General features: G+C 36.0%; 42 protein-coding genes, 1 tRNA gene and 1 rRNA gene (1 of these 44 running past the window's edge). 22 read left to right on the plus strand and 22 right to left on the minus strand.

Translation table 11 applies throughout. From position 1 onward, the window contains the following. The 6 genes from ABIZ51_00005 to ABIZ51_00030 form a co-directional block, all read right to left on the minus strand. Positions 1 to 610 (minus strand): 16S ribosomal RNA (locus ABIZ51_00005); the annotation flags it as partial. Positions 611 to 1,108: 498 nt separating this feature from the next. Then, a complete protein-coding gene (locus ABIZ51_00010) occupies positions 1,109 to 1,819 on the minus strand; it encodes an SDR family oxidoreductase (GenBank protein MEO7087157.1) in 711 nt (236 codons plus the stop codon). Between the two features lie 6 nt (positions 1,820 to 1,825). After that, the gene (locus tag ABIZ51_00015; GenBank protein ID MEO7087158.1) at positions 1,826 to 3,907 is read right to left on the minus strand and encodes a thiamine pyrophosphate-dependent enzyme; all 2,082 of its coding nucleotides are present in this window, start codon (positions 3,905 to 3,907) and stop codon (positions 1,826 to 1,828) included. A 26-nt stretch (positions 3,908 to 3,933) separates the two neighbouring features. Next, on the minus strand, positions 3,934 to 4,698 hold the full coding sequence (locus tag ABIZ51_00020; GenBank protein ID MEO7087159.1) for an enoyl-CoA hydratase/isomerase family protein: 765 nt from the start codon (positions 4,696 to 4,698) through the stop codon (positions 3,934 to 3,936). 143 nt (positions 4,699 to 4,841) lie between these two features. Next, the gene (locus tag ABIZ51_00025) at positions 4,842 to 7,016 is read right to left on the minus strand and encodes a hypothetical protein (protein ID MEO7087160.1); all 2,175 of its coding nucleotides are present in this window, start codon (positions 7,014 to 7,016) and stop codon (positions 4,842 to 4,844) included. A gap of 226 nt (positions 7,017 to 7,242) precedes the next feature. Beyond that, positions 7,243 to 8,043: a carboxypeptidase-like regulatory domain-containing protein gene (locus ABIZ51_00030; GenBank protein MEO7087161.1), complete on the minus strand. Its 801-nt coding sequence runs from the start codon at positions 8,041 to 8,043 to the stop codon at positions 7,243 to 7,245. Positions 8,044 to 8,256: 213 nt separating this feature from the next. Here ABIZ51_00030 and ABIZ51_00035 point away from each other — a divergent pair, with 213 nt between their 5' ends. Continuing rightward, positions 8,257 to 8,706, plus strand: coding sequence for a hypothetical protein (locus ABIZ51_00035; protein MEO7087162.1), 450 nt, complete (start codon positions 8,257 to 8,259; stop codon positions 8,704 to 8,706). Positions 8,707 to 8,770: 64 nt separating this feature from the next. Here the strand turns inward: ABIZ51_00035 and clpX are convergent, their stop codons facing one another. The 6 genes from clpX to dtd all read right to left on the minus strand — a co-directional run bounded on the left by clpX (position 8,771) and on the right by dtd (position 13,689). Continuing rightward, on the minus strand, positions 8,771 to 10,018 hold the full coding sequence (clpX, locus tag ABIZ51_00040; GenBank protein MEO7087163.1) for an ATP-dependent Clp protease ATP-binding subunit ClpX: 1,248 nt from the start codon (positions 10,016 to 10,018) through the stop codon (positions 8,771 to 8,773). Then, the gene (gene clpP / locus ABIZ51_00045) at positions 10,018 to 10,692 is read right to left on the minus strand and encodes an ATP-dependent Clp endopeptidase proteolytic subunit ClpP (protein MEO7087164.1); all 675 of its coding nucleotides are present in this window, start codon (positions 10,690 to 10,692) and stop codon (positions 10,018 to 10,020) included. Before clpP ends, clpX begins: the two co-directional genes overlap by 1 nt. A gap of 23 nt (positions 10,693 to 10,715) precedes the next feature. Next, on the minus strand, positions 10,716 to 12,059 hold the full coding sequence (gene tig / locus ABIZ51_00050; protein ID MEO7087165.1) for a trigger factor: 1,344 nt from the start codon (positions 12,057 to 12,059) through the stop codon (positions 10,716 to 10,718). Positions 12,060 to 12,213: 154 nt separating this feature from the next. Further along, positions 12,214 to 12,879, minus strand: coding sequence for an NAD(P)H-binding protein (locus ABIZ51_00055; GenBank protein ID MEO7087166.1), 666 nt, complete (start codon positions 12,877 to 12,879; stop codon positions 12,214 to 12,216). 8 nt (positions 12,880 to 12,887) lie between these two features. Then, positions 12,888 to 13,235: a nucleotide pyrophosphohydrolase gene (locus tag ABIZ51_00060; GenBank protein ID MEO7087167.1), complete on the minus strand. Its 348-nt coding sequence runs from the start codon at positions 13,233 to 13,235 to the stop codon at positions 12,888 to 12,890. Between the two features lies 1 nt (position 13,236). Further along, positions 13,237 to 13,689 carry a D-aminoacyl-tRNA deacylase gene (dtd, locus tag ABIZ51_00065; protein MEO7087168.1) on the minus strand — a complete coding sequence of 151 codons (453 nt, stop codon included), beginning with the start codon at positions 13,687 to 13,689 and terminating at the stop codon, positions 13,237 to 13,239. 279 nt (positions 13,690 to 13,968) lie between these two features. Between dtd and ABIZ51_00070 the strand changes: the two genes are divergently transcribed. Next, positions 13,969 to 15,168 carry an OmpA family protein gene (locus ABIZ51_00070; protein MEO7087169.1) on the plus strand — a complete coding sequence of 400 codons (1,200 nt, stop codon included), beginning with the start codon at positions 13,969 to 13,971 and terminating at the stop codon, positions 15,166 to 15,168. Positions 15,169 to 15,216: 48 nt separating this feature from the next. Here the strand turns inward: ABIZ51_00070 and ABIZ51_00075 are convergent, their stop codons facing one another. The 6 genes from ABIZ51_00075 to ABIZ51_00100 all read right to left on the minus strand — a co-directional run bounded on the left by ABIZ51_00075 (position 15,217) and on the right by ABIZ51_00100 (position 25,751). After that, positions 15,217 to 15,630, minus strand: a complete 414-nt coding sequence (locus ABIZ51_00075) for an EamA family transporter (GenBank protein ID MEO7087170.1) — start codon at positions 15,628 to 15,630, stop codon at positions 15,217 to 15,219. 2 nt (positions 15,631 to 15,632) lie between these two features. After that, a complete protein-coding gene (locus ABIZ51_00080; protein MEO7087171.1) occupies positions 15,633 to 17,705 on the minus strand; it encodes a pitrilysin family protein in 2,073 nt (690 codons plus the stop codon). 37 nt (positions 17,706 to 17,742) lie between these two features. After that, entirely contained in the window at positions 17,743 to 19,071 is a 1,329-nt protein-coding gene (locus ABIZ51_00085) for a pitrilysin family protein (GenBank protein MEO7087172.1), read from the minus strand. Positions 19,072 to 19,248: 177 nt separating this feature from the next. Continuing rightward, a complete protein-coding gene (gene mfd, locus ABIZ51_00090; protein MEO7087173.1) occupies positions 19,249 to 22,632 on the minus strand; it encodes a transcription-repair coupling factor in 3,384 nt (1,127 codons plus the stop codon). Between the two features lie 184 nt (positions 22,633 to 22,816). Then, complete coding sequence (locus ABIZ51_00095) at positions 22,817 to 24,295, minus strand: hypothetical protein (GenBank protein ID MEO7087174.1); 1,479 nt, start codon at positions 24,293 to 24,295, stop codon at positions 22,817 to 22,819. A 22-nt stretch (positions 24,296 to 24,317) separates the two neighbouring features. Beyond that, positions 24,318 to 25,751, minus strand: coding sequence for a hypothetical protein (locus ABIZ51_00100; protein ID MEO7087175.1), 1,434 nt, complete (start codon positions 25,749 to 25,751; stop codon positions 24,318 to 24,320). Positions 25,752 to 25,908: 157 nt separating this feature from the next. Here ABIZ51_00100 and proS point away from each other — a divergent pair, with 157 nt between their 5' ends. The 3 genes from proS to ABIZ51_00115 all read left to right on the plus strand — a co-directional run bounded on the left by proS (position 25,909) and on the right by ABIZ51_00115 (position 28,279). Beyond that, positions 25,909 to 27,369: a proline--tRNA ligase gene (gene proS / locus ABIZ51_00105; protein ID MEO7087176.1), complete on the plus strand. Its 1,461-nt coding sequence runs from the start codon at positions 25,909 to 25,911 to the stop codon at positions 27,367 to 27,369. Between the two features lie 31 nt (positions 27,370 to 27,400). After that, the gene (locus ABIZ51_00110; GenBank protein MEO7087177.1) at positions 27,401 to 28,096 is read left to right on the plus strand and encodes a hypothetical protein; all 696 of its coding nucleotides are present in this window, start codon (positions 27,401 to 27,403) and stop codon (positions 28,094 to 28,096) included. A gap of 111 nt (positions 28,097 to 28,207) precedes the next feature. Further along, positions 28,208 to 28,279: transfer RNA gene (locus ABIZ51_00115), tRNA-Glu, on the plus strand. A gap of 575 nt (positions 28,280 to 28,854) precedes the next feature. On the opposite strand, the gene ABIZ51_00120 is transcribed toward ABIZ51_00115, so the two are convergent. After that, on the minus strand, positions 28,855 to 32,376 hold the full coding sequence (locus ABIZ51_00120) for a hypothetical protein (GenBank protein ID MEO7087178.1): 3,522 nt from the start codon (positions 32,374 to 32,376) through the stop codon (positions 28,855 to 28,857). Between the two features lie 63 nt (positions 32,377 to 32,439). On the opposite strand from ABIZ51_00120, the gene ABIZ51_00125 reads away from it, so the two are divergent. The 7 genes from ABIZ51_00125 to ABIZ51_00155 all read left to right on the plus strand — a co-directional run bounded on the left by ABIZ51_00125 (position 32,440) and on the right by ABIZ51_00155 (position 41,415). Next, the gene (locus ABIZ51_00125) at positions 32,440 to 33,207 is read left to right on the plus strand and encodes an exodeoxyribonuclease III (protein MEO7087179.1); all 768 of its coding nucleotides are present in this window, start codon (positions 32,440 to 32,442) and stop codon (positions 33,205 to 33,207) included. 118 nt (positions 33,208 to 33,325) lie between these two features. After that, complete coding sequence (locus ABIZ51_00130; protein ID MEO7087180.1) at positions 33,326 to 35,083, plus strand: ABC transporter substrate-binding protein; 1,758 nt, start codon at positions 33,326 to 33,328, stop codon at positions 35,081 to 35,083. A gap of 136 nt (positions 35,084 to 35,219) precedes the next feature. Next, positions 35,220 to 36,437, plus strand: coding sequence for a hypothetical protein (locus ABIZ51_00135; GenBank protein MEO7087181.1), 1,218 nt, complete (start codon positions 35,220 to 35,222; stop codon positions 36,435 to 36,437). A gap of 162 nt (positions 36,438 to 36,599) precedes the next feature. Further along, positions 36,600 to 37,991: an asparagine--tRNA ligase gene (gene asnS, locus ABIZ51_00140; GenBank protein MEO7087182.1), complete on the plus strand. Its 1,392-nt coding sequence runs from the start codon at positions 36,600 to 36,602 to the stop codon at positions 37,989 to 37,991. An 11-nt stretch (positions 37,992 to 38,002) separates the two neighbouring features. Further along, positions 38,003 to 39,463: an RNA polymerase factor sigma-54 gene (gene rpoN / locus ABIZ51_00145; protein ID MEO7087183.1), complete on the plus strand. Its 1,461-nt coding sequence runs from the start codon at positions 38,003 to 38,005 to the stop codon at positions 39,461 to 39,463. A 49-nt stretch (positions 39,464 to 39,512) separates the two neighbouring features. Next, positions 39,513 to 40,796 (plus strand): tyrosine--tRNA ligase, encoded by a 1,284-nt coding sequence (gene tyrS, locus ABIZ51_00150; protein MEO7087184.1) that lies wholly within the window; start codon positions 39,513 to 39,515, stop codon positions 40,794 to 40,796. Between the two features lie 415 nt (positions 40,797 to 41,211). After that, entirely contained in the window at positions 41,212 to 41,415 is a 204-nt protein-coding gene (locus ABIZ51_00155) for a winged helix-turn-helix domain-containing protein (protein MEO7087185.1), read from the plus strand. Between the two features lie 235 nt (positions 41,416 to 41,650). On the opposite strand, the gene ABIZ51_00160 is transcribed toward ABIZ51_00155, so the two are convergent. Genes ABIZ51_00160 through ABIZ51_00170 form a run of 3 tightly spaced genes read right to left on the minus strand, consistent with a single transcriptional unit; the run spans position 41,651 to position 50,663 of the window. Continuing rightward, complete coding sequence (locus ABIZ51_00160) at positions 41,651 to 43,750, minus strand: HDIG domain-containing metalloprotein (GenBank protein MEO7087186.1); 2,100 nt, start codon at positions 43,748 to 43,750, stop codon at positions 41,651 to 41,653. A gap of 1 nt (position 43,751) precedes the next feature. Continuing rightward, positions 43,752 to 44,675, minus strand: a complete 924-nt coding sequence (locus tag ABIZ51_00165) for a DUF2279 domain-containing protein (GenBank protein ID MEO7087187.1) — start codon at positions 44,673 to 44,675, stop codon at positions 43,752 to 43,754. A 9-nt stretch (positions 44,676 to 44,684) separates the two neighbouring features. Beyond that, the gene (locus ABIZ51_00170) at positions 44,685 to 50,663 is read right to left on the minus strand and encodes a hypothetical protein (GenBank protein MEO7087188.1); all 5,979 of its coding nucleotides are present in this window, start codon (positions 50,661 to 50,663) and stop codon (positions 44,685 to 44,687) included. A gap of 281 nt (positions 50,664 to 50,944) precedes the next feature. Here ABIZ51_00170 and rplU point away from each other — a divergent pair, with 281 nt between their 5' ends. The 10 genes from rplU to ABIZ51_00220 all read left to right on the plus strand — a co-directional run. Further along, complete coding sequence (gene rplU / locus ABIZ51_00175) at positions 50,945 to 51,421, plus strand: 50S ribosomal protein L21 (protein ID MEO7087189.1); 477 nt, start codon at positions 50,945 to 50,947, stop codon at positions 51,419 to 51,421. Positions 51,422 to 51,444: 23 nt separating this feature from the next. After that, positions 51,445 to 51,711, plus strand: coding sequence for a 50S ribosomal protein L27 (rpmA, locus tag ABIZ51_00180; protein ID MEO7087190.1), 267 nt, complete (start codon positions 51,445 to 51,447; stop codon positions 51,709 to 51,711). A 109-nt stretch (positions 51,712 to 51,820) separates the two neighbouring features. After that, complete coding sequence (locus tag ABIZ51_00185; GenBank protein ID MEO7087191.1) at positions 51,821 to 52,045, plus strand: hypothetical protein; 225 nt, start codon at positions 51,821 to 51,823, stop codon at positions 52,043 to 52,045. Between the two features lie 149 nt (positions 52,046 to 52,194). Beyond that, positions 52,195 to 52,341 carry a hypothetical protein gene (locus tag ABIZ51_00190; protein MEO7087192.1) on the plus strand — a complete coding sequence of 49 codons (147 nt, stop codon included), beginning with the start codon at positions 52,195 to 52,197 and terminating at the stop codon, positions 52,339 to 52,341. A gap of 3 nt (positions 52,342 to 52,344) precedes the next feature. After that, positions 52,345 to 53,616 carry a serine--tRNA ligase gene (gene serS / locus ABIZ51_00195; protein ID MEO7087193.1) on the plus strand — a complete coding sequence of 424 codons (1,272 nt, stop codon included), beginning with the start codon at positions 52,345 to 52,347 and terminating at the stop codon, positions 53,614 to 53,616. A gap of 15 nt (positions 53,617 to 53,631) precedes the next feature. Continuing rightward, positions 53,632 to 54,213: a hypothetical protein gene (locus tag ABIZ51_00200; protein ID MEO7087194.1), complete on the plus strand. Its 582-nt coding sequence runs from the start codon at positions 53,632 to 53,634 to the stop codon at positions 54,211 to 54,213. Between the two features lie 21 nt (positions 54,214 to 54,234). After that, complete coding sequence (locus ABIZ51_00205) at positions 54,235 to 56,073, plus strand: tetratricopeptide repeat protein (GenBank protein MEO7087195.1); 1,839 nt, start codon at positions 54,235 to 54,237, stop codon at positions 56,071 to 56,073. A 6-nt stretch (positions 56,074 to 56,079) separates the two neighbouring features. Beyond that, entirely contained in the window at positions 56,080 to 56,379 is a 300-nt protein-coding gene (locus ABIZ51_00210; GenBank protein ID MEO7087196.1) for a DUF4286 family protein, read from the plus strand. A 42-nt stretch (positions 56,380 to 56,421) separates the two neighbouring features. Further along, a complete protein-coding gene (gene rsmA, locus ABIZ51_00215; GenBank protein ID MEO7087197.1) occupies positions 56,422 to 57,201 on the plus strand; it encodes a 16S rRNA (adenine(1518)-N(6)/adenine(1519)-N(6))-dimethyltransferase RsmA in 780 nt (259 codons plus the stop codon). A 50-nt stretch (positions 57,202 to 57,251) separates the two neighbouring features. Continuing rightward, a protein-coding gene (locus ABIZ51_00220; GenBank protein MEO7087198.1) for a proline dehydrogenase family protein crosses the window boundary here: on the plus strand, positions 57,252 to 57,671 show its 5' portion. It continues 756 nt past the right edge of the window; the window shows 420 of its 1,176 coding nt (coding positions 1-420); the start codon lies at positions 57,252 to 57,254; the stop codon falls past the right edge of the window.

A 57,671-nucleotide genomic window follows, 5' to 3' on the forward strand; every position in this document is an offset into this window, starting at 1 on the left:
CGAGAGATTTCACCACTGACTTATCATTCCGCCTACGCACCCTTTAAACCCAATGAATCCGGATAACGCTTGGATCCTCCGTATTACCGCGGCTGCTGGCACGGAGTTAGCCGATCCTTATTCTTACGGTACAATCAGCTCTCTACACGTAGAGGGGTTTTCTCCCGTTCAAAAGAAGTTTACAACCCATAGGGCCTTCATCCTTCACGCGGCATGGCTGGATCAGTGTTGCCACCATTGTCCAATATTCCTTACTGCTGCCTCCCGTAGGAGTCTGGTCCGTGTCTCAGTACCAGTGTGGGGGTTAATCCTCTCAGATCCCCTAGACATCGTAGCCTTGGTGAGCCATTACCTCACCAACTAGCTAATGTCACGCATGCCCATCTTTAACCGCCGGAGCTTTAATTATCAAACGATGCCGTTTAATAATACTATGGAGTATTAATTCCGATTTCTCGGAGCTATCTTCCAGTTAAAGGTAGGTTGCATACGCGTTACGCACCCGTGCGCCACTCGTCATCAAGTATTGCTACTCATGTTACCGTTCGACTTGCATGTATTAGGCCTGCCGCTAGCGTTCATCCTGAGCCAGGATCAAACTCTCCATTGTAAGTTTGATTTTTTCCATTAAAGGAAATGTCTCGGATTTGTTTCTCATCGGAATCTCGAATATGAATTCGAGAAACGAGGGATATTTACTATTTCTTTGGCTTCTTCAATACTTCAAAGAACTTTACTTCTTTATATTTTAATTCCCACTTTCAGGAACCAATTTCATTCGTATTCAATTTGCCTTTTTTAAAAGGGAGTGCAAAGATACTAATTTTTTCTTCTCTGCAACTATTTTCAAAATTATTTTAAAAATAATTTTTATTCCTTTTAAATATAATGGTTAATTATAAATAAACCTTCGCATTCATCACACTTTCATTCCCACTTTTATAAAGAACTGTTTTTTTAAGGGGATGCAAATGTAGAATCATTAATTTTATCTTGCAACACTTTCTATAACTATTTTTCATATTTATTCTTTTTATCAGATATATTATTGATTTACAAGGTAATAATTTTACGAAGAATATTTCCTTTTGGGCTTTATCAACACCTTTTAAGGGGTGGAAATAGAAACAGGAATGATTTTTCCGTTAAAATAACGATTACCATTTAGCGCAAAGCCCTTTATATAATCTGCCATTTGCACTGCATTTACGGGTGCAGTATATTCAGGAAACGCTTTCGAAAGCATCTCTGTTTGTACTGCTCCGAGCGCTAAACAATTCAAAAAAATATTTTTCGGACGCAGTTCTTCTGCTAAACATTCCGTTAAATTTACCAATGCTGCTTTGGAAGAGCTGTAGGCTGAAAGCCCTTTAAATTTGGCACTTCCCTGAAACCCTCCCATACTACTTATATTAACGACGTGCGTACTTCTTTCCTTTCCCATCATCGGCAACAGCGCTTGTATTAGGAACATTGGAGCAAACACATTTGTATTGTATGTATTTTGAACGTCTTGAAAAATTAATTTTTCAAACGTCCTATTGATAAGCGTTCCAGCGTTGTTTAATAAAATATCTACGGATTTTATCTCTTCGAAAAAATAATTTTTCAAAGTAGAGATCTTCGTTACATCAGATAAATCAAAGGTTACAGGAATTATTTTTGCAGCAGCATTTATCTTCGCGCATTCTTTTTGAAGTATTTTTAATTTCTCCGTATTACGCGCAATCGCAACAATAGTATGATTTCCATCTTTACAAAATGCCTTTACTGTTTCGAATCCAATTCCGCTACTGGCACCTGTTACAACAATATTCATATTGATTTAATAAGAAAGAATTTCTTGAATTTGTTTGCACACTTTGTCTGCATTCGGCAACATTGTGAACTCCAAAGTGGAATTAAGTGGAATAGCTGGCAAATTTTCCGAACCAATTATATCCACGGGTGCATCTAAATAGTGAAAGCATCTTTTTTGAATGCGTCCGGCTATACTTTGCGCGAAACTATTGTTAACAGGCTCTTCCGTAAGCACAATACATTTTCCATGCGTTTTCACGGAAGCAAAAATTGTATCTTCATCTAAAGGAGCGAGCGTTCGCAAATCAATAATTTCAATTTGATTTGGAAATTTTTTTGCAGCATTTTTTGCCCAATACACGCCCATTCCGTAAGTAATCACCGTAAGCGATTTTCCTTTTTCAATCATTGATTTTTCTGCTTCTTGCACTATTCGCGCTTTTCCGAAAGGAATAATATAATCTTCATCTGGCTCAATAGTTTTCGCATCTTCCGTTCCCTTTATTTTAGACCAATACAAGCCTTTATGTTCCAACATCACCACCGGATTGGGATCGTAATAGGCGGATTTCATTAAGCCTTTTAAATCGGCTCCAGTAGATGGATATGCAATTTTTATTCCTCGAATATTTGTCAAAACACTTTCTACACTGGACGAATGATAAGGACCTCCGCTGCCATATGCACCAATAGGAACGCGGATAATACAACTCACAGGCCATTTCCCGTTTGATAAATAACACGAACGACTTACCTCTGTGAAAAGTTGATTTAATCCAGGCCAAATGTAATCGGCAAACTGAACTTCAACAATCGGTTTACAGCCAGTAGCTGACATTCCGACTGTACTTCCAATAATAAATGCTTCTTGAATAGGTGTATTGAAAACGCGATCGTCTCCAAATTTTTGCGCCAATGTTGCTGCTTCTCTGAAAACTCCTCCAAGTCTGCCGCCCACGTCCTGTCCGTAAAGCAAACACTCTTTGTGTTTCGCCATTAATTCTTGCACTGCAAAAAGCGCGCAATCTACCATCACTGTTTTTTCTTTTCCTTTCGGCTCACGTTCTCCTTTTTCGATTGTAATCGGAGTTGGCGCAAAATCATGCGTAAATAAATCTGCTGGATGTGGATCTTCTGCTTTTAACGCTTTCTCATAATCTTCACGAACAAGCTTTTCAGCCAATTTTTCTATTTTATTTAATTCCTCCACATCAAAACCTTCCACAATAAGTTGATTGCGAAAACGCGGAAAAGGATCGCGTTTAGAGGCTTCTTCCAAATCATCACGATACCATTCTTTACGAACGCCAGAAGTATGATGATTGAGCAAAGGAACTTTTGCATGAATCATAAACGGACGTCTTTCTTTGCGAATAATTTCCAACACTTCTTTTATTGTTTCATACGATTTAAAAAAATCACTGCCGTCAATCGTACGTGTTTCCAAGCCTTTGAAGCCTTTCGCATATTCCGTTGCATCTTGCGCCCGCGTTTCCTTTGCATTCGCAGAAATATCCCATTCATTATCTTGAATCAAATAAAGTATCGGAAATTTTTTAAGCACCGCCATCTGAAAAGCTTCTGCCACTTCACCTTCCGTAATGGAAGCATCTCCGAGCGAGCAAACCATTAGTGGTTTTTCTCCTTCTTTATAAGAAGAAATTTTTTGTTTTTCTAAATATTGAATTCCCATCGCCACGCCAGTTGCAGGGATTGCTTGCATTCCAGTTGCCGAGGATTGATGTGGAATTTTAGGCATATTATCGCGCTTCAAACTGGGATGCGAATAATACGTTCTTCCGCCCGAAAACGGATCATCGCGTTTAGCCAACAGTTGAAGCATTAATTCATAAGGTTTCATCCCGATGCCCAATAAAATACTGTCATCGCGATAATAAGGAGCAACATAATCTTGCGGCTTTAATTGCAAACCCAAAGCAAGCTGTATCGCTTCGTGTCCGCGCGAAGTAGCATGCACGTATTTTGCGGTAATTTCTTTTTTGGCTTCGTATAATTCCGTCATTGCTTTTGCGGTACACATTAATTCAAATGCTTTTCGCAGAACGGTTTCAGGAATTACAGTTTGTATTTTTTTTGTTTCGATCATCGTCATAAACCTCCTTCTATTTTCATTTAAGCTTTCGCTTTAAATTTTTCAATTGCTTTTATAGTAAAATCAGATAACACTAATTTTCCGCTCATTTCGGCTCTTTCAATTAATAATTGATCCCAATTTTCCGTTCCTTGCCAAAATATTTTTTTTAATAACCGCATCGCTTCCGGGTTACTTTTAGAAAGTTTTTCTGCCAACGCATCAACGCCTTTATCTAATTCTTGAATCGAAGAAAATACTTCTGCATACAATCCTTTTTCTTTTGCCCATTTTGCAGTTTGCCATTCCGTTGCATTGATGGCGAGTGATGAAAATGCTGCGTTTCCAATTTTACGTTCCACCGCAGGACCAACTACGAAAGGTCCAATTCCAACCGCTAATTCACTTAATTTTACAGCAGCAGCTTCGGTGGCAAGCGTATAATCAGCTGCAGAAGCCAAGCCAACTCCACCGCCAACAGCTTTTCCTTGCACACGTGCAATTATAAATTTAGGTGATTTTCGCATCTCATTAATAACATTAGCAAATCCAGAGAAAAATCTTTTCCCAGTTTCGATATCTTTTATGGAAATTAATTCGTCAAAAGAAGCTCCTGCGCAAAAAGTTTTTTCTCCTTCACTTTTTAAAATAATCACTTTTGTCTCCGAATTATTACTGACACCATTTATTGTTGTTGCTAATTTATTGAGCAACGCTCCAGGTAAGGAATTACTTTGCGGGTGAAAAAAAGAAATAGTTGCTATTCCGTTTTCGATACTTGTTGTTACATTTCCGTTATCTGCCATTTTCTTTATTATTTTGAATTACAAAGTAATCGTTTTTTCATTGATATCGAAAAAACAGTTTGAAAAAATAATTTTTTGAAGCATAAAAAAAGCGTTTGAAAAATTAATTTTTCAAACGCTTTTAAAGATTTGTTTTTTATTTCTTAATGAACACGATTTTTCGAGGAGGAACCTTTTGCCGACACTCTCGTTCTAACTGTATTTTCTTTTGAAAGAGGTTGATCAACAATAGCAGAATGCGGAAATCTCAAATCTTGGAATTTAGAATCTAACACTCCATTTTTGTATGAATCTGACTCATTAGCAACTACATGATACGTAAATTTAGCATTAGATGAACCGCCCTTCAATTCTTTTACCGTAAAGCCGTTTGCTGTTTTGTCTGTAACATATACACCATTACAATCACCTTCTAATTGGATTATAACACGCAAAGGGTGTTGATCATTTACAGCAATATTTTTAGCGAAAATTGGATCTAAGTTAATATTAACAGAACCATTTGATAATTGACCTTCGCCATAATCTTCAAATAAAACCTCTGGAGCTTCTGGAGAAAACATCGTGCACATTGTTCCATTTTCATCTGGAACACTTTCTGATACAGTAGCTGGTCCTGTAGGACTATATACTTTATAATTTGTACCATTATATCTTGTAGCAACAAATACTTGTATTACGGTTCCTGTAATTGTACTATCTCCAAACTCTCCACCCGCACTTATAGTTGCATTAGAATTTGACGCTTTTCGTGCTTGACCATATACTCCAATATATTGTCCTGTAAATGCACCTCCACTACCTTGCGGTAAATAATTGGTAAGATTAGTGCCATTTCCAGCGCCTGCAACACCTGTACTACTGTTAGCCGCTGAACCGGTCTTTGTATTATAACCCCATACTCCAAAATCAGTATTTGTTTGTGTTACTCCAAACACACCAGTACCCAAAGAGTCAAAACCAAAAACACCATCACTACCACCTCCCAATGCTTGCCCTAAAACACCAATACCATTGGTATTATTTGGAGTAATGAGTCCAACTACACCAATACCTGCAGCATTGTTTTGTCCTTGCACACCCACACCTGTATTGGTAACAGAAGCACCAAGTACTCCTAAATTTCCACCTGCATCTTGCCCAACAACACCAATACCTCCATTGCTATATCCATCTATGGCAATAGCACCAAGTGGGTTAATAGCACCTGCCGTACCAGTTGCATAAGCAGAAAAAACATCATTTGCGGCAGCGGTAGTATTATTATAAACACCTGGTCCTGCAGAAAGAATTCTCATTCGCTCGTTAGTTGCAGCAGAACCACCCGTTTTTGTAACAAAACTTTGTGCATCCGTAGTACCTATAAAATTAGTACCAGCAGTGGTACCTAAATTACCTGTTGTTAACCAAGCCGCATTTGCGGAAGTAATAGGTCCGCCAGATCCAGCAGTACCGTTTACTGTAACTGTTCCATTTGTATTATATGTTACAGTAGAAAGTGTCCAACTTGGTCCTGTAGCACCTGTAGCACCAGTTGCTCCTTTTGCCCCCGCAACTCCTGCTGCTCCTGTAGCTCCAGTTGCTCCAGTTGCTCCGTTTGTTCCATTTGTTCCATTTGTTCCATTTGTTCCTGTAGCGCCAGTTGCTCCGTTTGCCCCTGCAACTCCAGTTGCTCCAGTTGCTCCATTAGTTCCGTTAGTCCCATTTGTTCCTGTAGCGCCTGTTGCACCTGTTACTCCGTTAGTTCCTGCAAGACCAGTTGCTCCAGTGGGACCTGTAGGTCCAGTTGCCCCAGTGGCACCCGGAGTACCTGCTCCGAAACCCGTTGCACCTGTTGCACCTGTGGGTCCTGTTGCGCCCGTAGCACCTGTTGTTCCTACACCTGTTGCTCCTGTAGCTCCTGTTGCGCCAGCAGTTCCAATACCTGTTGCACCAGTTGCTCCAGCAGGACCAGTTGCGCCTGGGCTACCTGCAGGACCAGTTGCACCTGGACTACCTGCAGGACCTGTCGGTCCGACAGAGCCGGAAGTAGCATTGCAAAGAGAAACCCATTTAGGAATAACTGCATTCCAATAAAAGAAACAAGCAGAATCCGTATCATATACCAACAAAGCATTTGCCGGCGTTACAATGGCTAAACGCTGTACAGCAGTCATTCTAGGAACAAGCATCCCTTGATTGATTGATTTTAACTCGAGTATAGAAGTAGGTGCAGGAGCATTTGTTCCAATACCTACATTATTTTGCGCATGAGACATTTCGCCAAAAAGCAAAAAGCAAGCTGCAAAAATCGTTTTACAAAGGGTAGTTTTTTTCATTTTAATTTTAATTTTAATAAATTTTTAATTATCACGAAAGATGAATCTATTATTTTTTGGTAAAACTACAACAAAATTTCAAACCTACAAATTTTTATTAAAATATTACGATAAAATTTTCTGATTACTTTATTTTACGAAGCAATTTATGAGGTTTGTGCTTAAAAAAAGGCGCTTGGAAAATTAATTTTCTAAGCGCCTTTTTGGGCTGAATAAAACAGTTCTGTTATGGGACAATCACATTGGAATTAATGGCATTAACACTAATGGCATTGTAAATCGTTCGTCCCGTGTTATAATCTTCATAAGAAGATGATGAAGCATAATTTACTGCGGCTCCATACACCGCGATATAGGCCATGGAACCTGTTGTAAATCCTGCACCATATAAATCAGTAGCCGGGACTTCAAGCGTAAAACTAACAGCTTTTGCTCTAACATTGGTTCCATAAGTGAGTAAATAATTAGCTGGCACAGCAGACGCAGAAGAAGTTGCACCAACAAAAACAGACATTTCTCTTGCTTGATTATCCGAACCAACTGTTCCTCTTACTTTAACATATTTAGTTGTATCTCCGCCAATAATTATCATCGTATCAACAGTTGTTACAGTAAGTGGACTAAAATTAGGTATTTGAGATATTTTTATATCCCTCTCTACGCCACCTCCTCCAACAAATCCTAACTGTTGCACTTCGTTGGAACCATACGAAGAATCACTGACAGTTATGCTATAAGTGCCAGTGCTCACATTGGCAAAAGAATAATGTCCTAACGAATCTGTTGTTGTGCTTACTGTAGTTGTTCCAACTAAAGAGACCTTCGCATTTTTCAGATTCGAAAAAAGTTTTGTCCCATACTGATTATAAAAGGAAATATAGCCGTAAATGCTTCCTTGTAAATTCGGACCGGAAGGTCCTTGCGACCCAGTAGGTCCTGCAGATCCATCTTTTGAACACGAAGAAAACATTAATCCGATAGAAATAGCTACCATAGAACCCATTGAAATAATTTTTTTTGCTTTCATTTTTTTTATTGATTTAAAGGTTGTTGATTTTTTTATCAAAGTGCAAAAGTACTTTTCTCCTTGTGAATTTTAAATGAAGATTATTAAAAAATTACGCATTCGTCCTTTTTTATGAGATGGTGGTGGGTCATAAATAATAATTTAGTCTAAATTATATTGCATTATGGCAAAATAATATCGTATATTTACAGTCCCAATTGATTTTGTACTCCCATGATCTATGAAATTCTAAAAAGTTTTGAAACAAAGTTTTCTCACCTTAAAAAAAAGGGATTGAGAGTGGATGGACTTGCCATCACTGATCCAAAAAGGAAAACTCACGTTATTAAAGTAACACGTCCCTTGATTTTCGATAACAGAGAATTACCGAGAATTTATCAAGGAATGATTGTAAAAACGAACATAAGCGGCGATTTGCCAAAAGAATTTGCAATTGATAGAACAAAAGAAGATTGGCATAAACGTGAATATATTTGGGCACCTGAACGTTTTGAGAAATTTGTGGAACGCTGCTCTGGCGAAATAAAAACAAAACTCGATAATCCAAAAATGACTAAAAGCGAAATGCTCGATGCACTTTGTTTTGGTAATTTCAAAGAACACAAAGTGAAATGCGACCAATTGATAAAGGAGGGAAAATTACCAGCCTATCATAAAAATTAATTTTTGGAATGCACTTGTTGTAATTTTCTCAGTCGCTTAACTTTCTTGTTTTCCAGCTAATGTTTTAAGCCACTCGTAGTTTGTTGAGTGAGGATTTTTTCAATTTTTCCTTCGCGTAAGACAAAGTGATTGCTATATTTGAAGATGATTTTTCGGAAGGAACTTCAAACATCGCATCCAACATAATGGCTTCGCAAATAGAGCGCAAACCGCGCGCACCCAGCTTAAATTCCATGGCTTTCTCCACAATTAAATCCAACACTCCTTTATCAAAACTGATATTCACTTTATCCATTTCAAACAATTTGGTGTATTGTTTTATTAATGAATTTTTCGGTTCCGTTAATATGCTACGCAACGATTCTTTGTCCAAGGGATTTAAAAAAGTAAGTATCGGCAATCGCCCAATCAATTCGGGAATTAAACCAAAACTTTTTAAATCTTGCGGACTTACATATTGCAATAAATTTTCTTTGTCAATTTGTTTGGATTCCGTATTCGTAGTAAATCCAAGCGTTTGTGTTTGAAGACGTCTCGCAATTTTTTTTTCAATTCCGTCGAAAGCACCTCCACAAATGAAAAGAATATTCTTGGTGTTTATCTGAATCATTTTTTGCTCCGGATGTTTTCGTCCGCCTTGCGGAGGAACGTTTACCACCGCGCCTTCTAACAACTTTAACAATCCTTGCTGCACGCCTTCTCCAGAAACATCTCGCGTAATGGAAGGATTATCGCTTTTACGTGCGATTTTATCAATTTCATCAATAAAAACAATTCCTCGTTCTGCAGCAGCAGCGTCATAATCGGCAGCTTGCAACAAACGCGACAAAATACTTTCCACGTCTTCTCCCACATAACCAGCTTCGGTAAGCACCGTTGCATCCGCAATACAAAAAGGAACGTTTAGCATTCTCGCAATTGTGCGCGCCAACAAAGTTTTTCCTGTTCCCGTTTCACCCACCATAATTACATTCGATTTTTCAATCTCCACATCGTCCAATTTTTTTTGTTCGGATGGTTTTTGAATAAGTCGTTTGTAATGATTGTAAACCGCTACGGAAAGTACTTTCTTCGCTTCGTCTTGTCCGATAACGTATTCATCCAATTGCTTTTTTATCTCAATCGGTTTAAGCAAAGTAAGCGCCGCATGAATAGAATGTGTACTCTTTTCCTGCATTTCATCTTTCACAATTTTTTGCGCCTGTGTAATGCAATGATCACAAATATGTCCAGTGATTCCGGCAATTAAAACAGTAGTATCCTGTTTATCTCTGCCGCAAAAGGAACATTTTATATTGTTTTTATCAGCCATTATTTTGCCTTTACCAAAATCTCGTCAATCATACCGTATTCTTTGGCTTCTTGAGCTGTCATCCAATAATCGCGATCACTGTCTTTCCAAACTTTTTCATACGTTTGGTTGGAATGCTTCGCGATAATTTCGTACAATTCTTTTTTTAATTTCTGAATTTCGCGTGCTGTAATTTCAATGTCGGATGCTTGCCCATCTGCGCCACCCATAGGTTGATGTATCATCACGCGTGAATGTTTCAACGCCGTACGTTTTTTCGGAGCACCAGCGCACATCAGCACAGCGCCCATGGAAGCTGCCATTCCTGTACAAATAGTTGCTACATCAGGAGCAATGTATTGCATCGTATCGTAAATCCCCAAACCTGCATAAACAGAGCCTCCTGGAGAATTCAAATAAATTTGAATGTCTTTTTTAGAATCCACCGATTCCAAAAACAATAATTGGGCTTGAATAATATTTGCCACGTAATCATTGATACCAACGCCCAAGAAAATGATCCTGTCCATCATCAAACGCGAAAAAACGTCCATCGTTGCCACGTTTAATTGACGTTCCTCAATAATTGTTGGTGAAATATATTCGCTTTGGATAGAAGTATATTTATCAAAAACATTGCTGTTAATGCCTTTGTGTTTAATGGCATATTTGCGAAATTCATCGTTGTTAAACATCGTTTTTCAGTTTTAAATTTATATTATGATTTTGAAAATTCTTCGTAAGATACCTCTTTTTCCTCGATTGTAAAGGTAGAAGTATAAAGTTTCATCGTTTTTTTCTCGTACAAATCGTTGTACACTTTTTTGGCTTCTTCTTCATTCGCTAAAACACGTTGCGCTGTTTTTTCAATTTCGTTTTCGTCGATATTGGCTTGTCCGGCTCTCAAATAATGCACTTTCACCAATTCTTTCACATAAGCAGTAGCTTCATCGTTGTCTACTTTAATTTGATGGTCTTTCAAAATTTTATTTTCGATGAGTTGCCATTTCAACATTTCAGCATAACCAACATATTCCGCGCTTATTTGCTCATACGTAAGTGGTTTTTCATTCACTTCCATCAACCATCTTTTCAAAAATTCATCTGGTAAGGAAATCGCTATTTTTTTCATCAAAGCCTCTACAATATCTCTTTTTAAACGTTTTTCGCTGTCGTTCGAAAACATTCCTGTTAATTCTTCTTTGATTTTTGCATTAAATTCTTCTTCCGTTTTCACGACATCTTTACCATAAACTTTGTCGAATAATTCTTGATTTTTTTCAGCAGGTGCCAAACGACTAATATTGGTTACGGTGTATTGAAAATTACATTTTAATTGTGCTGCTTTTTCTTTATCGATACCCAACATCGCTGCTAAATCAGTCATGTTTTCGCTGAGTTTAGAAGATTCCACAATTACTTTATCGCCTTTTTTCAAACCGATAATTTGTTTTTTCAGCCCTTCATTTTTGATACGTTCCACCGCCAATGAAGACGATTTAAAAATACCGCCCGGAACAATATTTCCGGCAGCGTCCAATTCCACAAAATCTCCAAATAAAATATCGTCAGCTTCGGAGACCTCAGCCGTTGCTACTTTTCCGTAACGTTTGTAAATATCCGAAGCGTATTTATTAATCAATTCATCGTCAATACGAACAATGTATTTATTAAATTTTTCCTTCGCAGAAAGTTCCACATTAAATTTCGGAGCCAATCCAATTTCATACGTAAATTCAAAATCTTTTTGATTGTCCCAATCAATTTGCTTTTCTGCATCGTGCTTTGGCAAAGGATTTCCGAGTGCTTCAATATTATTTTCGGTAATATATTTATATAGATTTTCCTGCAATAATTTATTGATTTCATCTACCAACAATGATTTTCCGTACATTTTTTTTATCATTCCGGAAGGCACTTTTCCAGGTCTAAAACCAGGCATATTGGCTTTTTTCTGATATGTTTTTAAAGCCGCGTCCACCTTTGTTTCGTAGTCTGCGGGCGTTACTTTTACTTTAATAACGGCATTAAGTTGATCTACTTCTTGTTTTGTAAAGTCCATTTTTTCAAATTTTGAGGATGCAAAGATATTATTTTATCAGGAAATAGCCGAATTTGGGTTTTCCAAAAATATAGTGCTTCGAAAAATTATTTTTTTGAAGCAAGAAATTTCAAGCTAAAAACGAGTTTGGAAAAATAATTTTTCAACCCTGTTTTTAGTCTTTTTCGAATTGTTGCAACGCATCTGATTCGTAAATAGTAGTTCCAAAATTATTTTTTTGAACGATGGAAATCATTGCTTTTGCAACTGTTTCCGCTTCAACGCCTTTGTATTTTTTTAAAGGTCCGAAAAATAAAAAACTAAATAATTTCATTGTTATCATCGCCAAGGCTTCTAAAAATCTTCGATCATTCCGATCTCCTAAAATAAGCGAAGGGCGAACAATGGAAAGACTTTCAAAACCCATCTCGGAAAATTTTTTTTCGATTATTCCTTTTGTATTGAGATAAAAATTACTTGATTTTTCATCGGCGTCTAAAGACGAAATCAAGACGCATTTTTTAATTCCATTTTGTCTCGCGAAAGCGGCAAATTGTGTAGGATATCCAAGATCTATTTTCAAAAAATTATTTTTTGAACCCGCTTTTTTTAGCGTCGCTCCGAAACAACAAAACAGTTCATCTCCCTTTATTAAAGGTGCGTAGCGTTCCATCGCATCAAAATCAATAATACAATGTTGAATTTTCTCACTCGGAAAAGAAACCGGTTTTCGCGCAAAAATTTTTATGCATGAATAATCTTCATTTTGCAACAATTGTTGCAAACAAAAATTGCCAACAAGTCCAGAAGCACCAATTATTACAGCTGTTTTTTTTGTCATTCGAAAAATTATTTTTTCAACACGTTTATTTTTTGTAATTTTTTATTTTGCAGATGTCTTATTTTGTCGCGTTTTGTTTTTTTCTCAATATTTTTTTGAAGTGCTTCCGTCAAATCAATTCCAGTTTGATTGGCGAGGCAAATCAACACAAATAAAACATCCGCTAATTCATCTGCCAATTCTTTTTTTGAATCCGATTTTTTAAAGGATTGCTCTCCGTATTTGCGTGCCATAATTCGCGCTACTTCTCCCACTTCTTCGGTTAAAATCGCCATGTTCGTTAATTCATTAAAATATCGAACGCCGTTCGTTTTTATCCATTCGTCCACTAATTTTTGCGCTTGTTGAATCGTCATTTTATTCTTTGTTTTTTGAATCAATTGTAATGGTAACCGGACCATCATTTATCAAATTTATTTTCATATCAGCGCCAAATATTCCACTTTTTATCGGCTTCGAAAAATTATTTTTCAAACACACTAAAAATGCTTCGTACAAAGGAATGGCAATTTCCGGTTTTGCCGCTTTCAGAAACGATGGACGGTTTCCTTTTTTAGTACTTGCATACAATGTAAACTGCGACACGACCAGAATTTCGCCATTTATTTCTTGTACCGAAAGATTCATCGCACCTTGTGCATCACTAAAAATGCGGAGTTTGCAAATTTTTTCGCAAAGCCATTCAATGTCTTCCTGATTGTCTGCCGCTTCAATTCCCAATAAAATCAGCAATCCTTTGGAAATGGAAGCCGTATTTTTTCCGTCAATTGTTACGCCGGCTTCGGAAACGCGCTGAATCACCATTTTCATTTTGAAAAAAATTTATCCGCGAATGTACGATTAGGAAATTAATTATCCGTTCTCGTAATAGAAATGCTTCATTTATCTAAAAAATATTTTTGGGAAAGTCTAAATAATCCTTTCCCTTCCTTTTCTTAAAAAAAAGATAGAAAAATGGGGTTTGAAAAATTATTTTTTTGAAAGGATTTTTTAATGTTGTATTTTTATCAAATACAAATCATCGTAGTAATTTATTGATGATAAAAAAAATAACATTTCTTCTTAACTAAATAGCAAAGTATGAGTTGTATGAAAAAATTATTCATCGTATTAATTGGAATAATGGTTTTCTTTTCCTTAAAAGCACAAGTAGCTTTATCACCTGTTTCGAATGATTGCCATAATCCTGTAAAACTTAGTGTTTTTGAAGAAACTAAATATGGTTTAACAGTATCTCCACAGGATGTTGGAAAAATAAAAGAATTGAAAGCAAGTAAGAATACCAATGCAAAGATGAATCATACTGCTTATTATTTGTTAACGATGGAACTGAATGGAGAATTGGTTTTTGATATTGTTCCGCAAGATTCTACCAATGATTATGACTTTATATTATATAAATATACCGATTCTACTTTTAGCAAAAATTTAGCTGCCGGAAAAATTAATCCGTTAAGGGCAAACCTTTCAAGAAATCAAAAAAATGGAATTACTGGATTATCCTTAACGGCAAAAAGCACATTTGTTGAAAAAGGAATTGGTTCTGCATATTCTAAATCAATCCAAGTTGAAAAAGGATCGCAATACATGCTCGTATTGGACAATGTTTATGCTAACGGGAAAGGTCATACTATTAAATTTAATTATTATAAAAATGTGGACATATCAGGTAAAATAATTAATGAGGAAAATGTACCAATGGAAACCAATATTCTATTTTCTGATTATCAAGGTACGGTATTGAAAAAAATAACGACCGGAAAGGACGGATCTTACGAAATTAAAACACCTATTAAAGAAAATCTTAATTATATCCTGACTTTTGAGAATGATAGTTCGTTTCTATCCACTGCCATTATTAACACCATAAAATTAAAAGACGATACTGTTTTTCCTCCACTAAAAACGGTTTTACAAAAACTAAAAAAAGGAAAAAAATTTACAGTTGGCAATATAAATTTTTATGGTAATTCGCCTATTTTGTTACCTGCATCAAATCCTTCGGTGGACGCTTTATTTCATTTAATGAAAGCAAATAAAAAAATGATTATTCAATTGGAAGGGCATGTAAATGATCCAAGTTACATCAATTCAAAAGACGATGACTATCAATTATCAAACAATAGATGCATTACAGTTCGTAATGATTTGATAAAAAGGGGGATTGATGGAAAAAGAATAACTTACAAAGGTCTGGGGGCATCGGGTTTGCTATATCCGTATCCAGAAAATGAAGCCGAAATGTCTGCAAACAGACGCGTTGTCGTTAATATTGTTTCACTTAATTAAATAATGAATTGTAAAAAAATTATTTTTTCGAGCAACAAAAAATCGCCTTCAAAAAATCATCACAACTGCACCACCAATAATCATGGCAACGCCAATAGCGGTTTTTAATGTGAAGGTTTCGTGCAAAATAAAAACAGAAAGCAATACCACAAACGCCACACTTAATTTATCGATGGCTGCTACTTGAAAGGCTTTACCCAGTTGCATTGCTTTGAAATAAAATATCCACGATAAACCAGTTGCAATGCCCGAAAGAATTAAAAACACCAATGTTGATTTTGTTATTTTTCCAAAATCACCGGAATTAGAGCGCGCAAAAAATATTCCCCACGTAACAACTAAAACAACCACTGTTCGGATAGCAGTTGCCAAATCAGAATTAATATTTTTAACACCCAGCTTTACTAAAATTGCCGTTAATGCTGCAAAAACTGCTGATAACAATCCGTAAATCCACCACATAACTATTTATTTTTTACTGTTGAAAAAACGTCGTCTTTAATTCCAGTGTTGATTTCAATGGAACTTACCTTCATCAAAAATGTTTGAGAACCGATGGTTTGCGAAATTAGATACGGATATTTTACATCGTTCACCGCTTTGTAATCGCTCATATCTGTTATTTGTATTTTATCTCCTTCTATTTGCGATACGCGCACTTTAAAACCACTGTTTACATCGTAATATTCGGTTTGTTTTTTACCTGTTGGCGATTCTACATCCAACACGTAGGCATCGTTTCCGTTTACTACATCTATGCCTTTTAATGTTAATTTGAAACCTAATTTTTCGTAATTCATTTCCAAATTTAAAGTGGATTGATTTTTTAATTCTTCCAACTCTTTCCCTTTCATCTCTTTGCTGTCGCCCATTCCAGACGTGATCCCTTTTGTTCCGTCAAAAATTTGCTTTTGATAAATCATTTTTCCTTTTCCCATCGACATAAAAAATTTATCGGGCGCTTTTTGATAATTCACAATTTCCAAATCCATTCCTTGTATGGAAGCCGTCATTTTTGTGGTTACATCTTTTATTTTATCGAGATTTTCTTTTCCGCCAATGGCTTTTACGTAATTGTCAATTACCGTTTCGGCAGTGATACCTGGCGGTACAGAGCGCATTGTTTTTTCTTCTTCTCCGTCCGTATTCAAAAAAATAATTTTTCCGGAGGCACTAAACTTAGCAAGTTTTGAAGCGATTTCCTCTTTATTTCCCACTACTAAAATAGTTGCATTTTGCGGCGTCATGTATTTCTGCGCCACTTCGTAAATGTCGTCGGGCGTAATTGCATTCAAATTTTTCAAATAATTGGTATAATAATCTGCGGGCAATTTATATTTCTCGATGTTGATGGCGTAGTTTGCCACTGTTTGCGGACTTTCCAAACCGATGGCAAAAATTCCAGTCATATAATTTTTAATACCTTGCAATTCATCATTGCCTACTTTTTCATCGCGCAATTTTTTCATCTCGTACAAAATTTGTGTTACGGAACTGTCGGTTACCGCATTTCTCACTTTCGCGAAAGCAGTGAAAGAACCCACCAATTCATCGTTACTCAAACTCGAATACGCGCCATACGTGTAGCCATGTTTTTCGCGTAAATCCAAAAACAACCGACACGATGCGCCACCACCTAAAATAGTATTCATCACTTTTGCTTTCAAGGCATCCGGATCGCTCGGCAATAAATTAATCGGATACGTAACATTCACAACCGATTGCACCGCTCCAGGTTTATTGACCACAATGACTTGATCTGCATCTGGCGCCTTCGGAACATCGTATTTTACAGAAGGAACATCGGCTTTTTGCCATTGTCTGAAATATTTTTCCGTTAGCTTTTTTGCTTTTTTAAAATTAATATCGCCCACAATAGCAAGGTACGCCACGTTGGGATGAAAATACGTTTTGTAATAATTTTCGCATTTATCCAAGGTAATATTTTTCACACTTTCTTTACTTTCAATTTCTCCGTATGGATGTTGTTTTCCAAAATCCACCACATCGCGAATACTCGATGCAATCGCGTCCGGATCATCTTCGCGATTTACAATTTGCGAGGTCATTTTCTTTTTTATCTTATCTAATTCTGTTTGTGTAAACTGAGCATTCATCAACTCATCCGACATAATGTCCAATAATTTATCTTGGTGTTGCACCAAACATTCGCCGTACATTCCTTCCGCAGAAGTAGAAAACGTAGCTCCGATAAAATCTACTTCGTTGTTCAATTCGTCTTTGCTACGTTTTTGCGTGCCAGTGCTCAATAATTCTCCTGCCGCATCTACATATCCTTTGCTATCGCCTTCCAATACTGGATTTACGTCTAACACCAACGAAAAAGCAACGCGCGGTAATTTATGATTTTCCACCACAAATACTTTTAAGCCGTTGGGTAAAACAAACGATTCAATATTTCCCAATTGTATTTTCGGAGCGGGTCCAGCAACAGGACGGACGCTTCTGTCCAATGTTTGCGCGGGTGAAATTATCACAGAGATAATCATTACTAAAAACGAAAAAATCTTTTTCATATCACTACTTTTTGGAATGAATTTTTATGTTGAAAATTTATTTTTTATGAGTCTTTGGAAGATAATAAAGTACCACGCGATTTTCTTTTGTCAAATATTTATTCGCCGCATTTTGAATGTCTTCGCGCGTTACGTCCATGTATTTTTTAATTTCATTGTTGATTAAATCTGTATTTCCAAAATACACATGATAATTGGATAAACTTTCTGCAATGCCTGCATTAGTAGCATTTTTATTGATAAATTGATTTTCAATTTGATTGCGTACTTTCTGAAATTGTTCTTCCGTAATCAGTTTTACTTTTACCGAATCAAATTCTGAATTCATCGCATTTTCAAGATCTTTCGGATCGACGCCCATATTTGCCACGCCAAACATCAAAGCCAAACCTGGATCTTCCGTAGGAATAGAAAAAGCTCCAGCAAAAACAGCTTTCTGTTCTTTGTCCACCACTTCTTTTTGCAATAAAGAACTTTTCCCTTGCGACAAAAGCGTGGTCAACATACTCACGGCATAAAAATCTTTCGAACTTTCGGCAGGAATATGATAGCCTTCTACCACCGCCGGAAGTTGAATATGATCATACACCGTATCGCGCACTTCTTTTGTTTTCATAGGTTCCACAACCGTAGGGCGCGGAATCAGACGCGTGCCTTTCGGGATATCCATAAAGTATTTTGCGATCATTTTTTTTGCTTGTTCTATATCTATATCTCCAGAAATAGAAAGCGTTGCATTTTGCGGCACATAAAAAGTTTTGTAAAAATCTCTGAACTCTGCAATGGTAGCTTTATTGATATTTTTATCCGTTCCTGTGGGCGTCCAACGATACGGATGCACAGTATAAGCATGTGCGTACATTTGGTTTAATATCGAGCCGTAAGGCGTATTCTCATTGCGTTCTTTCAATTCTTCTTTCACCACTTTGCGTTGCGTTTCCACGCCGGCAGAATCAATTTTGGCGTGCATCAAACGCTCGGATTCTAACCAAATTCCCAATTCCAATTGATTGGAAGGAAGAATTTCGTAAAAAAATGTGCGGTCAAAGGTTGTGTTTGCATTCAGCTCTCCGCCTGCATTTTGAACTATTTTCATGTATTCACCGCGTTTGATATTGTCCGAACCTTCAAACATTAAATGTTCGAAAAAATGAGCAAAACCAGTACGTGTAGAATCTTCATTTTTAGAACCCACGTGGTACAACATCGTAACGGCAACAATGGGTGTAGACGCATCTTTGTGTAAAATTACGTGCAAACCGTTCGGTAAATCGTACTCCGAAAAATTAATTTTCGGAACCTGTGCAAAAGCGTTTATCGCGAAAAGCATTGCTACGACAAAGGAAAGAGAAATTTGTTTCTTCATTTTATATTTTGAAATGTGTTGACGACAAATGTATAAAAAGGAACGTGAAAAAATATTTTTTTGAGCGGCAAAAAATTGATTTGAAGATTTGAAAATGAGTAGATGTGCCGATTGAAAATTATACCGCCATGCTGAAATAATTCAGCAGCAACGCCTTCAAAAAAATAATTTTTCAAATCAATTTTTATTCGGTTCTACTAATTCCGAAATTGTTTTTTTACGATTGATTTGCGAAAGCGCGTGAATAGCAGTTTCTATGCTATTGATGTGATCGAAAGAAAGCGTGAGTTTTGCATTGTTTTCTTTCATTTTACATGCGTGTGGATTTTTTTGTACGAATTGTAAAACTTGAGTAAACATTTCCGATTGATAAAACGGCGCATCTTGTTTGGAAATAAAATATCCAATTAGTTTTCCGGATTTCAACACTACTTTTTCCAAACCCAATTCCATCGCTATCCAACGCAAGCGAATGGTTCTGATGAGTTCGCGCGTAGCTTGCGGTACAACACCAAAACGATCTTTTAGTTGTTGTTCGAATAAGATTAATTCTTCTTCTTTTTGAAAATTATCCAACTCTCTGTAAAGTGAAAGTCGTTCGCCTGTATTTTGCACGTATTCCTCCGAAATCAACAATTCTAAATCGGTATCTATTTGACAATCTTTCACAAATTTTTGTGGACGATTTTGTTTGTTGGCAATCGCTTGTTCCTCGCCCATTTCTTCGGTTAATTCTTGCATCGCCTCGTCCAATATCTTGTGATACATTTCAAAACCAATTTCATTGATAAATCCGCTTTGCTCCGCTCCTAAAAGATTTCCAGCACCTCGAATATCTAAATCCCGCATCGAAATATTAAATCCACTTCCCAAATCAGAAAATTCTTCAATCGCTTTTAACCGTTTTCTCGCTTCTGGCGTTAGCGTAGAAAGCGGCGGCGTAATGAGATGACAAAATGCTTTTTTATTGGAACGCCCTACTCTACCGCGCATTTGATGCAAATCACTCAAACCGAAAAAATGCGCTTTGTCAATAATAATTGTATTCGCATTGGGAATATCCAATCCAGATTCGATAATACTTGTCGCCACTAACACATCCGTGTTTCCTTCAATAAAATCAAGCATCACTTCTTCCAATTTATGTCCTTCCATTTGTCCATGAGCAATAGCTACTTTGGCATCCGGGCAAAGTCGTTGAATCATTCCGGCAAGTTCTTTAATAGATTGTACGCGATTGTGAATGACAAAAGTTTGTCCGTTCCGCGACATTTCATACGCAATGGCATCTCGAAAAACTTCTTCGTGAAAAGAATGTAATTCTGTTTGCACAGGATGGCGATTTGGCGGTGGCGTATTGATAACCGATAAATCGCGCGCGCCCATCATCGAAAACTGCAAGGTGCGAGGAATCGGTGTAGCAGTAAGCGTAAGCGTATCTACATTGGTACTAATTGTTTTTAATTTTTCTTTAACAGAGACACCAAATTTTTGCTCTTCATCAATAATTAATAAGCCCAAATCTTTGAAAGAAACATTTTTTCCTGCCAAAATATGTGTGCCTATAAGTATATCAATTTCTCCTCTTGCTGTTTTTTCCAATACTTCTTTTTGCTCTTTCGCTGTTCGAAAACGATTGAGATAATCGACTTTACAAGGCATTTCTCCCAAACGTTCCTTAAATGTTTTATAATGTTGTAAAGCCAAGATAGTAGTAGGAACTAATACTGCCACTTGTTTACTATCAGCAACAGCTTTAAAAGCAGCACGAATTGCAATTTCTGTTTTTCCGAAACCAACATCTCCGCAAATAAGCCTATCCATGGGTGATTCCGACTCCATGTCTTTTTTCGTATCGACTGTTGCTTTTACCTGATCAGGCGTATCTTCATAAATAAAAGAGGCTTCCAATTCTGTTTGTAAATACGTATCGGGCGAAAAAGCAAGACCTTTTAGCGCTTTCCGTTTTGCGTAAAGCTGAATTAAATCGAACGCAATTTCTTTTACTTTTTTCTTTGTTTTTTGTTTTAGAACACTCCAAGAATTGGAGCCGAGTTTATTTATTTTCGGCTCTGCACCTTCTTTTCCAGAGTATTTTGCAATGCGATGAAGCGAATGAATGCTTACGTACAACAAATCATTGTCTCTGTACATTATGCGAATTACTTCTTGTTGTTTTCCATTCACATCCATTTTTTCCAGACCGGCAAAACGTCCAACACCGTGATCAATATGCGTTACAAAATCTCCTGGATGCAATCCTTTTAATTCTTTTAATGTGATGGCTTCGCTCGTTTTTTTGAAACCACTTTTAAGTCGAAAACGTGCATGGCGATTAAAAATTTGATGATCGGTATAACACGCAATTTTTAAATCATTGTCTGTAAAACCTTCCGAAAGTGTACCTGTATTTCCTTCCTGAAAAAATAAAGAATTGGTGCCTGAAACATCTTCAAAAATTTTATGTAAGCGCTCTAGTTGTTTCGGAGTGTCTGAAAAAATAATATTTTGAAAACCCTTTGCAATGTTGCCTTTTAAATGATCCAACAATAAATTAAAATTTTTATTAAAAGGAATTTGCGGAACAATATTATACTGAATTTCGATATCCGAATTAAAATAAAAATGCGATCCAAATTCGATTGTTTTAAAATTTTCTAATTGCTCGAAAAAAAGTTTTTTGCTGCTGTAAATTTCAGAAGGTTGTAATTGTTCAATGAGCGATTTTTTTTGTTCGTATATTTTTTCTGCTGCATCAAAAGCTTGTTCTATTTTATCAGCTGCATAAGCGGTGTCTTTGAGCCAAACAATGGTATTTTCTGGAATAAATTCAAAAAATGTTTGTCTGTTTTCTTGCGCTATTTTAATTTGCAAATTCGGAATAATGCTACAAGAGGAAACCGTTTGAACAGAAAGTTGCGTAGCTGCATCAAAACTACGAATAGAATCCACGCTGTTTCCCGAGAATTCGATACGATACGGAAGTTCGTTCGCAAAAGAAAAAATATCCACAATACCTCCACGTACCGAAAATTCGCCCGGTTCCGCTACATAATCCACACGATTAAAATGATATTCCAACACCACTTGCGTGATAAAATCAATCGAAATTTTTTCTCCCACTCGTAAAGAAAGTGTGTTTTTTTCGAGGTGTTTTTTAGTAACTACCTTTTCATTTAATGCTTCCGGATACGTTACAATAAGCGTATTCGATTTGGTTGAAATCGCACTCAACACTTCCGCTCTAAGCGAAATATTCGCATTGTCGGTATGCTCCGGATCGTACGCTTTTCGGTAAGAGGAAGGAAAGAAAAAAATATTTTTTCCGCCTGTATTATTTTCTAAATCATTTAAAAAATAAGCCGCCTCTTCTTTTTCTGTGAGAATAAAAAGATGCGTTTGCGGAATGGTTTTGCTAATGGCAGAAGCGACAAAAGATGCGGAAGAACCTATCAATCCTTTCAAACAGACATATTGCGCCCCGCCCGATTTTAACTTTTCAGTAAGTTGTAAAGTTTTGTCGGAAGAAATGTATTGTTGCAGAACGTTGTCAATCGCCACGTAAATCGTATTCGTAATAAATGCAAAAGTACGGAATCTGCTTTGATTTTATTAAATGAAAAATAATTTTTTAGGCGTTCAAAAAAATAATTTTTCAAAGATGAAAAAAGGTGCAAAAAAAAGTGCTCGAAAAAATAATTTTTCGAGCACGAGAATTTATTTTCCTACAAAAGGAATTCAAAAATTAATATCTAAACACAATTGTAACCATAAAACTGGAGTTGATCATGTGATTTTGAGCTGGATTTACCAAACTTGGATTATAGAGATAATACGTTTGATTGTACGTGTTGTAAACGTATGCAAAATCTACAAAATAATTATTGTTGTGAACACCAAAACCAGCTGTATAGCTTGTTTTTTGTCCGTTTATACCAGCATTTTCGGGATTGGAACTAAAAGGGTTTCCGTACAAAGCATATCCTGCGCGAATACTAATGGGAGGAACAATGCGGTATTCTGCTCCAACGCGAATATTTCCTGCTGCGGTATATTTGGTTTGAATACTATTATTTACATCCGTAAATGTACCAGGAGTAGAAGAGCCTAAACTGGCGGTGGAATAATCTTCAAACTCGTAATCAGCACTGAGCAAGCCCTTTTTAGCAATGATAAAAGCAATACTTCCTGTGGCACGCATGGGTGTTGCTAATGTATAATTATAATTTCCTTGCGGCGATTGGCTGTTGTATTGAATTCCTTTGTCATCCACAGCAGTTATAGAATTGGAATAGACATCGGTCATGTTGTACAAAGTAGGCGTATGAAATGATCCGCCAATTCGGATAAAATCGTTGAGCCGATAAATCAATCCGAACTTTAAATTAATACCAGTTCCTTCCGTACTGACATTGTCAGAATAAGAGTAATTGGATAAATGAGTTAAACTCTGATTAAGAATCGTTTCTGTATAGACAGAAGACTCATCGTAATGAATTCGATCAATTCCTACAGTACCACCTACAAAAAGTTTATTACCATAATTTCCACCAAAACTAATTACAGTTTCGCCCATAGAACCAGAAGTTACAATGGCTTTTTCTTGGGTGATGGGAGTTCCTTTAGGAATGCTGCTGTTTTGATATTGTGCCTGATTGCCAGGTACGGTATCAATTAAACCAATATTAAAAGCTAAGCCAGCTGAAAAAGGATTCAAATTGGCGTACGATGTTCCGTTAGCACCTGCCACAAAATCATCTAATTGAGAACTGCTATTATTTGTTCCTTTAATATCAATGCTGTTGTTAAAATTATTTTGTCGGTTATAACCGAAACCAAAATTAAAACTTACCCAGCGATTTTTATTTCCATTCTCTTCGCCACGATGATTTTTATACGTAGCAACTATTCCAGCATTTCCAAAATTGAAATTGTATTTGTTATCGCTGGTCGAATTTCCGTTGTAAGTAGCATCCGTTGTTTGATTGAAAAGGGAAGGCGTAAAAGAAATTTCCGTTTGTCGAAAAAGTGCAATCCCTGCTGGATTCTCACTCAAAGAGGAGAAATCTGCCCCCAAGGCTCCAAAAGCACCTCCCATACTGGAATATCTGGCTGTTCCACCAAAAGTAGTTTGAGAATAGCGCAAAACATCTAAATCATTTTGTGCGAAGGAGGATATGGACATAGCACACCCCACTCCAATTATAAAAATTATCTTTTTCATACAATTATTTTTTACTGTTTATTTAGCGTCTTCCACTGCTCGCATGACCGCCGCCACCGGATGAATGTCCGCCTCCGCCGCCGCCACTGTAGGAAGCATGTCCACCGCCACCGCCATAAGAAGCATGACCACCACCTCCATAAGAAGCGTGATTTCCGCCACCGCCGTTAGAGCTATGACCACCACCATTGTAGTAGGAGCGGTTGTAGGAATTGCTCCTAGGAGCTGTGTTGTAATGCTGACCCGATCCGTTATAACGATAATTATTATTTTGGTTTCCATTATAACGTTGCTGACGGTTATTTTGGTTGTTATTATGGTATTGAGGCGCTTGTTGAGAATTGTTGTTATAATGTGCTGGCTGAGTATTTTGACGATTTGAATTTACTGCAGTATTTGAAAGATGTGGAGCTGTTGTATTTATCCGTTGTACCGATTGGTTTTTAGTAGTCTTCGATAAGTTATTTACTCTATCATAAGATGCTGCCACATGCACAGGTTGTGACATTTTTTCCGATGAAGCAGTTAAATTTGTCACATTAGAGTGAGAAACAAAGAGTTCCGGATTATTATGCCCCATACTTCCATTTACAGCACTTTGATAACGTTGTGCAAAAGTAGTATTCGAAACATTGTTCGGATGAGTTGTTATTCTACTGTTTGAGGAATTTGAAAATCTCGGTCCGTAGTAATAACTGTTATTGTCGTAGCTGTTGTAATAATAACTACTGTTGCAACCAGCCCAGCCATTGTTATAGCCATAACCACCACCCCAACCATAACCATAACCATAGCCTCCTCCATAATAATTCCATGGATTGTAACCAAAACCGTATGTAAAACCTCCATAATAACCAGGGAAATAAGAATAGCCATAGTAAGCAGGTCCCCACCAAGGAGATCCCATGTAAATGCTCATTCCAAATTGATATGGATTATAGTTGTACCAATAGGTATTGGTATAATAATCATCGTAATAACCTAAATCGGAAGGATTGTCAAAACGGCGGATTCTGGCAGAATATTCATAATCATTGTAATCGCTCGGATCGTAGTTGTCGTCATTTGCGTAAGCATCGTCGTCATTGTAATTTCCGTTATTCGCTTGCTGATTGTTGTTGTTGTAATAATTCGAGCTATCTCCGGAATTATTTTGATTCGATTGATAATTATTATTTTGATTCTGATTAGTCGCATAGCCATTATTCGACTGATTATTTTGATTCTGATTAGTCGCATCACCGTTGTTCGACGGATTATTTTGTTGCGAATTATTCGAATTCTGTGGAGGCGTGGTGTTATTTTGCGCCGAAGTATTTGCATCGTTGGAAGGAGTATAATAGACATCATCTGAAGTAGATGAGTTGTTACGACTTTGACTCAACCCTTGAGGGGCGATGCAACTGCCTGCGAAAAGTAGACTTCCTGCTGCAACTATTTTTACGATTGTTTTCATGATGTCCTCCGATTTATTATTTAGATACTAAAACGATGTAAAGGTTTAATTTTTTATTTTCTATTTTTGTCATTCATTTTTTGGGATGAAAAAATAAATTTGAAATTTAAAATTACAAATATTATACCACAAATCTAAAATAGAGAAAAAAGAATTTATGAACCGAGAAGAAAATTATTCGCAATGGTACAACGATTTGGTTGAAAAGGCTGATTTAGCACAACATTCAGCTGTTAAAGGTTGCATGGTTATAAAACCTCACGGTTATGCTATTTGGGAAAAAATGCAAGCCGTATTGGATAAAAAGTTTAAAGATACTGGACATTCCAATGCCTATTTTCCGCTCTTTATTCCGAAATCTTATTTTAGTAAAGAAGCCAGCCACGTAGCAGGTTTTGCGAAAGAATGTGCTGTTGTAACGCATTATCGTTTAAAAAATGCACCCAATGGTTCTGGAATCATTGTGGATGAAGATGCCAAATTAGAAGAAGAATTAATTGTTCGGCCTACTTCAGAAACCATTATTTGGGATACGTACAGAGGTTGGATTCAATCGTATCGTGATTTACCTTTACTTATTAATCAATGGGCAAACGTAGTACGCTGGGAAATGCGAACACGATTATTTTTACGTACAACCGAATTCCTTTGGCAGGAAGGCCACACAGCGCATGCTACTTCTGCGGAAGCAGTGAAAGAAGCGGAACAAATGTTGGATGTGTATGCTGATTTTGCTGAAAATTGGATGGCTTTACCTGTTGTAAAAGGAGTGAAAACAGAAAATGAACGTTTTGCAGGTGCGATTGAAACCTATTGCATTGAAGCGTTGATGCAAGATGGAAAAGCATTGCAAGCGGGTACTTCTCATTTTCTTGGACAAAATTTCGCGAAAGCATTCGATGTAAAATTTACAAATAAAGAAGGTATACTGGATTACGTTTGGGCAACATCTTGGGGCGTTTCCACGCGATTGATGGGGGCATTAATTATGGCGCATTCGGATGATCAAGGCTTGGTAATTCCTCCAAAATTAGCGCCGATACAAGTAGTTATTGTTCCTATTTACAAAGGCGAAGAACAACTTCAAGCCATTTCTGAAACAGTTTTGAAAATTAAAAGATCCTTGGAAGAAAAAGGTGTTTCTGTAAAGTATGATGATCGCGATACGCAGAGACCTGGCTGGAAATTTGCTGAATATGAAATGAAAGGCATTCCAATCAGAATTGCCATTGGCGCAAGAGATATGGAAAACAAAACAGCTGAAATTGCCCGTAGAGACACGAAAACAAAAGAAACCATTCGTCTGGATGAAATCGAAACAAAAATTCCAGCTTTATTAGAAGAGATTCAAAAAAATCTTTTTGAGAAGGCAAAAAATTTCAAAGAAAAAATGACGGTGGAAGTAAATTCCTACGAAGAATTTAAAAAAGTAATCAACGAAAAAGGCGGATTTGTAATGGCACATTGGGATGGAACATCGGAAACAGAGCAAAAAATAAAAGACGAAACAAAAGCTACGATTCGCTGTATTCCCTTGAACAATAAAAAAGAAAACGGAACGTGTATTTTAACGGGAAAGCCTTCCGTGCAACGCGTCATGTTTGCCAAAGCATATTAATTAATAATATATTTGTTAGACCTCATTTATCATGGCACAAAAAGAAAATCCGCACGAACTCATCCTCAAAACGCTGAAAGAAAAAGGAGGAATGAATTTAAAAATAGCCGAAAACAGGAATGCGGCTTTTGAAGATTTGAAAAAAATTGCTAAAAAAACGGCAAACGATTTGAATGGGAAAATGGATTCTTCGAATATTAAAATTTCTGTTGTTTACAAGGATAAAGGTCCACTCGAATTCGAACTTGCCGTAGCAGATGACATTCTCATTTTTTACATGCACACCAATATTTTCGAATTCGATAAAAGCCACGCTTTGTGGAAAACATCCTACTTGAAAGACGATGCATCCCGTTCGTATTGTGGCATCATAAACATTTACAATTTCTTATCAGATTCCTTTAAATACAATCGCACCAGCGATGTTGGATACATGATTGGACGTATTTTTATCAACAAAGATTCTCATTATTTTGTAGAAGGCAAAAGGCAATTAGGCTTTTTATACAATGATTTTGTAAACGAAACAATTGATTCCACTAAGCTTGAAAATATATTAGAATCCGCTATTTTGTATTGCTTAAGTTTTGATTTATTGACGCCGCCTTTTGATACGGTAAAAGAAGTCAGTGTTTCTGAAATGCAAGAAGTAACCGATAATTTACAAATTAAAACTGGAAAACGGCTGGGTTTCCGCTTTCAGGCAGACAACGATCAGATTGATTAATGCAAATTTTTGCAAGTGCGTACACAAATATTTTTTCTGATTTTACTTATTCCCTCTTTTTTTTGTAGAAAGAGAAAAAATAACATACATTTGCGCTCCATTTTAAAAAATGGCCCGTTCGTCTAGGGGTTAGGACGTCAGGTTTTCATCCTGGTAACAGGGGTTCGATTCCCCTACGGGCTACAAAAAAGGGAAATTCACTAAAAATAGCGAATTTCCCTTTTTTATTGTTTTTTAAAATTCTTACCAACAGTACAATTAGTTCTATTATTTCATTAGGTTTTGCGGTTCGATAAGTATTTTCGCTGAATATCAGTTATTCAGGAAAGATCAAACCAACACTCTTAACTTTCTGCTCTAAAAAGGGCTCTTTTATACTAAAACAGGTGCTTATATAGAGCATCAAAATGAAAGATCTTCTTCAAAAGAATACCTCGTAAATGAACAAATTATCAAAAATAGTAAACATGGTGTCCGAAATAGTAGAATAGCGAATGATACAAGCGTGGCAATAATAAGATTTCGAACTTTTTTACTCATCTTTTTTAGCCTTTCATATTAGCCGCCAATCCCCTCGTAGGCGCGAAGATGAAGCATTGGCTTTGTGCGTTGCACTTCGTAACTGATTAAACTTATAAGCTGCGCTTACAAATAAGTTTTTTGCCTTCAATAGATAGGTTTGAAAATTATATTTCAAACAGCTAAAATAGATTTAAAAATCTATCAATCAAAAAAATATTCTTTGCGGTACAACTCATTTAAAAAAAGGCTCTTACTTGTGCGCCTCCGGTGTTTACAATATTAACGCCTTCCGATTTCCGTCCGTCGTAAGTAATGCTTAATTGCATGTTATTGGAAAGATTGCGTTGGTACGAAATACCCCAAGTAAAATTATTTCCGTTTCGTAAGCCGTCCAACATTTCGAAAGCGAGAGCTGTATTTGCCAATCCGTTATAATTAATGTTCACATAATCTGCTTTCAAATTAAAACTCCCGGTGGAAAGCACATTGTATTTTAGTTCGGTCGTATAATCTTGTTCGATGGCATTTTGTCCGCCATCGCCCACACTATTTTGTTTGTCGGTATATTTAAATGCAAAGCTGAGGCGGAAAACACTTCCGGGTTGATAGCTAACTTTCGGCGTTGCCTGATAATAACGGATGTTGTAATTATTGGCAATAAAGTATTGCGAATTACTGAGTTTCACTCCGTCTTGATAATTGCTTGTGAAGGTCCATTTTTGAGAAAGATTCCAACGCAAGTTTACTTCTTTGTAAGTATTTACGCGCGCATCCAATCCATAAGTAAGCAATGATTTATTGCTGATGTTTTGCCAACCGGCATCTATCCCGAAAACGGGATCTAAGGGATTAAAAAAAATGGTGTTCCGAAAAGAAGAGTTGAGCGAAACCAAACTGGTATCCAATGTGCTTTGCATAAAAGGATTGTACGCCGTAATTAAATTGCTATTGGTTGTTTGCTTGTCGGTGCGATACGCTGTTTGATCGGAGAAGTGAGAAATTATTTTTTTGAAGCCCGTTTTATTTGCCCAAATAGCTGCGGGTCGCAGGTTAAGTTGTTCACTAAACTGGTCGGTATACGTTTTTATGTATTGATTGGTGGGCGTATAAACGCGGATATAATCTGCTTGATCTGGAAAAGCCGCAATCGGAAACTCGTTTAATTCCTTGATGCCGTCGCCATTATAATCTACCCAAGTGTAAACGCCTTGTCCTGGTGGAACTTGAATATATGTGTATTGTTGTTTGGCTTGTAAACCAGATCCGATTTGATAAAAAGAGTTGGAGGTAAGTGTACCTTTAAATGCTCGAAAATTGTATTCAATTCTTCCCAATACAGAGTTATCCGGCTTTTGCAGCGAAATGGTGGTGTCCAAAATTTGTAATTGACGATAGGTAATAGTGGCTTTGAACAAGCTATTACTATTCTTCAAAAAATTAAAATTGAATGAAAAATTTCGAGCAAAATCGGCTTTTTGCAAGCCATTGTTTTTTTCTGCATAATCAGTGCGTTGTAAATAATCGAAGGCACATTTGTTTTTTACTGTATCTGCATTGCTGATAAAAGCTTCTTGTTGAAAAAACTGATAACTGTTTGCTTGTAAACTGTCCGAATTCTTATTGATAAAATGATTCACTTCGGAAGCTTCTTTCAAACCTATTATCAAAAAAATAATTTTTTGAGAGGCGGAAATATAGTGCCGTAAAAAATCAGTTTTATCCACTAATGTTTTTGTATTGAGATAACTTCCGTTGAAATTAAGCATGAAATTTTTATCTTTATAGTTTCCAGACAAGCCATTTTTCAAAGCATTGTAATCGTTGCCTTCATAAAAAGTATTAAACGTATAATTGATCATTCCTTTGGTTTGATTAGATAAGCCGAGGTTGGCGCCAAAAATATTTTGGTTGTTGTAAATGGTTGAATTGCTACGGTTCCAATCGCGATCAAATTCGGTGCTTCGATACGTTTCAATCGGTGCAAAATTTTTCTGAACGGCTTCATAATCTATAGAAGAAATAAAATTCCAGAAATCCATTTTCTTTCGCTCCATACTGTCGCTGCTCAACGGAATTACATTATTGAGTTTCATTTTCAAGCCGTAGCCTACATCGTTTTGCTTGCCGATAGTCGAAAAAGTATTGACATCGTTATTGCTCAAAGCTGTTTCTACTGTTACATTACTGTATTTCGAAAGCAAGTAATCGGCGCCGAGTGTCAGCATTTGTTTCTTTTTAGGCGTAACGAGTAAAGCAACTGGTTCGTAAGCGCCTTGCGGTACGCCACTTATAGGAGTAATCCACTGAAAGACTTTTCCGTTGGCACTTGAATTTATCGGATTGTAATTTCCTTTTCCTTGTCCTACTAGCCCGAAACTTAGTTGAAAATGGGCTTTCGTAGAATCAATAGAATAGGCATAAATCGGATATGTAATAAAATTAACAATCGTGTCTTTTTTGGCATATAATACTTCCGAATTATTAAAAGCAACACTGTCGACACTCGGCGTTATAGCTTGCTGAATGCTATCTCCAACGCTTGCTATTAATTGTTTTTGTTGTTGTGTAAGTTGTTGTTGCAGCGGTTGACTTTTACTATCTTGTTCCGAATAGGCATTAAAACGCAGTTTCAATTTTTTGGTATCGTATTCGTCTCCAAAATGAACGAGTGAGCGTACGTAATTTTGGTCGGAATATTGGAATTGCGCCACAATCCGCGTATCTTTTGTGATAATGTGTTTCGGTGTAAACGTAACTTCGGCAGTATTATAATTAATTACGTAATCGTTGTCTTGCCCGCGCACCATCAGTTGCCCGTCAATATAAATTTGTTCTGTTCCAGATAAAACGATGACATACAATTCGTTTTCTGCGCCATTTAAGCGATACGGTCCTTGGTTTCCATCAATTCCAATAATTTCATTGCGCGAAAATTTTCCTTTAGAAATAGCAGCGCTGAAAGTTGTCTTCATCACTTTTGAGGTATCTTTTTTAGTGGACGAAATCGGGAACAGTGTGGAAAAGCTCAAGCCAGAGGCTTTTTTATCAAAAACCATAAAATAACTGTTGGGTCGCGTAAGTAAAAAATCGCCCGCAATTAATTTGGAACGTTTATCTGTTAATTGAATAAAAACTCTATCGAACTGCTGCAATTGCTGCGTATTTCCATCGGGCTGGATTGGAATATTATTATCCGTAGCCGCCATTAAAATATCAATATTATTAGTCAAATGTCCGGAAAGCTGCAAATTCAAATTCGAATTGACAGAAACATCTTGCGTATTGCCCATAGTAATACCTCTGGAAATACTGCCGCTTTTGTTTAACCCTGTCGTTTTAAAGGGATCTGTGTCGGTTGTTTTGTCCACATCGTATTCAAAAGGATTGTAGTTTCCAAAAATATCTGGACGAATTTTATCGACATTTTTATGCTGCCGCGATTGTGAAAATAAGTATGGAAAGACACGATAGGAGAGAAAAACCTTTTTTCCGGCAACCTGTTTTTGAGGTATTTTTTTTAGATCAAAAATAAGTAAGGCATTCACATAATCTATGCGATAAAAAGCAGAATCCATTTTTACGGTGTCCGAAAAATTAATTTTCAAAGAGCCCGGAATAATGCTCAACGAATCTATTTTTACGGTATCTTTTTCAGATAAGAAAATAAATTTGGTGTGTATATTGCTTCCGCTTTGCGCGAAAACAGTGCAAGGCGAAGCTAAAATAGAAACAAGGAAAATCGAAAAAAAAATTTTCACAAGTCGAATTTATTGATTTTTAGTTTAATTTATACTTTTGACAATTATACAATACGTAAAAAAATGAAAAAAATTATATCCTATAATGTAAATGGTATTCGATCGGCACTTAGCAAAGGTTGGATGGATTGGCTAAAAGCAACCGATCCAGACATTGTTTGTTTGCAGGAAATAAAAGCAAATCCAGAACAATTAGATCTCACGCTTTTCGAAAATGCAGGCTATCATCATTATTGGTATCCCGCTCAGAAAAAGGGTTACAGCGGTGTTGCCATTTTATCGAAACAAAAACCCAAACACGTAGAATACGGTTGTGGCATCGAAAAATACGATGCGGAAGGAAGAGTTTTACGCGCCGATTTCGAAAATTTTTCGGTAATGAGCGTTTACATGCCTTCGGGCTCCAGCGGAGAGGAGCGTCAAGCATTTAAAATGGAGTGGCTCAAAGATTTTCAAAAATACATTGACGGTTTGAAAAAAAAATTCCCAAACCTGGTTATTTCAGGCGATTATAATATTTGCCATAAACCCATCGACATTCACAATCCGGTGAGTAACGCCAATTCTTCGGGCTTTTTGCCGGAAGAAAGATCGTGGATTGACGGTTTTATGAAAAGTGGTTTTGTGGATACATTCCGACATTTTAATGCAGAGCCACACAATTATACTTGGTGGAGTTTTCGCGCCAATTCGCGCGCAAAAAACTTAGGTTGGCGCATCGATTATCATTTGGTGAGCAGTCCCTTGGAAGCAAAACTAAAACGTGCCGTTATTTTTCCGCAAGCTAAACATTCCGATCATTGTCCGATTTTAGTGGAACTGGATTTTTAGTTCAAAAAAATAATTTTTTGAACGCTTTTTTACTTTTCTTTAAAAAAAGTATCATTTCTAAATTTAATCATTACATTTGTAATGTAGTTGACTTTAGCTTTAATTCATCGAAGAATATATGAAGAAAATTTTTTACACCCTACTTGTATTGGGTTTCTTGAGCTCATGTGGCGGAAATCACAATGATAACACAGACAATCGCGTCGCAAAAGGCAATGTATCTTATGGTGGCGTTTTTCGGATGAATGAAGTAGAAGATTTTAGGAGCCTTTTTCCTTTGAATGTTACGGAAATTACCAGTTTTCACATTACATCTCAAATTTACGAAGGATTGGTAAAACTTTCGCAAAGCGATTTAACAGTAATACCTTGTATCGCTCAAAAATGGGATAAAAGTCCAGATGCAAAAACGTGGACTTTTTACCTTCGTAAAAATGTTTATTTTCAAGATGACGCTTGCTTTCCGGACGGAAAAGGGAGAGCCGTAACTGCAAAAGATTTCAAATATTGTTTTGATCAATTGTGTGCTGTTAGTCCGCAAAACCAACAATACCAAGCTACTTTTAAGGATCGCGTAGAAGGTGCTAATGAGTATTATCAATCTACTATTGATAAAAAGCCTTTGGTTGGAGGCGTTTCAGGAGTAAAAGTGATTGATGATTACACCATTCAAATTACGTTAAAATATCCTTTCGCGGGCTTTCTTAACATACTTACGATGCCAGGCTGTTGGCTGTATCCAAAAGAAGCAATTGATAAATATGGAATTGATATGCGTTCAAAATGCGTTGGTACTGGACCTTTTCAAGTAAAAGAAATGAAAGAAGGCGATGCCGTTATTTTAACCCGCAATCCAAAATATTGGGACGTGGACGAATTTGGGAACCAACTTCCGTATTTAGATGCCGTTAAAGTGAGCTTTATCAAGGAAAAGAAATCGGAATTGCTCGAGTTCAAGCAAGATCATTTAGAAATGGTTTTTCAACTTCCTACCGAATTTATAGATGATATAGTGGGCGAAGTACAAAATGCTAAAAAAGTCAACAATTTCAATTTGCAAGTAGAACCGGCGATGAGTATTTTTTATTACGGTTTTCAAAATCAAACTGTTCCTTTCGAAAATAAAAAAGTACGCCAAGCCTTTAATTACGCAATTGATCGTGAAAAAATTGTGAAGTTTACGCTGCAAGGAGAAGGCATTCCGGGCTTTTACGGAATTGTTCCACCTTCCTTCAGTAATTATGATTACAAAGACATAAAAGGCTATGATTTTGATGTCAATAAGGCACAAAAATTACTTGCCGATGCAGGATATCCAAACGGGAAAGGATTTCCGAAAATTACCTTGCAAACCAACAGTGGAGGAGGAGATAGAAACATTCAGATTGCCGAAGTCATCCAAAAGATGCTGAAAGAAAATTTGAATGTAGATATAGAAATAAATGTGATGCCTTTTGCGCAACATTTAGAAGCATTGGAAACGGGCAAAGCAACTTTTTGGAGAACGGGCTGGATTGCCGATTATCCCGATCCAGAAACATTTCTTTCCTTGCTTTACGGACCTTATGTTCCGAAAACACTTTCTGAAAAATCGTACATCAATTCTGTGCGTTATAAAAGTGCCAAATTCGATTCTTTGTTTTCCATGGCTTTGCGCGAAACCGATGATACCAAACGTTTTGAATTGTATAAAGATGCCGACCAAGTGGGCATAGACGATGCGGCTTACATGCCAATTTTTTATGAAGAAAATTATCGTTTGGTTCAAAAATATGTGAAAAATTTCGACATCAATGCGATGGAATACCGCGATTTAGAAAAAGTATATTTCGATAAAAAAGAACAAGAAAAAGAACAACAATCTTTGACACAATAATTTTATAAAATTTTTATTTTAAAAAACCCGCGAAAAATTTCGCGGGTTTTTTAATGCTCGAAAAAAATAATTTTTTGAAACGCATTTTTAATATTGTATTTTTATCGAACCGCAAATTATTGTAATAATACATTGCATGAAACGAAAAATAAAATTTCTATTTTTTCTAATTCTGATTTTTGCTTTTGCACAAATTAGCAAAGCCCAAAATAAACAATTGCATTATACTTCTTATGGAAAAGATTCTACTAAAACAGAAGTAGATTGGTATAATAATCATCAAAAAAGGAAAGAAATAATTACTGAGCCAAATGGAATTGAAGTGAAAAAATATTGGTGCGCAAATGGGCAATTGTTATTGAAAGATTCTTTAAAAAATCATTTACTGATAAACCGATTGGTTTGTAACGATACTAAAGGAGTTCCTTTAAATATAGGAACATTCAAAAATGGCAATGGTATTTTGTTAAGCTATTCCGATATGGAATATTTTTATGGTGGGGACAACACTGATAAAGTGAAAACAAGTTATACTTACAAAAACGGAAGACGATATGGATTGACAGTAACTTATTTTGATTATCCAAAAGATACTTCGGGAATATATCATTACGATAAAAATGGTGCTGTTACTGGAAAATATATTCAATATTTTTCTAATCACAAAGAGGCAGAAGTGGGCTATTATAAATCTGGACAGCAACAAGGTTTGGTAAAAACTTACAACACAGATGGTAAATTGATAGAGGAAAGCAACTACGTAAATGGAAAATTAATTAGCAAAAAAGATTTTTTAAATGAGAACAAAGTTGTAGATGATAAAAAAAGAATCGCAATTATTAATTCATTTTTAAATGCACTAAAAACAAATTACAATCCAGATAGTGTTCGGTTTAAATATTATTATCCAAAAGTACTTGCGCTTCTTTATAGTAAATATTTAGCTTTTAGTGAAAGTGATACATCTGATATTTATCAACAACAGAAAGTAGATATAAGAACAGAAAATAACTTGATAAAAGAATTAAGTGATAGTGTAAAAAAGAATAAATATATTGTATTGAATTACAAAACAGCAGAAATAAAATATCCTCATGTCGCTTCTTATAGTCGTTATTCGTCCAGTCCAACCAATTCGTATTACTATTCATTAAAAGATGTATTTGTTATAGTTTTTGAAAAAAAATTCTACCGTTACATTTTGATGCGCGGAAATAAAATACAAGATATTCTTTATGGTATTTATAATCCAAAGGCTCTTGATTATTGGGTATTTCCAGTTGATTATGGATATACTTATAAAGTAAATTTTTGGGATGATACTGTTAAAATACCTTTGATTTTAAAGAAGTAATTTAAAAAATAATTTTTCAAAGCCCTAAAATCAACACGAAAATTCACCTTCAAAAAAATAATTTTTCAAACATCTTTTTCTTTCTCCAATTATATTCTAACAAAACCTTGCCGAACGGTATAAATTTCGTTTTTTTGTATTCGGATTTTTATCAAAATAATTATGACACTTAAAAGAACAAAGGTGATTGATTTGCTGAAATCAGCAGATTACGGAAAAGAAGTAATAGCAAAAGGTTGGGTACGCACCAAGCGCGGAAATAAAAATGTAGCGTTTATTGCGCTCAACGATGGCTCCGTGATTCATTCCATACAAGTGGTGGTAGAGATTGCAAATTTCGGTGAAGAAGCATTAAAAAATATTTCTACCGGAGCGTGTATTGGCGTAGTAGGAACACTTGTGCAATCACAAGGACAAGGACAAGCCGTGGAAATTCAAGCAACGAAAATAGAAGTGTATGGCATTGCCGATGCGGAAACTTTTCCCTTACAGAAAAAAGGACACACACTCGAATTTCTTCGCGAAATAGCACATTTGCGTCCGCGTACCAATACGTTTGGAGCCGTTTTGCGCATTCGTCATGCAATGGCTTTCGCGATTCATAAATTTTTTAACGACAAAGGATTTTTCTATTTGCATGCGCCCATTATTACAGGATCGGATGCAGAAGGCGCGGGAGAAATGTTTCACGTTACCAATTTTGATTTGGCAAATCCAGAAAAAAATCCAGACGGAACCATCAATTACAAAAAAGATTTTTTCGGAAAAGAAACCAACCTCACTGTTTCCGGTCAGTTGGAAGCAGAATTGGGCGCATTGGCTTTGGGTTCTGTTTATACTTTTGGTCCTACATTTCGTGCAGAAAATTCAAACACACCGCGCCATTTGGCGGAATTCTGGATGATTGAACCAGAAATGGCTTTTTGCGATATTCATGATAACATGGATTTAGCCGAAGAAATGCTGAAATATTTAGTGCGTTACGCCTTGGAACATTGCAAAGATGATTTGGAATTCTTAAATACAATGTACGACAAAGAATTATTGAATCGTTTAAAATCTGTTACTGTAAAGCCTTTTCAGCGATTGTCTTATACCGAAGCAGTCGAAATCCTTCAGAAATCAGAAAAGAAATTTGAATTTAAAGTCGAGTGGGGAACGGATTTGCAAAAGGAACACGAAAATTATTTGGTGGATCATTTCGCTTCACCTGTTATTCTTTCGGATTATCCGAAACACATCAAAGCATTTTACATGAAACAAAATGACGACGGAAAAACGGTGCGTGCAATGGATGTTTTGTTTCCGTATATCGGAGAAATTATTGGTGGATCACAGCGCGAAGAAAATTACGAAAAATTAATTTCACGCGTTACGGAAATGGGAATAAAAGAAGAACATTTGTGGTGGTATTTAGAAACACGAAAATTTGGAACCTGCGAACACAGCGGCTTCGGACTCGGATTTGAACGTTTGGTGATGTTTATTACTGGTATGACAAATGTGCGCGATGTGATTCCGTTTCCGCGAACTCCGCAAAACGCTGAATTTTAATTTTACAGAAAATGTTAAATCAGAGATTACAACAAAAGCTTCTTCAAAAACTTTCACCACAACAAATTCAGTTGATGAAAATGTTGCAATTGCCAACCGTGGCTTTGGAAGAAAGAATAAAAGAAGAAATAGAAACGAATCCTGCGCTGGAAGAAGGTTCTGACGAAAACGATGCTGACGCAGATGAGCTTCAAGATGAATCTTTTGATGAAGGAACCCACGATGAAGACCACGAGCGCGATGATTTCGCGATGAGCGATTACATGGACGATGATGACGGCGCGCTGTATAAATTACAAGTAAAAAATACTGGACCAGATGACGATCGCAAAGAAGTTCCTTTTGCTTCGGGCGTTGGTTTTCACGATGTGTTGGAAAGTCAGTTGGGAATGTGCGCCTTGAATGATAAACAACATCAAATTGCAGAATATTTAATCGGAAATATTGATGATGATGGCTATTTACGTAGAGATTTGAATTCAGTAGTGGATGACATCGCTTTTTCTCAAAACATTCACACAACAGAAGCTGAATTACTTTCACTTTTAAGAACAATTCAGGAATTTGATCCCGCAGGAGTAGGCGCGCGAACTTTACAGGAATGTCTTCTTATTCAGTTGCAACGCAAACATCCGAAAACAGAAATTGTGGAGATGGCGATAAAAGTGGTGCAAGATATGATGGATGAATTTTCTAAAAAGCATTACGATAAAATAGAAAAAAAATTAAATGTCAATCCGGATGTGTTGAAAAATGTGATTCACGAAATTTTAAAACTCAACCCAAAACCCGGTAGTTCTGCGGCAGATACGGAAAAAACATTTCAACAAATTACACCTGATTTTACGATTTCGAACAACGAAGGAGAATTAGAAATTTCGCTTAATTCTCGTAATGCGCCTGCCTTACGTGTGAGCAAAGATTATCAAGCGATGTTGGCTACGTACACGAAGAACAAGGAAGATCGCGCGAAAAAACAAGCTGCACTTTTTGTGAAACAAAAAATTGATGATGCCAAATGGTTTATGGATGCCATTCAGCAACGTCAGGAAACCTTGCTGATTACGATGCAGGCGATTATGGAATATCAACATGACTATTTTTTAGAAGGCGACGAAACGAAACTTCGCCCAATGATTTTAAAAGACATTGCGGAAAAAGTAGGTTTGGATATTTCTACCATTTCGCGTGTGGCGAACAGTAAATATGTGCAAACACATTTTGGTACTTTTTTGATAAAATCTTTTTTCTCCGAATCGCTTTCTACCGATAGTGGCGAAGAAGTTTCGACACGCGAAGTGAAAAAAATTCTTTCGAATTGTGTAGGCGAAGAGAACAAGAAAAAGCCGATTACAGACGATGCGCTTGCCAAAATATTGAAAGAAAAAGGATACAACATTGCGCGTAGAACCATTGCTAAATATCGAGAACAATTAGATATTCCAGTAGCGCGACTACGAAAAGAATTGTAAATTTTCATCGCTCAAAAAAATAATTTTTCGAAGACTCAAAAAATAGAACGTGAACAAAAATTTTATAGAAGAACTGAAATGGCGTGGCATGTTGCACGATGTAATGCCTGGAACAGAAGAAATTTTAAACAAAGAAATCGTGTCGGGCTATATAGGTTTTGATCCAACGGCTGATTCCTTGGGCGTTGGAAATATGGTGCAAATTATGACACTGTTGCATTTCCAAAAATGCGGACATAAACCCATTGTGTTGGTTGGCGGAGCTACCGGAATGGTAGGCGATCCATCGGGAAAATCGCAAGAAAGAAATTTGTTGGATGAAAACACTTTACAACATAATTTGGATTGCCAAAAAAAACAACTCAGTCAGTTTTTAGATTTTAATTGTGGAGAAAATTCGGCTGAAATAGTTAATAATTACGACTGGTTTAAAAATATTTCTTTTTTAGAATTTATTCGCGATACCGGAAAACACATCACTGTAAATTACATGATGTCGAAGGATTCTGTGAAAAATCGTTTGGAAAACGGAATGTCTTTTACCGAATTTAGTTACCAATTAGTGCAAGGATTTGATTTTTATTATCTCTGGAAAAATAAAAATGTGAAACTGCAAATGGGCGGCTCCGACCAATGGGGAAATATTGTTACTGGAACGGAATTGATTCGCAGAAAGTCGGCAGGAACAGCTTTTGCACTTACAACGCCATTAATTAAAAAAGCAGATGGAACAAAATTCGGAAAAACAGAAAGTGGAAATATTTGGTTAGATCCGAAAAAGACTTCTCCGTACCAATTTTACCAATTTTGGTTGAATACAACTGATGACGATGCGAAAAATTACGTCCGCATTTTTACGCTTTTCTCGAAACAAGAAATAGAAGCGATGGAGTTAGAACATGCGCAAGCACCGCATCTGCGACTGTTGCAAAAAGCATTGGCGAAAGATATTACTTTGCGCGTACATTCCGAAGCAGATTATTTAGCGGCTGAAGAAGCGTCTGAAATTTTATTCGGAAAAGGCACAACAGAATCGCTTCAGGAACTTTCGGAAAATGATTTTTTAACTATTTTCGAAGGTGTTCCGCAAGTAGAAGTTTCAAAAACAGAATTAGAAAAAGGAATCAATATTATTGATTTGGTTTCGGATAAAAATATTATTTTCCCCTCTAAAGGTGAAGCAAAAAAAATGATTTTAGGAGGAGGCGTTTCGCTCAATAAACTAAAAGTGGAAGACCTAAATCTATCAGTAAATACAAGTAATTTATTGAATGGAAAATACTTGTTGATACAAAAAGGGAAGAAAAATTATTTTTTGATAAAAGCGATTTAGTATTGATTTGAAAATTAAAAAAAGAGTCCTCAAAAAAATAATTTTTCAAATCATTTTTTTAATTTCTTTTTTCTTGAAAAAAGGGACATTTTGTACTTGATACGGAATCTGCGCGTAAGGGAAAGTCTCATCTAAATTATCTCCAAAGGAGGACTTATTATTCTGCTCCATAGGAGCAAAATAGTAATAATGAATAAGCAATCGTTAAACCATTTTTAGATCTGAGGGAGCGAAATAATATTGAGTACAAAGAGAAATATTATTTCGCCTCTTCGGAACTTTATTTTCTTAGAACATTATTGCTAATAAGATTAAACTCATAAGGAGCTATGAAATAAATTGTGATTTTGGGTACAGCAATCGGAGTAATAGTGGTTATGTTGCCAAAAAAGCACAATGAACAAACATTTATAAAATGAATATAGAAATACCTAAATTTCACGAAACCTTTAATCCAATTTTGGAAATATTGAGTAATGAAGAAACAATTCACACAAGAGAATTACAAAAATTAGTTATTGGAAAATATTTTTCGCAGCTAACAGAAGAACAATTAATAGAAAAAACAAAATCCGGCGAAAATTTAGTTAACAACAGAATTGCTTGGGGTAAATCTTAGTTGGAGCAATTGAAAAGGCAAAAAATGCGCATCATAAAATAATATTATTGGACGGAAATAAATTAGTTGATTTAATGCATGAATTTAATGTAGGAATTCAAATTAAAGCAACTTACGAAGTAAAAAAATTAGACGAAGATTTCTTTGACGAACAATAAACACAATCGCTAACAATGGTTTTACGTTAGTTGGAAAATATCATTTCAAAACAATTCAGAATCTACTCATTGAAAAATTAATTTTTCGGATACTCCATCCGCACGTGGTAAATATTGACCAATTTACGTTTCAGAATTTTTTTAACAGTTGTAATATCTTTGAAAGTAATATCCGCATTGTCAAATTGTTTTTGCTCCATTTGTCCGTTGATAATTTTATCAATTAAAGCTTCAATGGTTTCCTCTTCAAAAGATTTCAAACTTCGAGAAGCTGCTTCTACAGAGTCTGCCATCATTAGTACAGCAGTTTCTTTCGAATACGGAATTGGTCCTGGATAACGGAAATCATTTTCATCCAACATGCCATCCAACACTTGTTTTTTATACGTATTAAAGAAAAAAGCAGTAACCATTGTTCCGTGATGCGTACGAATAAAATCAATAATTTTTTCAGGAATTTTATGTTTTCGTGCCTTCTCAATGCCTCTAATAACGTGGCTTATAATGATAGATGCACTTTCTTCGCTGGGTAATTCTTCGTGCGGATTTACGCCTGTACTTTGATTTTCGATAAAGAAAAAAGGCATATCCATTTTTCCGATATCGTGATACAGCGCGCCTGTACGCACTAATTGAGGATTTCCGCCAATACTAAAAATGGCTTCTTCCGCAAGGTTTGCCACTTGCAAAGAATGTTGAAACGTACCGGGTGCTTTCGATGCCAATTCGCGCAACAGCGGATTATTAGTATCGCACAATTCCATCAAAGAAACATCCGAAATAAAACCAAATGTTTTTTCAAAAACAAAAATAAGCGGATACGAAAAAAGTGTAAGTCCGGCACTCAGCAAAAAATAAATATAATTGTGCCAATTTACGGCTTCGCTTGTATCGCCTTCCACAATTGAAATTCCTATAAAAGCCAAGCAATACATAAAGAAAATAATTCCAGCAGAATAAAATATCTGAGAACGTTTTCCCAAATTTAAAATACTGAAAATCGCAACCATCCCCACCACTAATTCGATGAAAATAAATTCGAAACGATTGGGCGCGAGAAAAGATAAAATCAGGATGTTGACCAAATGTGTAAAAAGCGCCACGCGCGTATCAAAGAAAGCACGCGTCATAATCGGTAAAATACAAAACGGAAGGATGTAAATGCTGACATCGTATTGCGCTGAAAATACTGCCATCATTACAAATATGACAGTCATCAATAAAATAAAAGTAAGTTGAGAGTTGTCTGAAAAAACATTTTTTCGAAACAGAAAAATGAAGAAAAATAAAACCGATAAACAAATCGAGACAACAATTATTTGTCCGCCCAAAATGAAAAAATAATTACTGCTGTTATTAGTTTGTCCTTCGTATTCTGTCTTTAAAGAGTGTAATATTTCGTATTTATCCGCATCCACAATTTCACCTTTTCCGATGATACTTTGATCTTTTACAATTTCTTCGTGCGAAGGCGAAAGGCTTTCCAATTGCTCTTTTAAGGCTTTGTCAGAAATATCTTTGTCGTAAAAAGTATTTTGTGCGATACAATTTTCCAATACCGGAAGCAATACTTTTTTATCCTCTTTTTCATCGGAAGAAACAGCTTGTTCCATAAAATTATAAGCCGTTTGTACGGTATAAAAATCCGCTAATTCTTTTTCGGAAGACGTATTGTTTTCCACTACAAAAATGCTGAAATCCGGCGGTTTATTATCCAACACATCGCTTAACTGAACAATACCTTTTTTGTAAACAGAATCGAGAATGGCAAGTCCTTTTAAATATGCAATTGTTGCGGCTGAATGTTCGATGGTATCTAAATCATCCAGCGTTAAATCTTTTCCTTTTACACTTTTCCAATTTTCTATAAAATGGGTATTGAAAATTTTTTTTTCAGATTCTAAAACGGTATGGTTTACTTTAAAATACGGTTTGAAATTTTTGAGCAATTCGTTTTTTTCTGCCGTTAATTCTTGATTTGTTTTTTGGATGGAGAAATTAAACGGAGCAATTAAATTTTCGTGCTGCCAAGGTTTTCCTTGAATTCCAGAAATATCGTATTTGAATTTTCCTTGTTTCGGAAATAGAAAGACAATCAATATAAGCGTTGCTAAAAAAATAAATATTTTATAGATTTCGGAATGCTTATTCCACAAATAGGTCAGTGCTTTTTTCATCTCAAAAATACAAGGGTTTAAAATAAACTTTTTTCTGAGTAAATTCCAATGTTGGCGCTGGAATTTTTATAAAATCAGTGGTTTCAAAAATGGTTTCAACAAAAGGTGAAACATTTGGTAAGCGAGTAAAATCGGCGCCTGGCGCGAAAAAAAATTTCCGATAACGCTTAAAAACAATCGGATTTCCAAGCGAATCTTTCATCTCTGGATTTTTCATACCGCCCGTCATTCCTTCTGCTCCGTAACCAAAATCCATATCCAACCATTTCGGAAAATTAGTTCCAGTTTTCACAAAAGAAGAAATATTTGCAGCAAACCAATAGGTTTGTCCGTTGTAATCTTTCACTAAATTTTCCCACAAATTACTGCCTAATTCATCCGGACGATAACTCGAATAAATGCTGGCATGATAGGAAAATTGCATAGAAACACGTTGCTCATTCCAAGCCAATTGCTGCCCGATTAACAAAGTTGCACCAAGTGTATTTGCTGTCATATCTCCCATCGAAAATCCCCATTCTTTCGAAAAACCGTCTGCTACTTCTACCGTCGCTAAAAACAGTAAACCCAAGCTGCCGCCGTACCAAATAGATTGTTGATTGCTTACTCCACTCCAACGCAAAGCATCCATTCCTAATCTTCCCACATTGTACGATGTGGTAAAATGACCCATTTTATCCATTTGTTGCCACTCGCCATTATCGTTAAAAAAATGAAAAGGAGAATGCGGATATTTCTTGTACCAAATACGGCTCAAGCCAATCATAGTTACGGCGTAAATCAAGCTTTCTGAAATAACAACTCCCGTAAATCGTCCGCGATTAAATGTAGGCGAAGGCGTAAAAAAATTTTCCTGCGCATTTATGTGCCTCGGAAAAAGAAGGCTTAAAATAAGGAGTAGAAAAATTATTTTTTTGAAGTACATTTTTTGTTTTTATTGCAATAGCTTTTGAGCTTCGTCCAATGTTATTTTTTTTCCATTGTTGAAAGCCACCACAAAAGCGTCTGTAATACCAGCTTTCACGATTTTATCTTTCAAAGTAACAGCATCATCAAAAGTAGAAAAACTTCCTGTCGTATAAATCGTTATTCCGTTTTCATCCACAAAACTATTCACACCATTTCCGCCAAGCGCTAAAAATTTATTTGCTATGTCTAATGGAATTTGTTTTTTGTACGCACCAATTTGAACTTTAAAAACAATTTTATTTCCAAACGTATTTTTATCTGGAACATTTGTATTTGAAGTATTTGGCGGATTTGTTGTATTCGTATTTGTTGGCGGATTACTATTTACTGAATTATTATTTTGCGACTTAATACTTGTCTGATTATTTTGCGATGGCATCACATTCGTGTTCGCATCGCTGGTATATTGGGCTTGTCTGGAACTAATCAAGGTTTTTGCTTTATCTGGATCAATGCGAGTACCATTGTAATACGCCGTTACAAATGCGTCTTTAATTCCAATTTGGACGATCGTATTTTTAGCCGTATTTGCTTTGCCGAAATCGTTAAACTTACCGCTGTTGTAGCGAATAAAACCATTCGTTGTTTTTGCGCTGTACAAAGGCTGAATATTAAATAATTTGGAAGCAGGTTCAGGACGCTTATAAACGCCCACTTGAACCGTATAAAACAATCCTTTTACTTGTACCACATCTGTTGAAACAGCAGCATTCACTGTATTTTCAGAACTATTTGTTGTAGAAATATTTTTATTTTGATTGTCCTGATTTGTATTGCTATCTGCTGAAGATGCTTGTTGTTGTGTATTGTCCGAAGTGTTTTTTTCATTTGAAGAGGAATGCAAAGCAGCCATCGCTTCGTTCATCGGTACACGTTTTCCGTTTACAAAAGCTACCACAAATGCGTCTTTATAACCCATTCCGATTATTTTATTTTTCGCATCGTCTGCTTTGTCAATGCCCGTGAACATTCCGGCAGAATATCGGATAAACCCTTGAGGTGTTGTTTCCCCAATAACAGGTTTCATTCCTTTAAATAAATCTTGCGGAATTTGATTCCTGAATGCACCTATTTGCACTTTAAAATAAACTCCATTCGGCATTTTCGGATTTATTGGAATCGGATTACTTGTAGTATAAACTGGTGTTTGCGAAGCTTCAAAAACATCCGTCAATGAAATAGAAGTTTCATTCACAGCAGTATTTGAATTGCCTTTATTCACCGAATCTGAAGAAGCAGTGGTTGAAAAATTATTTTTCGGAACCGCCGAATTGTCTGTTGTTGTAGTATTCGATTTTACATTTGTATTTGCAGGATTTTCTTGTGTAGAATTTATATTGTTATTCGATGCAATCGTATTCGTTGTATTGTTGTTATCAGAAGTATTCGTGTTGTTTTTAGGATTCAAATTAGTAACCGAATTGGTTGAATTATCCGTATTTATTGGAGGAGTTGAAACAGTCCCAATGTTGGATGCTGTCTGCTTATCCAATGAATTCAAATACGTTGCTGCGTCTGCTTTTTTGTTGATGAAATTGGATTGATTTTGATTCGCCAAAGTAGTTAATGAATCAGATTTACTTTTATTCAAGTTTGCCTGGATTGCTTCGTATTGAGCCTTTTCAAGCAGGTTTTGTTTTTGTTCAGAATCCTTAATGGTATCGGCGACGGTTTTATTTTGTGTCGCAGAATCTGCTTCTGCAGCCGAAATTGTTTTGTAATTATCTGCCGCAGCAAAATTTGTTTTCGAAACATTTTTCAGCGAATCCGACTGATTAATCATCGCTATATATTTTTGATATTCCGCCGTATTTTTAATTTTTTGATTGTCGGAAGAAGCAGTAGAATTAATATTTTGCGATTGATTTTTCAGATTATCAGCTGAAGAAATTGATTGCCCATTATTCGTTTTTACAGTATTGTTTGTTGGATTATTTCCAGTGTTATTAGGCGCAGCATTTATAGCCACAGCAGTTGAATTCGAATTTTGATTTTGATTGAACTGAGTCGCTACATCTGGCGCGTATTTCGAGTAAATCGCAATCGCTTTTTGTTGTTTCGACAAAGCCATATTTTCCTCATTCCGCGCATGTTTCAGTAAATATTCTTTTCCTGTATAATCAGATTCTTGCGCTGCCGAATTTCTATCTTTTTGGGCATTGTTGTAATGAAGTGTTGCGTCATCTTTCATCGCTCCAGCAATCAATAAATCGTCATCGTCTTTGCTGGCAGTGGCTTCCGAAAATTTTTCTATTTCTTGATTGTTTTTAACATACTGAATTTCATCTGCTTTTGCATACGCGTTATCCGACTGCAATTGCGCTTGTTGAGCCTGTGCTTGCGCGGCATTCGCATTTTCAATCAATTGTGTTTTTTGAGCCGTATCTTTTTCCGACGAAGCATTTTGCATCAATTCCGTGTATTTATCATTTTCTTTTGCAGCTTCTTGTTCCGATTGTTTTGCCTGATTTTCATTGTTTACGGCATCAGTAGACGAATACAATGGAATTGTTTTTGTAGCGTCTAAAGAATTATTTTTAGCATTGGAAGAAGTTGTATTTCCATTATCTGAAAAATTATTTTTTGAAACGGTTTTACTTGAATCACTTGTAGAATTAGTATTCGCAGGAGTTACTGTATTATTTTTAGAAGTATTTACACTCGCTGTATTCGTGCCGTCTGAAAAATTATTTTTCGAAATCGTTTTACTCGAATCACTTGTAGAATTCGTATTATCAGGAGTGCCTGTATTATTTTTAGAAGTATTTACTCTCGCTGTATTTGCGCTGTCTAAATTATTATTTTTTGAAACAGTTTTAGTTGAATCACTTGTAGAATTCGTATTATCAGGAGTGACTGTATTATTTTTAGACGTATTTGCACTTGCTGTATTTGTGCTGTCTGAAAAATTATTTTTTGAAATCGTTTTACTCGAATCGCTTGTAGAATTGGGATTTCCTGAATTCGTATTTTCTGTACTCGCCAAATTTTGCTTAATTGTTTCTGCTTGCTGATTGCTTTGTTGCGCAAGACTTTGCTTCGTATAGAAATCCTTTTGCAAACTCGCAATTGTTTGTTCTGCTGATTTTTTTTCTTTTTTAGTTTTGATTGTTTTTAAGTCGGTTTTCTTTTCGGAAATATCATTTTTAATGGCAGCTGCCCAATCGGAATACACCGCAGATTTAGCTTCTTCGCGATTATACGCATCCGGAATTTTTTCTGCTTCCGCTAAAGCGTCTGAATATTTAGTGGAATAATTGCTGCTGTCAGCTGTTTTATTTTCCGTAGAATCACCCGCCGAAAAATTATTTTTTTGAACACTCGAATCTGTAGTAGAATTACTGTTATTATTTGCTATAACTGTTTGTTGATTGGTTGTTTTATTGGTCGTGTCAGCACTGTTTTCTGCAGTATTTGCTTGTTTGTACGACGAAACTTCTGCTTGTAATTTTTGTTTATCAATGGATGAAACATCCGAGTTGGAAGGGTTTTGCGCACCTTGTTTTATCTTCGTAATCATTCCACTCGACATACTCAACTGATCTTTCAGATCATTCGACTCATCCTGTAACTCTGATGCCTTCTTGCTTTCCGAAGCAAGGTCGTTTTGTTTTTGGGTACGTTCCGTTTTTAATTCATTCACCTGACTTTGCAAATCTTGCTTCAATGTTTGATTGCTGCTCGTATCTGCTTGCGCTTGCATTTGATTGATATTGTTGTCCAAATCTGTTAATTGCTGCTGATTATTCTTCAAAGTTTGGTTCGCATCGTTCGCTTCTGTTTGCTTATTATCCGCATCCGATTTCAAATTATTATACACATTATCAGTACCAACAGGCTGCTGATTCATTTTTTCCAAACTATCTTTTTGCACCGCCAATTGTTTCAAGGCATCGTCCGCATTTTTAGAATTGGAATGAACAACTTTGTCTAATTGCTTCGCATAATTTTGAGAAAAGTCCGCTTCTTGGCGCTTTGCTGTGGCATCGCTTTGTAATTTTGTAGCAATGTTAAAAGCAGCCACTGTTTCTTTTGCCGATTTAGAAGCATCCTTTTTTGCATCGTTGTAATCTTCTAAAGCAGCTTGTTTCTGCGATGGATCCTGAGTTTGATCGGCTTTTGTTTGCAATTCATCTGCTTCTGAATTTTTATCTTTCGTTTCTTCGTTTTTTTCGTTTGCGATGGAAAGCGCCATGTCCGCCTGCTTTTGCATGTCTTTCGCTTCCTTATCGGATTCTTTTGCATCGTTGTACGCAATTTTTACGATGTCAGAATTAGATAAATTGGAATTGATAACTTTCGAAGAATCACCGCCACCATCAGTATTAGATACCGTTGAAGAACTATCAGGGCTCGAAGTATTGGAAGATTCCAGCGAATCTTTGTAAATGCCCAAATTGGTATTTTTATTCGCGGCAAGCGAATTATTATTACTATTATTTTGAGAAGTATTTTTATCCTTCTCATTTCCACCGTTCGAAAAATTATTTTTTGAAGACGACGTACTGTCTGCGTTCACATCCAGTTTCGCGCGTTGCTTGATGTAATTCATCGCCAGTAAATAATTGTTGTCGTCTATTGGTTGATCAAATAAATTTTTGATGATTAATTTTCCAGTTCCTGCTTCGTAACTAATTTCTTGTTTCAGCGGTTTCAACTCGTACTGAACAGGAATCGTAACCATGCCTGATTGTGTTTTAAAACCATCCGTTTCTACTGTAAATAAAAATTTTCCGCCATTGGGAAGATTCATAAAATAATTTCCAGTGCTATCATTTCCTTTAAAAATCCCTTCTATTTCATTGGTTTCCATGTTTTGCACCGTAATTTTAGCATCTAAATGTTGATTGTTTTCTGTTTTTACAATTTCTCCTTTAATGATAGAAATATCAACAGGTTTACGAGCTACATTGATTTTATAAATCATAATTTTTCCATCTGGACTGGAGCGATTGGACGAGAAATACGCCATCTGCTCATCTGTATCGGTGATGTATAAAATATCGTCATCAGGCGTATTTACAGGAAAATCAAGATTTACGGGTTGTTGCCAACTTTTTGTACTATCGTTCCAAGTGGATTTAAACACATCATAACCACCCATGCTGTTGTGCCCTTTCGAACAAAAATAAAGTACTTTTCCGTTGGGATGAAGAAAAGGATAATCCTCGTCATATTCTGTATTGATAGGGTATCCTACGTTTTGTGGTTTACTCCATTCTCCCGAAGGTAATTTACGAATCACATAAATATCTTTCCCATTTTCTCCGTTTTTTCCGTAGCTCGAATAATAAATTTGATTGTTGTTTTTTGAAAGAAAAATAATAGAGTTTACTTTTTGTTTTTTATCGTACGGAGTTTTAAAATCATCTGGTTCTACCAATAATTTTCCACCAATATCTGGCAAATTATAGGAAAGAAAATAATCTTCCACCGTCAATTCCTTTTTCTCAATCACATCCAAGCCACTGATGTTTCGCAATAATTTTTTTCCGTTACGACACATTTCAATTTGACGATCAATTTGAAATTTCTCTACTTGAGATTTTTCACCCAGCGTTTTGTATTTCTGATACATCGCAATAGCATCGTCAAAACGATAATTTAAATGATATGCTTTTGCCAAATAATAAAAAACATTTTTATCTACATTGGGTTGTTTGGAAGCATATTCAAGGTATCCAATTGGTTTTTCCTTATCGCCGGTAGAAAGTAAAATACACACGCTAAATTTAAAATTATACTCTCCACTTTTAGGGTCAAGGCTTAGCAATTGCGAGTACAAAGGGTAGGCAGAGGTAAAATCTTCTTTATCGAAAAATTTAGCGGCTTGCTTTTTCAGATCTGCTTCCGATTTATACGCACTTTGTCCATGAACAATCGCGGGAAACGTGCAGCACAAAACAATAAAAACAAATATATAATAGAGATACTTTTTCTGCATCTATTTCTTCCGTGTAATTTTTATTTTATTTAATTTTGAAATCCTTGCTAAGCCTACTTATTGATTAACCCACAAAGTTATATCTTTTTTAAGATTTGCCTAATCAGTAGGCGCTCGAAAAAAGCGGTTTGAAAAATAATTTTTGAAGCCGTCTTAAAACGCATTAAGAGCTATTTAGGAAGCAATTCCTGTTTTCTTTTGCCAATTAAAAATCTTTTTATACCTTCGTCCCCCCAATAAATGTTTTATCGGGAATTTGTTTCATTAAAAAACACAACAAAATGTACGCAATTGTAGATATAGCCGGGCAACAATTTAAGGTGAAAAAAGACGAGAAAGTCTATGTACACCGCCTCGAAGCTAATGAAGGTGCCAACGTTGAGTTTAACAATGTATTATTGTTAGATAACAACGGTAAAATAACCGTGGGCACGCCTTCTGTAGAAGGAGTGAGGATTGCCGCTAAGGTACTTTCACACGTTAAAGGCGATAAAGTAATCGTTTTTAAGAAAAAAAGAAGAAAAGGGTATCAGAAATCGAACGGTCATCGTCAACAATTTTCGCAAATCCTTATACAAGGTATTTTAGCGAAAGGCGAAACCTTGAAAGTAGAAGATGCAAAACCTGTGAAAGCTAAAAAAGAGGTAACGGCTGAAGTGGTTGAAAAACCGGCAGCAAAAAAAGCAGCTCCTAAAAAGGATGTAGCAGAAAAGCCTGTAAAAGCAGCAGCAAAAAAAACGACTAAAACAAAAGAATAATCATTTTAAAAAATTCTTAAAAAATGGCACATAAAAAAGGAGCCGGTAGTTCCAAAAACGGACGCGAATCGCACAGTAAACGCTTAGGCGTTAAAATTTACAGCGGACAAGCTGCGATAGCTGGTAATATTATTGTTAGACAAAGAGGCACGAAACACAATCCGGGCGAAAATGTAGGTATTGGTAAAGATCATACCTTGTTTGCATTGGTGGATGGAATGGTGAATTTCCGTAAAAAACGCGATGATAAATCGTTTGTTTCGATAGTTCCGTTTCCTGCTGAGGCGTAATTAAATTTTATTAAAATCTCCTGAACTTATAAAAAAGTTCAGGAGATTTTTTATTTTATATATTCTCTTGATTGTGCTAATTTTGCATTTGTAAATTAATTTTTCAGAAATGAATACATCTCAAATAAAATTAGAAATTTTCAGAAAAATAGATGTGCTGGAAGAAGCCAAATTACTCTACTTGTATCAGTTTTTGGTGAAAAAAAACACTTCTGAAAAAGATTTTTTCAAAACATTGAATGAAGCTCAAAAAGCAGATATAGAAGCTGGATTGGATGATTTAGAAAAAGGTAGAAAAAGCAAATTTGATAAAGTAATTTCCAAATATAAATAATGTTTTTAGATGTTATTATTTCTGAACGCGCAGAAAAAAATTTGGATGCAATTGTAAAATATTTAATGGAGAAATGGTCGGAGCGTGTAAAAGAAAATTTCATTAAAAAAATAATTTAACTCATTCATCAAATTTCAAATAATCCGCTCATGTTTCCCGCTTCTGAAAGTAGAAAAAGTATCCGAAAAGGAATTATTACAAAGCATACAGCCATTTATTATCGCGTAAAAAACAAAAAAATCGAAATTATTACCATTCAAGATAATCGTCAAAATACTGCATTTTTGAAAATATAAATTATGCTACAAATACAAACCATCCGCGAAAATAAAGAAGAAATTATTCAGCGACTTTCTGTCAAAAATTACGATGGAAAAGAAATTATCGAACAAATTATTGAACTTGACAACGCTCGCAGAAAACTGCAAAAGGAATTAGAAGAGGTGCTTAATCAAGCTAACCAATTGGCGAAACAAGTAGGAGATTTATTCAAAAGTGGAAAGCAAGCGGAAGCCAACGAATTAAAAAATAAAAGTGTTTCGCTAAAAGAAAATGCAAAGGCTTTTGAAGAAAAATTAACAGCCATTGAAGCTCAACAGACCACGTTATTATTGCAAATTCCGAATACGCCGAGCGTAAAAGTTCCGAAAGGAAAGACGCCTGCCGATAATGAAAATGTTTTTCAAGAAGGTGAAATTCCTGAACTTCCAACGGACGCAAAACCGCATTGGGAGCTTACTTCGCAATATGATTTAATTGATTTTGAACTCGGCGTAAAATTAACAGGCGCCGGATTTCCTGTGTACAAAGGCAAAGGAGCGAAATTGCAACGCGCTTTGATTCAGTTTTTTTTAGACAATGCAACGGCAGCAGGTTACACAGAAATTCAGCCTCCGATTTTGGTAAACGAAGCTTCGGGCTTTGGAACTGGTCAGTTGCCGGATAAAGAAGGACAAATGTATTTTGTGGGCTTGGATAAATTGTATTTGATTCCTACGGCGGAAGTGCCGATTACCAATATTTACCGCGATGTGATTTTAAAAACAGAACAATTGCCAATTAAAAATTGCGGCTATACACCTTGTTTCCGTAGAGAAGCAGGGAGTTACGGAAAAGATGTACGCGGTTTAAATCGTTTGCACCAATTTGATAAAGTAGAAATTGTACAAGTAGTGCATCCGGATAAATCCTACGAAACATTGGAAGCAATGCGAAATTACGTAGCTGGATTATTGCAAAAATTAGAATTGCCTTATCGGATTTTAAAATTGTGTGGCGGCGATATGAGTTTTGCTTCGGCACTTACGTACGATTTTGAAACTTTTTCGGCTGCACAAAAAAAATGGTTGGAAGTAAGTTCTGTTTCTAATTTTGAAACCTTCCAAAGCAACCGATTAAAATTACGCATTAAACACGGCGATGAAAAACCGCAATTGGCACACACATTAAACGGAAGCGCTTTGGCATTGCCTCGAATTGTGGCGTCGTTGTTGGAAAATAATCAAACACCCGAAGGAATAAAAATTCCGAAAGCATTAATTCCGTACACCGGTTTTGAAATTATTAATTAATAAAAAATATATTTTATGACACGCAAAAAATTATTTTTCACAAGCCTTTTTTTAATTTCCGCAATTACAATTTCTACTTTTTTGTCTTCGTGTTCTACGCAAAGTAGACATCAGAGCCAGGTAAAATACATGGATAGTTTAGCGACGCAATTGGATCAAGCAGCATTGAATTTGAAAAAAGTAGATACCGTTGTTATTCGTAAAAATTTCAATACGTTGCTAAAAAACCTTTCCTTGATTCAGAAAAATTACAAAGACACAATGGACAGTCCGACGGCTATTTTCCTTTCTGGATACCGCGAAACAGGAAGAGCGTTCGAGATTTTTTTGGGAAGAGATACGCTGTTACAAAATCAAATTTCAAAATCAATAAAACAATTGAAAAGTTTGGAACACGATGTGAAAAACAATTTGATTGATGAAAATAAAGTGCAATCTTATTGTGCCAACGAATGTTCGGAAGCAGCGGAATTATTGGAAGCAAGTTCCGTGAGCATTGCCATTATCAACGAAAAATTGCCGATGTTTGACATACAAAATCCGAAGGTAGAAGAGCTGGTGAAAAAATATTCTTCGTCGGGCGATTCAAAAAAATAATTTTTCAAACACCCATTTTTAATGCGTCAGAAAATTAATTTTTCAGTCATTTTTCTGATTTCGCTTTTTGTGCTTAGCGCGAAAATAACTATTGCGCAAGACTCCACCAATATTGCCTTAGCGCAACAATATTATCAAAATAAAGAATACGATAAAGCTATTTTTTATTTCGAAAAAAATTATACAAATGAATCGGAAACATTTATTTACAAAGCGTATGTAGATTGTTTTGTACAAACGCAAGATTTTAAAAAAGCGGAAAAAATCGTCAAAAAAAGAATTAATTATTCTCCCGAAAACTTGCGCTATTATGTGGATTTAGGACAAATATATGCTTTTGCAAATGATAAGGACAAAGAGAAAGATGCGTATAAAAAAGCCATCAAAGAATTGAGTCCGAACCAAAACCAAATTTTAGATTTAGGACAAGCATTCATCGCTGTAAAGCAATGGGACGAAGCGATTGAGACGTATAAAAAAGGAAAGAAATTATTAAACGGTGATTATCCTTTTCTTTTTGAATTGGCAGAAGTTTACAACAATATGGGCAATACGTCGGAGATGATTGACGAATATTTGGATGCGCTCGACATCAGCGATGGCTATATACAAAGTGTGCAAAATGCGCTGCAAACCAGTTTCGGGCAAGATGCAGATGCGAAGAAAAATGAGATATTAAAAACAGACCTTTTAAAACGCATTCAACACGAGCAGAGCAAAACTATTTTTTCGGAATTATTGGTGTGGATGCAAATTCAAGAAAAGGATTTTGAAGGTGCCTTTATTCAAGTAAAAGCATTGGATAAACGCAATAAAGAAAGTGGAACTCGAATGATGTCTTTGGCTAAAGTGTGTGCCGATAATGGTAATTACGATGTTGCCAATCAATCGTATCAATACGTAATTGATTTGGGAAATTCTGGATTTAATTACATGCACGCACGCATCGCGCAATTAAATTTGTTGTACAAAAAAGTCGTTTCAAAAAATAATTTTTCAAACGCCGATTTAATGTCGCTCGAAAATAAATACAAAATAGCGTTGGATGATTTAGGTAAAAATACGTCCACTGTGCCGATGATGAAAGATTTGGCGCACATCGAAGCATTTTATTTACACAATACAGATACAGCAATTGTTGTGCTGAATGAAGCGATTGAAGTCCCGCAAATTTCCGGAAAATTACAAGCAGAATGCAAATTGGAATTGGGCGATGTATTGCTTTTTGACGGACAAATTTGGGAAGCATCTTTACGTTATTCGCAAGTGGAGAAAGCCTTTGAAGAAGATCCGATTGGCGACGAAGCCAAATTTAGAAACGCAAAAATTTCCTTTTATACAGGAGATTTTAAATGGTCGAAAGCGCAATTGGATGTGTTGAAATCTGCTACTTCTAAATTGATTGCAAACGATGCGATGGCACTTTCGCTGTTGATAAGTGACAATACCGCAATTGATACGAACACCGTGCCTTTGTTGATGTTTGCGCAAGCAGATTTATTGGCGTATCAAAATAAAGACGATGCTGCAATTCAAAAATTAGATTCCATTACCACCTTGTTTCCCAATCACAGTTTGACGGGCGACATTTATTACAAGAAATTTGAAATCCGAAATAAAGAAGGAAAATATGAAGAAGCTGCTACCTTTTTACAAACCATTTTAGATAATTTTCCACAAGGAGTTTTAGCAGATAAAGCACTTTTTAATTTAGCAGAACTCAATGAAGAGAAGTTAAATGATACCGAAAAAGCAAAAAAGTTATACGAACAATTATTAACCGATTATCCGGGAAGCCTTTACGCGACGGATGCACGCGAGCATTTTCGGAAATTACGTGGCGATAAAATAGTAAATTAAAAAATCATGATAATATACAACGTTACCATCAACATTGAAAACGAAGTGCACGACGAATGGTTGAAATGGATGCGCGAAGTGCACATTCCAGATGTGATGAAGACAGGCTGTTTTGTAGAAAATAAACTCTGCAGAGTGTTGGTAGAGGAAGAAACAGGAACGACGTATTCTTTCCAATATACGAGTAAAACAATGGACGATTATTTGAACTATAAAAAGCAGCATGCAGCGCGTTTGCAAAAAGACGTAAGCGAAAAATTCGCTAATAAATTTGTCGCTTTTCGTACATTATTAGAAGTGCTTTAGGAAAATTATTTTTTCAAAAACATATTTTTAAATTTCATAGATGTGACTTTCGTTAAAGCAAAAAAACACCTCGGACAACATTTTCTGAAAGACGAAAATATTGCACACAAAATCGTGAATAGCTTGTCGGGAGAGGGTTACACGAATGTGTTAGAAATTGGTCCGGGCATGGGTGTGCTCACTCAATTTTTATTTCAAGAAAAAAAATTCGAAACATCCATCATCGATATTGATCGCGAATCCATTGATTTTTTAAAAAAGAAATTCCCGTCATTCGAAAAAAAAATTCTGGAAGGCGATTTTTTACAACTGGATTTGAAAATGCTTTTCAGCGATTCTTTCGCTGTTATCGGCAATTTTCCATACAATATTTCTTCTCAAATTTTATTCAAAGTATTAGAAAATAGAAACCAAGTAGTGGAAACGGTTGGGATGTTTCAGAAAGAAGTGGCAGAACGAATTGCCGCGAAAACACGTACCAAAGCGTACGGAATTCTCAGCGTTTTGGTACAAGCATTTTTTGATGTAGATTATTTATTTACCGTCAATGAAAATGTTTTTAATCCGCCGCCAAAGGTCAAATCGGCGGTGATTCGTTTGAGAAGAAAAGCCAATTTTCAATTGGGTTGCGATGAAAAATTATTTTTCGACGTGGTGAAAACAGGATTCAATCAGCGTCGCAAAATGCTGCGAAACGGATTGAGTAAATTTACCTTTTCGGAAGAAAATAAAACACATAAATATTTTACACAACGTGCCGAAGAGCTTTCTGTTGCTGAATTTTCGGAAATAACGAATTGGATTAGTGCTTCGAAAAAATAATTTTTTGAACGCTTTTTTATTTAGAATATCTTTACAGAAAATTTTATTTTATGATTTCTTTTGACAATACTGAAATTGCCTTTTCCGGAAAAACGGCTACCGATTTAAACCGTTCGTATTGGCTTTTCAAAATGGTGAGCAATATGCGTTTGGTGAAGATTGGAAAATCGCTGACCACTTTCGCAATTAACTTTCATTTGCCGATTAAAAGCATTATTAAAGCCACTATTTTCAAGCAATTTTGTGGCGGCGAAACCATCGCGGAATGCGATCACACGATTGAAGTTTTACAAAAATACAAGGTCGGAACTATTTTAGATTATTCGGTAGAAGGCAAGAAAAGTGAAAAAGATTTAGAAGCCACAACGCTGGAAACTATTGCTACAATTGAAAAGGCAAAAAATAATTCCGGAATTCCTTTTTGTGTTTTCAAAGTTACGGGCATTGCACGTTTTGATTTACTGGAAAAA

The organism is Bacteroidia bacterium (assembly GCA_039924845.1).
Lineage (GTDB): Bacteria > Bacteroidota > Bacteroidia > DATLTG01 > DATLTG01 > DATLTG01.

Coding starts and splice junctions, on each gene's coding strand:
- dtd (MEO7087168.1), bottom strand. CDS start 13,689: ATGAAAATGGTGATTCAGCGCGTTTCCGAAGCCGGCGTAACAATTGAC.
- serS (MEO7087193.1), top strand. CDS start 52,345: ATGCTACAAATACAAACCATCCGCGAAAATAAAGAAGAAATTATTCAG.
- ABIZ51_00055 (MEO7087166.1), bottom strand. CDS start 12,879: ATGACAAAAAAAACAGCTGTAATAATTGGTGCTTCTGGACTTGTTGGC.
- ABIZ51_00020 (MEO7087159.1), bottom strand. CDS start 4,698: ATGGCAGATAACGGAAATGTAACAACAAGTATCGAAAACGGAATAGCA.
- asnS (MEO7087182.1), top strand. CDS start 36,600: ATGACACTTAAAAGAACAAAGGTGATTGATTTGCTGAAATCAGCAGAT.
- clpX (MEO7087163.1), bottom strand. CDS start 10,018: ATGGCTGATAAAAACAATATAAAATGTTCCTTTTGCGGCAGAGATAAA.
- ABIZ51_00170 (MEO7087188.1), bottom strand. CDS start 50,663: ATGCAGAAAAAGTATCTCTATTATATATTTGTTTTTATTGTTTTGTGC.
- ABIZ51_00210 (MEO7087196.1), top strand. CDS start 56,080: ATGATAATATACAACGTTACCATCAACATTGAAAACGAAGTGCACGAC.
- ABIZ51_00200 (MEO7087194.1), top strand. CDS start 53,632: ATGACACGCAAAAAATTATTTTTCACAAGCCTTTTTTTAATTTCCGCA.
- ABIZ51_00205 (MEO7087195.1), top strand. CDS start 54,235: ATGCGTCAGAAAATTAATTTTTCAGTCATTTTTCTGATTTCGCTTTTT.
- ABIZ51_00080 (MEO7087171.1), bottom strand. CDS start 17,705: ATGAAAAAGATTTTTTCGTTTTTAGTAATGATTATCTCTGTGATAATT.
- ABIZ51_00035 (MEO7087162.1), top strand. CDS start 8,257: ATGATCTATGAAATTCTAAAAAGTTTTGAAACAAAGTTTTCTCACCTT.
- ABIZ51_00130 (MEO7087180.1), top strand. CDS start 33,326: ATGAAGAAAATTTTTTACACCCTACTTGTATTGGGTTTCTTGAGCTCA.
- ABIZ51_00070 (MEO7087169.1), top strand. CDS start 13,969: ATGAAAAAATTATTCATCGTATTAATTGGAATAATGGTTTTCTTTTCC.
- rpoN (MEO7087183.1), top strand. CDS start 38,003: ATGTTAAATCAGAGATTACAACAAAAGCTTCTTCAAAAACTTTCACCA.
- ABIZ51_00010 (MEO7087157.1), bottom strand. CDS start 1,819: ATGAATATTGTTGTAACAGGTGCCAGTAGCGGAATTGGATTCGAAACA.
- tig (MEO7087165.1), bottom strand. CDS start 12,059: ATGGACTTTACAAAACAAGAAGTAGATCAACTTAATGCCGTTATTAAA.
- ABIZ51_00025 (MEO7087160.1), bottom strand. CDS start 7,016: ATGAAAAAAACTACCCTTTGTAAAACGATTTTTGCAGCTTGCTTTTTG.
- ABIZ51_00085 (MEO7087172.1), bottom strand. CDS start 19,071: ATGAAGAAACAAATTTCTCTTTCCTTTGTCGTAGCAATGCTTTTCGCG.
- ABIZ51_00190 (MEO7087192.1), top strand. CDS start 52,195: ATGTTTCCCGCTTCTGAAAGTAGAAAAAGTATCCGAAAAGGAATTATT.
- clpP (MEO7087164.1), bottom strand. CDS start 10,692: ATGTTTAACAACGATGAATTTCGCAAATATGCCATTAAACACAAAGGC.
- ABIZ51_00095 (MEO7087174.1), bottom strand. CDS start 24,295: ATGAAAAAGATAATTTTTATAATTGGAGTGGGGTGTGCTATGTCCATA.
- ABIZ51_00160 (MEO7087186.1), bottom strand. CDS start 43,750: ATGAAAAAAGCACTGACCTATTTGTGGAATAAGCATTCCGAAATCTAT.
- rplU (MEO7087189.1), top strand. CDS start 50,945: ATGTACGCAATTGTAGATATAGCCGGGCAACAATTTAAGGTGAAAAAA.
- ABIZ51_00165 (MEO7087187.1), bottom strand. CDS start 44,675: ATGTACTTCAAAAAAATAATTTTTCTACTCCTTATTTTAAGCCTTCTT.
- ABIZ51_00110 (MEO7087177.1), top strand. CDS start 27,401: ATGGCACAAAAAGAAAATCCGCACGAACTCATCCTCAAAACGCTGAAA.
- ABIZ51_00100 (MEO7087175.1), bottom strand. CDS start 25,751: ATGAAAACAATCGTAAAAATAGTTGCAGCAGGAAGTCTACTTTTCGCA.
- rpmA (MEO7087190.1), top strand. CDS start 51,445: ATGGCACATAAAAAAGGAGCCGGTAGTTCCAAAAACGGACGCGAATCG.
- ABIZ51_00075 (MEO7087170.1), bottom strand. CDS start 15,630: ATGTGGTGGATTTACGGATTGTTATCAGCAGTTTTTGCAGCATTAACG.
- ABIZ51_00060 (MEO7087167.1), bottom strand. CDS start 13,235: ATGACGATTCAACAAGCGCAAAAATTAGTGGACGAATGGATAAAAACG.
- ABIZ51_00125 (MEO7087179.1), top strand. CDS start 32,440: ATGAAAAAAATTATATCCTATAATGTAAATGGTATTCGATCGGCACTT.
- proS (MEO7087176.1), top strand. CDS start 25,909: ATGAACCGAGAAGAAAATTATTCGCAATGGTACAACGATTTGGTTGAA.
- ABIZ51_00155 (MEO7087185.1), top strand. CDS start 41,212: ATGAATATAGAAATACCTAAATTTCACGAAACCTTTAATCCAATTTTG.
- ABIZ51_00185 (MEO7087191.1), top strand. CDS start 51,821: ATGAATACATCTCAAATAAAATTAGAAATTTTCAGAAAAATAGATGTG.
- ABIZ51_00030 (MEO7087161.1), bottom strand. CDS start 8,043: ATGAAAGCAAAAAAAATTATTTCAATGGGTTCTATGGTAGCTATTTCT.
- ABIZ51_00135 (MEO7087181.1), top strand. CDS start 35,220: ATGAAACGAAAAATAAAATTTCTATTTTTTCTAATTCTGATTTTTGCT.
- ABIZ51_00015 (MEO7087158.1), bottom strand. CDS start 3,907: ATGATCGAAACAAAAAAAATACAAACTGTAATTCCTGAAACCGTTCTG.